At 71.9% G+C, this 45,463-nt stretch carries 38 protein-coding genes (1 of these 38 running past the window's edge); 17 read left to right on the forward strand and 21 right to left on the reverse strand.

The window, feature by feature from the left end; genetic code table 11:
- Together QCZ28_RS24845 and QCZ28_RS24850 are read right to left on the reverse strand one after the other, a co-directional pair.
- A protein-coding gene (locus tag QCZ28_RS24845; RefSeq protein WP_030337791.1) for an SPFH domain-containing protein crosses the window boundary here: on the reverse strand, positions 1-867 show its 5' portion. 240 nt of this gene lie to the left of the window's left edge; 867 of the gene's 1,107 nt are visible here — the first part of the coding sequence; it begins with the start codon at positions 865-867; its stop codon lies off the left edge, out of view.
- Between the two features lie 4 nt (positions 868-871).
- Positions 872-1,345 (reverse strand): NfeD family protein, encoded by a 474-nt coding sequence (locus QCZ28_RS24850; protein ID WP_279518912.1) that lies wholly within the window; start codon positions 1,343-1,345, stop codon positions 872-874.
- A gap of 108 nt (positions 1,346-1,453) precedes the next feature.
- Here QCZ28_RS24850 and QCZ28_RS24855 point away from each other — a divergent pair, with 108 nt between their 5' ends.
- A complete protein-coding gene (locus QCZ28_RS24855; protein ID WP_279518913.1) occupies positions 1,454-2,755 on the forward strand; it encodes a serine hydrolase in 1,302 nt (433 codons plus the stop codon).
- Between the two features lie 25 nt (positions 2,756-2,780).
- On the opposite strand, the gene QCZ28_RS24860 is transcribed toward QCZ28_RS24855, so the two are convergent.
- Positions 2,781-3,593 (reverse strand): DUF3097 domain-containing protein, encoded by an 813-nt coding sequence (locus tag QCZ28_RS24860; RefSeq protein WP_279518914.1) that lies wholly within the window; start codon positions 3,591-3,593, stop codon positions 2,781-2,783.
- A 329-nt stretch (positions 3,594-3,922) separates the two neighbouring features.
- Between QCZ28_RS24860 and QCZ28_RS24865 the strand changes: the two genes are divergently transcribed.
- Entirely contained in the window at positions 3,923-4,498 is a 576-nt protein-coding gene (locus tag QCZ28_RS24865; protein WP_279518915.1) for a TetR/AcrR family transcriptional regulator, read from the forward strand.
- A gap of 128 nt (positions 4,499-4,626) precedes the next feature.
- A complete protein-coding gene (locus tag QCZ28_RS24870) occupies positions 4,627-5,421 on the forward strand; it encodes a hypothetical protein (protein WP_279518916.1) in 795 nt (264 codons plus the stop codon).
- A gap of 206 nt (positions 5,422-5,627) precedes the next feature.
- Here QCZ28_RS24870 and QCZ28_RS24875 read toward each other — a convergent pair whose 3' ends face one another.
- The 4 genes from QCZ28_RS24875 to fabG all read right to left on the reverse strand — a co-directional run bounded on the left by QCZ28_RS24875 (position 5,628) and on the right by fabG (position 9,101).
- On the reverse strand, positions 5,628-6,407 hold the full coding sequence (locus tag QCZ28_RS24875) for an HAD-IIA family hydrolase (RefSeq protein ID WP_030337797.1): 780 nt from the start codon (positions 6,405-6,407) through the stop codon (positions 5,628-5,630).
- A 15-nt stretch (positions 6,408-6,422) separates the two neighbouring features.
- Entirely contained in the window at positions 6,423-7,451 is a 1,029-nt protein-coding gene (locus QCZ28_RS24880) for a ferrochelatase (protein ID WP_279518917.1), read from the reverse strand.
- A 100-nt stretch (positions 7,452-7,551) separates the two neighbouring features.
- The gene (fabI, locus tag QCZ28_RS24885; RefSeq protein WP_279518918.1) at positions 7,552-8,319 is read right to left on the reverse strand and encodes an enoyl-ACP reductase FabI; all 768 of its coding nucleotides are present in this window, start codon (positions 8,317-8,319) and stop codon (positions 7,552-7,554) included.
- A 26-nt stretch (positions 8,320-8,345) separates the two neighbouring features.
- Positions 8,346-9,101, reverse strand: coding sequence for a 3-oxoacyl-ACP reductase FabG (fabG, locus tag QCZ28_RS24890; RefSeq protein WP_279518919.1), 756 nt, complete (start codon positions 9,099-9,101; stop codon positions 8,346-8,348).
- A gap of 154 nt (positions 9,102-9,255) precedes the next feature.
- On the opposite strand from fabG, the gene QCZ28_RS24895 reads away from it, so the two are divergent.
- The 4 genes from QCZ28_RS24895 (at position 9,256) to QCZ28_RS24910 (ending at position 13,420) form a co-directional block, all read left to right on the forward strand.
- Positions 9,256-10,491, forward strand: coding sequence for a histidine kinase (locus QCZ28_RS24895; RefSeq protein WP_279518920.1), 1,236 nt, complete (start codon positions 9,256-9,258; stop codon positions 10,489-10,491).
- A complete protein-coding gene (locus tag QCZ28_RS24900) occupies positions 10,488-11,150 on the forward strand; it encodes a response regulator transcription factor (RefSeq protein WP_030337802.1) in 663 nt (220 codons plus the stop codon). Before QCZ28_RS24895 ends, QCZ28_RS24900 begins: the two co-directional genes overlap by 4 nt.
- A gap of 99 nt (positions 11,151-11,249) precedes the next feature.
- Positions 11,250-12,155 (forward strand): alpha/beta hydrolase, encoded by a 906-nt coding sequence (locus tag QCZ28_RS24905; RefSeq protein ID WP_279518921.1) that lies wholly within the window; start codon positions 11,250-11,252, stop codon positions 12,153-12,155.
- Positions 12,152-13,420 carry an acyltransferase gene (locus QCZ28_RS24910; RefSeq protein ID WP_279518922.1) on the forward strand — a complete coding sequence of 423 codons (1,269 nt, stop codon included), beginning with the start codon at positions 12,152-12,154 and terminating at the stop codon, positions 13,418-13,420. Before QCZ28_RS24905 ends, QCZ28_RS24910 begins: the two co-directional genes overlap by 4 nt.
- Positions 13,421-13,802: 382 nt before the next feature.
- On the opposite strand, the gene QCZ28_RS24915 is transcribed toward QCZ28_RS24910, so the two are convergent.
- The 3 genes from QCZ28_RS24915 to QCZ28_RS24925 are packed head-to-tail and all read right to left on the reverse strand — an operon-like array spanning position 13,803 to position 16,827.
- On the reverse strand, positions 13,803-14,753 hold the full coding sequence (locus tag QCZ28_RS24915; RefSeq protein WP_279518923.1) for a VWA domain-containing protein: 951 nt from the start codon (positions 14,751-14,753) through the stop codon (positions 13,803-13,805).
- Positions 14,750-15,751 carry a DUF58 domain-containing protein gene (locus QCZ28_RS24920; protein ID WP_279518924.1) on the reverse strand — a complete coding sequence of 334 codons (1,002 nt, stop codon included), beginning with the start codon at positions 15,749-15,751 and terminating at the stop codon, positions 14,750-14,752. The genes QCZ28_RS24915 and QCZ28_RS24920 overlap by 4 nt, the downstream gene beginning before the upstream one ends.
- The gene (locus tag QCZ28_RS24925) at positions 15,730-16,827 is read right to left on the reverse strand and encodes a MoxR family ATPase (protein WP_279518925.1); all 1,098 of its coding nucleotides are present in this window, start codon (positions 16,825-16,827) and stop codon (positions 15,730-15,732) included. Before QCZ28_RS24925 ends, QCZ28_RS24920 begins: the two co-directional genes overlap by 22 nt.
- Positions 16,828-17,068: 241 nt before the next feature.
- Here QCZ28_RS24925 and QCZ28_RS24930 point away from each other — a divergent pair, with 241 nt between their 5' ends.
- The 3 genes from QCZ28_RS24930 (at position 17,069) to QCZ28_RS24940 (ending at position 19,717) form a co-directional block, all read left to right on the forward strand.
- Positions 17,069-17,299, forward strand: coding sequence for a hypothetical protein (locus tag QCZ28_RS24930; RefSeq protein WP_279518926.1), 231 nt, complete (start codon positions 17,069-17,071; stop codon positions 17,297-17,299).
- A gap of 242 nt (positions 17,300-17,541) precedes the next feature.
- Positions 17,542-18,084, forward strand: a complete 543-nt coding sequence (locus QCZ28_RS24935) for a PH domain-containing protein (RefSeq protein WP_279518951.1) — start codon at positions 17,542-17,544, stop codon at positions 18,082-18,084.
- Positions 18,085-18,346: 262 nt separating this feature from the next.
- A complete protein-coding gene (locus QCZ28_RS24940) occupies positions 18,347-19,717 on the forward strand; it encodes a PH domain-containing protein (RefSeq protein ID WP_279518952.1) in 1,371 nt (456 codons plus the stop codon).
- An 86-nt stretch (positions 19,718-19,803) separates the two neighbouring features.
- Here the strand turns inward: QCZ28_RS24940 and QCZ28_RS24945 are convergent, their stop codons facing one another.
- Positions 19,804-20,889, reverse strand: a complete 1,086-nt coding sequence (locus QCZ28_RS24945; RefSeq protein WP_279518927.1) for a phosphatase PAP2 family protein — start codon at positions 20,887-20,889, stop codon at positions 19,804-19,806.
- A gap of 137 nt (positions 20,890-21,026) precedes the next feature.
- Between QCZ28_RS24945 and QCZ28_RS24950 the strand changes: the two genes are divergently transcribed.
- Both QCZ28_RS24950 and QCZ28_RS24955 read left to right on the forward strand, forming a co-directional pair.
- On the forward strand, positions 21,027-21,431 hold the full coding sequence (locus QCZ28_RS24950; protein WP_279518928.1) for a hotdog domain-containing protein: 405 nt from the start codon (positions 21,027-21,029) through the stop codon (positions 21,429-21,431).
- Entirely contained in the window at positions 21,428-22,258 is an 831-nt protein-coding gene (locus QCZ28_RS24955) for an MBL fold metallo-hydrolase (RefSeq protein WP_279518929.1), read from the forward strand. The genes QCZ28_RS24950 and QCZ28_RS24955 overlap by 4 nt, the downstream gene beginning before the upstream one ends.
- A 4-nt stretch (positions 22,259-22,262) precedes the next feature.
- Here QCZ28_RS24955 and QCZ28_RS24960 read toward each other — a convergent pair whose 3' ends face one another.
- The 4 genes from QCZ28_RS24960 to QCZ28_RS24975 all read right to left on the reverse strand — a co-directional run bounded on the left by QCZ28_RS24960 (position 22,263) and on the right by QCZ28_RS24975 (position 26,531).
- A complete protein-coding gene (locus tag QCZ28_RS24960) occupies positions 22,263-24,089 on the reverse strand; it encodes an RICIN domain-containing protein (RefSeq protein WP_279518930.1) in 1,827 nt (608 codons plus the stop codon).
- 205 nt (positions 24,090-24,294) lie between these two features.
- On the reverse strand, positions 24,295-25,230 hold the full coding sequence (locus tag QCZ28_RS24965; RefSeq protein WP_279518931.1) for a carbohydrate kinase: 936 nt from the start codon (positions 25,228-25,230) through the stop codon (positions 24,295-24,297).
- A 114-nt stretch (positions 25,231-25,344) separates the two neighbouring features.
- Positions 25,345-26,040, reverse strand: a complete 696-nt coding sequence (locus tag QCZ28_RS24970; RefSeq protein ID WP_279518932.1) for an XdhC/CoxI family protein — start codon at positions 26,038-26,040, stop codon at positions 25,345-25,347.
- Positions 26,034-26,531, reverse strand: a complete 498-nt coding sequence (locus tag QCZ28_RS24975; RefSeq protein WP_279518933.1) for an XdhC family protein — start codon at positions 26,529-26,531, stop codon at positions 26,034-26,036. The genes QCZ28_RS24970 and QCZ28_RS24975 overlap by 7 nt, the downstream gene beginning before the upstream one ends.
- Positions 26,532-26,884: 353 nt before the next feature.
- Here QCZ28_RS24975 and QCZ28_RS24980 point away from each other — a divergent pair, with 353 nt between their 5' ends.
- Positions 26,885-27,973 carry a lytic polysaccharide monooxygenase gene (locus tag QCZ28_RS24980; RefSeq protein WP_279518934.1) on the forward strand — a complete coding sequence of 363 codons (1,089 nt, stop codon included), beginning with the start codon at positions 26,885-26,887 and terminating at the stop codon, positions 27,971-27,973.
- An 86-nt stretch (positions 27,974-28,059) separates the two neighbouring features.
- On the opposite strand, the gene asnB is transcribed toward QCZ28_RS24980, so the two are convergent.
- Positions 28,060-30,021 (reverse strand): asparagine synthase (glutamine-hydrolyzing), encoded by a 1,962-nt coding sequence (gene asnB / locus QCZ28_RS24985; protein WP_279518935.1) that lies wholly within the window; start codon positions 30,019-30,021, stop codon positions 28,060-28,062.
- Positions 30,022-30,153: 132 nt separating this feature from the next.
- Here asnB and QCZ28_RS24990 point away from each other — a divergent pair, with 132 nt between their 5' ends.
- The 3 genes from QCZ28_RS24990 (at position 30,154) to QCZ28_RS25000 (ending at position 36,290) form a co-directional block, all read left to right on the forward strand.
- On the forward strand, positions 30,154-31,635 hold the full coding sequence (locus QCZ28_RS24990; RefSeq protein WP_279518936.1) for an aminopeptidase P family protein: 1,482 nt from the start codon (positions 30,154-30,156) through the stop codon (positions 31,633-31,635).
- An 809-nt stretch (positions 31,636-32,444) separates the two neighbouring features.
- Entirely contained in the window at positions 32,445-34,343 is a 1,899-nt protein-coding gene (locus tag QCZ28_RS24995) for a hypothetical protein (protein WP_279518937.1), read from the forward strand.
- A gap of 291 nt (positions 34,344-34,634) precedes the next feature.
- Positions 34,635-36,290, forward strand: coding sequence for a hypothetical protein (locus QCZ28_RS25000; RefSeq protein ID WP_279518938.1), 1,656 nt, complete (start codon positions 34,635-34,637; stop codon positions 36,288-36,290).
- 86 nt (positions 36,291-36,376) lie between these two features.
- On the opposite strand, the gene pulA is transcribed toward QCZ28_RS25000, so the two are convergent.
- The 5 genes from pulA to QCZ28_RS25025 all read right to left on the reverse strand — a co-directional run bounded on the left by pulA (position 36,377) and on the right by QCZ28_RS25025 (position 44,776).
- On the reverse strand, positions 36,377-41,872 hold the full coding sequence (pulA, locus tag QCZ28_RS25005) for a pullulanase-type alpha-1,6-glucosidase (RefSeq protein ID WP_279518939.1): 5,496 nt from the start codon (positions 41,870-41,872) through the stop codon (positions 36,377-36,379).
- Between the two features lie 109 nt (positions 41,873-41,981).
- Positions 41,982-42,689 (reverse strand): cellulose binding domain-containing protein, encoded by a 708-nt coding sequence (locus QCZ28_RS25010; RefSeq protein ID WP_279518940.1) that lies wholly within the window; start codon positions 42,687-42,689, stop codon positions 41,982-41,984.
- A gap of 123 nt (positions 42,690-42,812) precedes the next feature.
- Positions 42,813-43,493, reverse strand: coding sequence for a hypothetical protein (locus QCZ28_RS25015; RefSeq protein WP_279518941.1), 681 nt, complete (start codon positions 43,491-43,493; stop codon positions 42,813-42,815).
- A gap of 97 nt (positions 43,494-43,590) precedes the next feature.
- Entirely contained in the window at positions 43,591-43,980 is a 390-nt protein-coding gene (locus QCZ28_RS25020) for a hypothetical protein (protein ID WP_279518942.1), read from the reverse strand.
- A 37-nt stretch (positions 43,981-44,017) separates the two neighbouring features.
- Positions 44,018-44,776: a hypothetical protein gene (locus QCZ28_RS25025; protein WP_279518943.1), complete on the reverse strand. Its 759-nt coding sequence runs from the start codon at positions 44,774-44,776 to the stop codon at positions 44,018-44,020.
- A gap of 19 nt (positions 44,777-44,795) precedes the next feature.
- On the opposite strand from QCZ28_RS25025, the gene QCZ28_RS25030 reads away from it, so the two are divergent.
- The gene (locus QCZ28_RS25030; RefSeq protein ID WP_279518944.1) at positions 44,796-44,984 is read left to right on the forward strand and encodes a hypothetical protein; all 189 of its coding nucleotides are present in this window, start codon (positions 44,796-44,798) and stop codon (positions 44,982-44,984) included.
- The last annotated feature ends 479 nt before the right edge of the window (positions 44,985-45,463 follow it).

Here is a 45,463-nt window from a genome sequence, read left to right on the forward strand (position 1 = left end):
CAGCCCACCGAGCGCGCCACCCATGCCCTCCAGCGCCTTGGTCAGCTCAGCCGGCACGATCCAGACCTTGTTGGCGCTGCCCTGGGCGATCTGCGGCAGGGCCTGCAGGTACTGGTAGGCGAGCACCTTCTGGCTCGGGTTGGCCTGGTGGATCGCGTCGAAGACCGTCCGGATCGCCTTCGCCTGACCCTCGGCCTGCAGGATCCGGGCCTGCCGGTCACCGTCGGCCCGCAGCACCGCCGACTGCTTCTCACCCTCGGCGGTGAGGATCTGCGACTGCTTGTGCCCCTCGGCGGTCAGGATCGCCGCGCGGCGGTCCCGCTCGGCGCGCATCTGCTTCTCCATCGAGTCGCGGATGCTGGCTGGCGGCTCGATCGCCTTGATCTCGACCCGGGTCACCTTGATGCCCCAGCGGCCGGTGGTCTCGTCCAGCACACCCGAGAGGTGCCGGTTGATCTCGTCCCGGCTGGTCAGCGCCCGCTCCAGATCGAGCGAGCCGATCACGTTACGCAACGTGGTGACGGTCAGCTGCTCGATGGCCTGGAGGAAGCTGGAGATCTCGTAGGTCGCCCGGACCGAGTCGACCACCTTGAAGTAGAGAACCGTGTCGATCGAGACCACCAGGTTGTCCGAGGTGATCACCGGCTGCGGCGGGAAGCTGACCACCTGCTCCCGCATGTCGACCTTGGTACGCACCGCGTCGATGAACGGCACCAGCAGATTGAGGCCGGGGCTGAGGGTGCGCTTGTACTTGCCGAGCCGTTCCACCACATCCTGGCGCTGCTGCGGCACGATCCGCACCGCCTTGGCCAGCGTAATCACGGCGATCAACGCCACCGCGATGATCAGCACACCGATGACCGTCATCCGTTCACCCTCTCGCTTCCGGCAGCTCGCCGGCGGAAGAAACATCGTCCTGCCACACCAGGGCCGTCGCGCCCCGGACCTTTATCACCCGAACCCGTTGACCGGGCTCGAAAGTCTGCGTCGTGTCGTACGGTCGAGCCGTCCACAGTTCCCCGTCGATCTTGACCAGGCCGTGCTCGGCGTCCACCCGTTCCAGCACCAGCGCCGTGGAGCCCTCGATCGCCTCCACGCCGAACGGCTGCTCGCCGCTCTCCAGCGCGGAGCGGCTGTGCCGCCGGATGACCGGTCGGACCACCAGCAGGCTCAATGCCGACACCACCGCGAAGACCAGTGCCTGCACGGCGACCGGCGCCCCCAGGGCGGCCGCACCGGCGGCGGCGAACGCACCGACCCCGAACATGATCAGGAATAGCGTCGTCGTGAAAATCTCGGCGACCGCCAGCACCACACCCAAAACGATCCACACCACGGCGTCCACACCGCAAGGGTGACACGTTAATGCACGAGCAGCCCACCCGTGATCATCAGTAGGCTCGGCGAAACGATCGCCGCCCACCGAATTCACCGGCCGAACGAGGAGATCCCCGTGACTCTGCTGCCCGCGACCGCCCGACAGATCGACACCCAGGTGGCCCAGGCGCAGATCGACGGTCGTACCCCGTCACTGGTGCTGGGCGTGGTCCGCGACGGCGCGCTGGTCCACGCGGCCACCGCCGGCGAGCACCCCCGCCCGGACGCCGATCTGCAGTACCGGGTGGGCTCGATCAGCAAGACGATGACCGCCACCTTGATCATGCAGTTGCGTGATGCCGGCCAACTGTCCCTCGACGACCCGCTGGAACGGCACCTGCCGGGCACCGCGGCGGGCGCGCTCACAGTGCGTCAGCTGCTCGGGCACGCCAGCGGCATGCAACGCGAACCCGAGGGCGACTGGTGGGAGCGGAGCGCGGGCACCGACCTGGCCGGGCTGCTCGACGGGCTCACCGCCGACAAGATCGCCTATCCGCCGCACACCGCCTACCACTACTCCAACCTGGCGTACGGGCTCCTCGGCGGCCTGCTCGAACGGCTCACCGGAACGCGGTGGGCCGACCTGCTCGACGAACGGGTGTTCGGCCCGCTGGGAATGCGCCGCACCACCTACGCGGCCACCGAGCCGTACGCCCGCGGCTACGTCGTCCACCCCTGGCACGGCACGCTGCGCGAGGAACCCCGTACCGACACCGGCGCGATGGCCCCCGCCGGGCAGCTCTGGTCGACGATCGAGGACCTGGGCCGCTGGGCCGCATTCCTGGCCGACCCCGACCCGTCGGTGCTGACCGCCGGGACGCTCACCGAGATGTGCGCGCCCGTGGTGATCAGCGATCTCGACTCCTGGACCGGTGGGCACGGGCTGGGGCTGGAGCTCTACCGCGACGGCGAGCGGGTGTACGTCGGACACGGCGGCTCGATGCCCGGGTACGTGGCCACCCTCGTGGTGCACCGGCCCACCCGTACCGCCGTTGTCGGCTTCGCCAACTCGTACGGCTTCCCGATCACCGGGCTCGGCCGCCGGGTGCTGACCAGCGTGCTGGACGCCGAGCCGGCGCTCCCGCAGCCGTGGCGACCGGCCGCCGCCGCGCCCGGTGCCGACCTGGCCGAGCTGACCGGCCGCTGGTGGTGGATGGGCCTTCCGCTGGACCTGCGCTGGGACGCGGGTGACCTGGTGGCCCATGTCCGTGGTGAGCGGGTCAGCCGGTTCACCGCCGAGGGGCCGGACCGCTGGCGGGGACGCTCCGGTCCGGAGAACGGCGAGATCCTGTCGGTGCTGCGCGACGACGACGGGCGGGCGACGGCTGTCGACATCGCCACCTTCGTCTTCACCCGCAGCCCGGACGAAGCCCCCTGAGCCGGCCGCCGGCGGGGCCGGGCGGTCAGGGGGCTTCGGTGACGAAGTCGATGAGGCGTTCCATGGCGTTGATCAGGGGCGTTTCCACGTCGGCGAAGCTGTTCACCCGGGACAGGATGTGCCGCCACATGTCGGCCGGCTCGGCCACCCCGAGGGCCGCGCAGACCCCCTCCTTCCACGGCCGCCCCGGCGGCACCACCGGCCACGCCGCGATGCCCAACGCCGTCGGCTTGACCGCCTGCCACACGTCCACATAGGGGTGCCCGGTCACCAGCACGTACGGCGAGTCGACCCGGGCCACGATCCGGCTCTCCTTGCTGCCCGGCACCAGGTGGTCGACGAGGACGCCGAGCCGTCGGGTCGGGCCGGGGCCGAAGTCGCGGACGTCGGCGTCGAGGGCGTCGATGCCGTCCAACGGCTCCACGACGACGCCCTCGATGCGCAGGTCGTCACCCCAGATCCGCTCGACCAGGGCGGCGTCGTGGATGCCCTCCACCCAGATCCGGCTGGCCTTGGCCACCTGGGCGCGGACGTTGTCCATCGCCACCGAGCCGGACGCGGTCCGCCGCCGGGCGGCCGGCACCGGCGCGCGGGTGGGGCTGCGCAGCGTGATCGGGCGGCCGTCGAGCAGGAACGCCGCCGGTAGCAGCGGGAAGTTGCGCCGCTTGCCGCGCCGGTCCTCCAGCACCACGGCACCGGCCTCGAAGCCCACCACCGCTCCGCAGAACCCGGAGTCGGCGTCCTCCACCACCAGGTCCGGTTCGGCGTCCACCTCGGGGGTGACCTTCCGCCGCCGCCAGTCCCCCGCCAACACGTCCTCGCCGTATCGCCCCGCCATGTCGATCACGCTAACTCCCGCGCCATCACCCCGCCCTCCGACACACCGCCCCACCCCGTCCAGTCGCCACCACCGCGGCGATCACCCCGCGGATTCGAGGCGACCCGGGTCGCTGTCGACCGGTGCCGGCCAGACGGAGTCCCTGAGGCCGAGGGCGTCGCGGAGGTACGCCCAGCTGAGCCGATGGATCAGCGCTGGCACTGCGTGCACGGTCGCTTCTGGGTGAGTTGGTGTTGGCCTGCCGTTCTGGCATGCTACATATGTGGAACTTTGTTCCGCTAAACCACACGGAACGTTGTTCCAAACCAACGGATGTGACGGAGGCAACGGTGGCCAGCACCGGGGCGTGTCCCGCGCGCAAGCAGCGGGCGGATTCGCTGCGCAACCAGACGGCGCTCCTGGAGGCGGCCGCCGCCGCGTTCATCGCCTCCGGGGTCAACGCGCCGGTGCGCGACATCGCCGCCAGGGCCGGCGTCGGTGTCGGGACGATCTACCGCCACTTCCCGACCCGCGCCGACCTGATCGTCGCGGTGTACCGACACCAGGTCGAGGCCTGCGCCGAGGCCGGCCCCGTACTCCTGGCGCAGAGCGCCACACCGCACGCCGCCCTGGCCAGCTGGATCCACCTCTTCGTCGACTTCCTGGTCACCAAGCACGGTCTGGCCGAGGCGATGCGGTCCGACGACGTTGCCTTCCAGACGCTGCACGCGTACTTCCTCGACCGGCTCGTCCCCGTCTGCGCCGACCTGCTCGCCGCCGCCAGCGCGGCGGGCGAGATCGTTCCCGACATGAACCCCCTGGTCCTGATGCAGGGCATCGGCAACCTTTGCATCGGCGCCGACAACCCTGCCTACGACGCGCGTCTCATGGTCGACGTGGTCATCGCGGGCCTACGGGTGCATTAGCGCCCGGAAAGACCCCGCACCCGGACCGCGCCGCGCGCGGGATCGGGCGAAGGGGGCAGTTCGGGGCACGCAGGGCGGCCGGAGCGGCAGTCGAGACAGGGCCGGTCGTGACCACGTACCCTTTCGGCATGTCCACCCCCGCAACGGGCGCGGCCACACTCGCGCCGCGCCGGTCGAGCCGGTTCGTTGCCTGGGTGCGCGCGTGGCGTGCCGGGTTGGTGCCGTACGACGAGGTCGCCGACGCCATCGCCGGCGACGAGGAACATCTCGTCGCGGACGCCCCGGGCACCTGGACCGACGTCCCGCTGGGCGCCGCGCTGCCCACCCTGGCCAAGCTCTCCCCCGACGAGATCCGCCTGGTGCTGCCCGCACCCGGCGACCCCCGGGGTCTGCCCGGCCCCGGCGACTTCGCCGGCGCGGCGCTGGTAGCGGGTGAGGCGGTGGTCGCCGGCGGGCTCGGGTTGATCCCGGAGGTCCGCTCGCACACCTCCGGCTCCGGGGACTGTTTCGAGACGGTGCTGTGGCGGGTGTACCCGCTGCCGGCCAACGCGCCCGCCGCGTCGCTCTCGTTGCCCGGCGCCGCCGAGGCGGAGGCCGAGCTGGCCGCCGCGCTGGCTGAGACGACCGCCGCGCTGACCCGCCTCGACGTCGCCCAGTGGCGGCCCGAGCTGGCAGGCGCGCTGGCCGCGTTGCGCCGCCCCGACGGCACCACCGATCTGCCACCAGGGTTCGACCCGAGGGCCCGTCGGCTCTTCGCCCGAGCCGCGGTGCTCGACCGGGTGCTCGCGCTGGCCGGGCACTCCGCGCCCGGCGGGGCGATCAACAACTATGAGGCCCAGCAGCGCGACGCCGCGCTGCGTCCGCTCACCGCCGCCTGCCGCCAGGCCCTGGTGGCCGCCTGCAACGCCCCCCTGCGCCCCTGACCGGTCACCCCGCGCCACACCACGAGGGCCCACGCCACGAGCGCCCTCGCCAGACGCCGGTCCGATGCGCCCCCGCGCCGGTCATGATCGCGCTCGAACATGGATGTAGTGGCCTCCGGCGCAGCTGGTGACCACTACATCCTGGATAGAGCGCGATCATCGCGCGCGGCGCCCGCAGCACGGGCAGCGATCATCGCGCGGGGCGGTCAGACCTCGTCGAGCAGGTCTGCGACCGAGTTGATGATCCGGGACGGGCGGTACGGGTAGCGCTCGGCCTCGGTGCGGCTGCTGATTCCGGTGAGCACCAGGATGGTCTCCAACCCGGCCTCCAGACCACACAGGATGTCGGTGTCCATCCGGTCACCGATCATCGCGGTGCTCTCCGAGTGCGCGTTGATGGTGTTGAGCGCCGAGCGCATCATCATCGGGTTGGGCTTGCCGACGAAGTACGGCTCCACCCCGGTCGCCTTGGAGATCATGGCGGCGACCGAGCCGGCGGCGGGTAGCGCGCCCTCCACGGACGGGCCGGTCACGTCGGGGTTCGTGCAGATGAACCGGGCGCCGTCGTTGATCAGACGCACGGCCTTGGTGATCGCCTCGAAGCTGTAGGTGCGGGTCTCGCCGAGCACCACGTAGTCGGGGGCGAAGTCGGTCAGCACGTAGCCGACGGCGTGCAGGGCCGTGGTCAGCCCGGCCTCACCGATGACGTACGCGGTGCCGCCCGGCCGCTGGTCGGCGAGGAACTGGCCGGTGGCCAGGGCCGAGGACCAGATCGACTCCTCCGGCACGTCCAGCCCCATCCGGCTGAGCCGGGCCGTCAGGTCGCGCGGGGTGTAGATCGAGTTGTTGGTCAGCACCAGGAACGGCTTGCCGGAGGCGCGCAACCGGTTGATGAACTCCGGCGCGCCGGGCACCGGCTGGCCCTCGTGCACCAGCACGCCGTCCATGTCGGTCAGCCAACTCTGCACGGGCTTACGGTCATGCATGATGATCCTCAGAGGTCAGGGGCGACGGGTCGGCACGCAACAGACGGTGGGGCAGCTGTCCCACATCGGCAGCTCGCCCAGGCGGCGGCGCAGCTGCGCGCCGTCCGGGTCGGTCCGCTCGGTGACCAGCTCACGCACCATGGTCACGAAGCGCGGGTCGGTGCCCGGCGTGGCGGCCCGGACGAAGTCCAGGCCGAGCTGCTTCGCCGTCTCCAACGCCTCGGTGTCCAGGTCCCACACGACCTCCAGGTGATCGGAGACGAACCCGATCGGGCTGACCACCACCCCGGTGGTGCCGCCCTGCGCGAGGGTGGCCAGGTGGTCGTTGACGTCCGGTTCCAGCCACGGCACCTGCGGCGGGCCGGAGCGGCTCTGCCAGACCAGGTCGTATTCCAGGTCGGGGGCGGCGGCCGCGGCGACGAGCCGGGCGGTCTCGTGCAGCTGCGCCTCGTACCGGCCGCCGTGCGGGCCGGCGTTGGCCGCCATCGAGCTGGGGATGGAGTGGGCGGTGAAGACCAGCCGGGTGGTGTCCCGCAACGCCTGGTCGAGCTGGCCCAGTGCCGCCCGGACCGCGTCGACGTGCGGCTCGACGAAACCGGGGTGGTCCCAGAACTGGCGCAGCTTCTCGATCACCGGGGCGTCCGGGCCGACGGCGGCACGGGCGGCGGCGATGTCCTCCTGGTACTGCCGGCAGGACGAGTAGCCGCCGTACGCGCTGGTGACGAAGGCCAGCGCACGGGTCACCCCGTCGTCGCGCATCCGGCTCACGGTGTCGGCGAGCATCGGGTCCCAGTTGCGGTTGCCCCAGTAGATGGGCAGGTCGAGACCGTGCGCGGCGAAGTCGGCGCGGACGGCGGCCAGCAGGTCACGGCACTGCTGGTTGATCGGGGACACCCCACCGAAGTGCTGGTAGTGCTCGGCGACCTCGGCCAGCCGCTCGGGCGGCACACCCCGACCCCGGGTCACGTTCTGCAGGAACGGCATCACGTCCTCGGGCCGTTCCGGCCCGCCGAAGGACACCAGGACCACCGCGTCGTACGACATGGGGTCATTCTTGCCCCTCGCCGTGACGGCCCGGCGACGCCCCCCTGGCCCGGACGCGTGGATCACGCGGACGGCAGCGGAAGCGTCGCCGGTAGGAGCGTCAGGCGCCGATGGCGTGGTAGCCGCCGTCGACGTGCACGATCTCGCCGGTGGTGGCCGGGAACCAGTCGGAGAGCAGCGCCAGGCACGCCTTCGCGGCGGGCTCCTGGTCGGTGAGGCTCCAGCCCAGCGGGGCCCGCTCGGTCCAGGCCTCCTCGAACTGGTCGAAGCCGGGGATCGACTTCGCGGCGATGGTGCGCAGCGGCCCGGCGGCCACCAGGTTGCTGCGGATGCCCTGCTTGCCCAGGTGCAGCGCCAGGTAGCGGGACGCCGACTCCAGGCCGGCCTTGGCCACGCCCATCCAGTCGTAGACCGGCCACGCCTTCGTCGCGTCGAAGGTCAGGCCGACCACCGCGCCGCCGGGCGACATCAGCGGCAGCGCCGCCATCGCGAGCGACTTGTACGAGAAGGTGGAGACGTGCAGGGCGGTCGCCACGTCCTCCCAGGGCGCGTCGAGGAAGCCGCCGCCGAGGCAGCTCTGCGGGGCGAAACCGATCGAGTGCACGACACCGTCGAGGCCGTCGACGTGCTCGCGTACCCGGTCGGCGAGGCCGGCCAGGTGCTCGGTGTTGGTGACGTCCACCTCGATCACCGGCGCCGGCTCGGGCAGCCGCTTCGCGATCCGCTCGACCAGGGAGAGCCGGCCGTAGCCGGTGAGCACGACCTGCGCGCCGTTCTCCTGAGCGAGCTTCGCCACCGAGAAGGCGATCGAGGCGTCGGTGATGACACCGGTGACGAGCAGTCGCTTACCGGCGAGCAGTCCGGACATGCAGGTTTCCTCCGTAGTCAAAAGGGTTAGTGGCCCATTCCGAGGCCGCCGTCGACCGGGATGACGGCGCCGGAGACGTACCCGGCGCTGTCGGAGGCCAGCCAGGTGACCACGGCCGCGACCTCGTCCGGGCTGGCCATCCGGCCGGCCGGGATGGACTTGAGGATCTCCGCCTTGCGGTCGTCGGAGAGGCCGGCGGTCATGTCCGTGTCGATGAAGCCGGGCGCCACCACGTTCGCGGTGATGTTGCGGCTGCCCAGTTCCCGGGTGATCGAGCGGGCGACGCCGACGAGGCCGGCCTTGCTGGCGGCGTAGTTGACCTGCCCGGCACCGCCGGCGAGGCCGACCACCGAGGAGATGAAGATCATGCGGCCCCACTTGGCGCGGAGCATCTTGCCGGAGGCCCGCTTGGCCACCCGGAACGCGCCGGTGAGGTTGGTGTCCACCACATCGGTGAACTGCTCCTCGGACATCCGTAGCAGCAGCGTGTCGGCGGTCATGCCGGCGTTGGCGACCAGCACCTCGACCGGCCCCAGCTCGGCCTCGACGGCAGCAAACGCGGCCTCGATCGAGGCGGCGTCGGTGACGTCGGCGCGGACGCCGAACAGGCTGCCCTGATGGCCGGCTCCGCCTGCGCCAAACCCCGGCTCGGCTGCACCGGCGCCGGGCACTCCCCCACCCCGGTGGGTGACCGCCACCCGGTCGCCCTGCTTGGCGAAGGCCTGCGCGATGGCCAGGCCGATCCCCCGGTTACCCCCGGTCACCAGCACGGTACGGGCCACTGTTCCCCCTTGCTCAGCCGATCTCGGTCGCAGGCGAGCCTAGGCGTTACCGACAGGTAAGCGCTAACGGGAGTCGCGTCACACTGGGGTACGACATCGGGATCAACCCCTGGTGGCACGCCTCGTGACGGGCTCGGCCCGTAGCCTCCGGGTGGTGAACCGGCAACCGATCGCCGTGGCCCTGCGGGCCCTGTGGCAGACAGTGCTGGGCCCGGACGCGCCGGTCGAACGGCCGCTGCTGGCCCGGTGGCCCGGGCCGGCCCGCTACGCCGCCCCGGTCGGCCTGCTGGCCGCTCTCGGCCTCTTCCTGATCACGCTGACCGTGGAGAGCGAGTGGGGCCTGCCGATACTGGTCGCGCTGCTGTTCGCGGCGATGACAGTGGCGCCGCTGCTGGCGCTGCCCCGGCGTCCGCTGCTGGCCTGGCGGCTGACGGTGCTGGCCCTGCTGATCTGCACGTTCAACGCGCCGGCCGACCAGGCCTGGCCGTGGACTCCTCCCCTGGCGCTCGGGTCGATCCTGGTGGTGGCGGTGGTCGTCACGCGGGTCGACCGGCCGGTGCTGGGCTGGGTGGTGGCGATCACGACGGTGCCGGTGCTCACCCTGGTCGAGCCCGAGAACCGGGTCGCTGTCCTGCTGCTGCTCGGGGCGTTGGCGATCGTCGGTGACCTGATCCGACGCAACCGGCTGTCCCGGCGGGCGCTGGCCGCGCAGACCGAGCTGAGCGAGCGGGAGCAGGAACGCCGCGGGGTGCTGGAGGAACGCACCCGGATCGCCCGGGAGCTGCACGACGTGGTGGCCCACCACATGTCGCTGATCGCGGTGCAGGCGGAGACCGCCCCGTACCGGCTGACCGACGTGCCGCCGCCGGCAGCCGCCGAGTTCGTCGCCATCGCCGCGTCGGCCCGCGACGCGCTCACCGACATGCGGCGGCTGCTGGGGGTGCTGCGCAGCGAGACGACCGGGCCGCAGACCGCGCCGCAGCCGGACCTGACCGACCTGGGCGCGATGGTGGATGCCGCCCGCCGGGCCGGACTGTCGGTCACGCTGGACGCCGAGCAGGTGGACGACGACCGGGTGCCCGCGCCGGTCGGGCTGGCCGCGTACCGCATCGTGCAGGAGGGCCTGGCCAACGCGGCCCGCCACGCGGCCGGCGCCGCGGTGCGGGTCACCGTCCGCGCCGGTGCGTCCGGCCTTGGGGTACGCGTGGAGAACGCGCCACCCGCCAAGGCGGGCTCCCGGCCCGGCGAGGCGGGCTCCGGGCACGGGCTGACCGGCATGCGGGAACGGGCCACCTCGCTGGGCGGTACGTTCACCGCCGGGCCGCTGCCCGACGGGGGTTACGCGGTGGCGGCCGAGTTGCCGTACGACGCGGAGGGTGGGGACCGATGATCCGGGTGCTGATCGCCGACGACCAGGCGATGGTCCGGCAGGGCTTCGGCGCGCTGCTCGCCGCCCAACCGGATCTGCTGGTGGTGGGTGACGCCGCCGACGGGGCGCAGGCCGTGGCCGCCGCCCGCCACCTCGACCCGGACGTGGTGCTGATGGACGTGCGGATGCCGGTGATGGACGGGCTGGAGGCCACCCGCACATTGCTCGGTGACCGGTCGGCGCAGCGTCCCCGGGTGCTCATCCTCACCACGTTCGACCTGGACGACTACGTGTACGAGGCGCTGCGCGCCGGGGCCAGCGGTTTCCTGCTCAAGGACGCCCCGGCGGCCGACCTGGTGCAGGCGGTGCGGGTGGTGGCGGCCGGGGACGCGCTGCTCGCCCCGGCTGTCACCCGCCGGCTGATCGCCGAGTTCGCGGCCCGCCCGGACCGCCGCCGCCCCCGCCCCACCGACCTGGCCGGGCTCACCCCACGGGAGACCGAGGTGCTGCGGCTGATCGCCCGGGGCCGCAACAACGCGGAGATCGCGGGTGACCTGGTGGTGGCCGAGCAGACAGTGAAGACGCACGTCGGGCGGATCCTGGCCAAGCTGGGGCTGCGCGACCGGGCCCAGGCCGTGGTGCTGGCGTACGAGACGGGTCTGGTGGCCGCCGGCGAGTAGCTCCGTGGAGCCAGCCCGGGAACGGCTCTGCGGCACGACGACCGGGCCCCGACCCTGGGCGCACTCTCCCTCCGGACGACATTCCGGAGGGAGAACGTGATGCGACGACGAGGTGCCAGCCGGTTGGCGGTGGCCGCGCTGCTCGGCGTGAACCTGGTCCTGCCGAGCCGACCCGGGCCGGCCACGGCGGCGGGGTTCGTCGAGGCGTACCCGGTGATGGCGGCGGCGATGCGCGCGGCCGGCCCCCCGTACGCGGACTGGGCTGCCGACGGACGCCGGTTCCTGCTGTTCGACGCGCGCGGTGACGGCCGCGCGGTCGAGGTGCTCGGCGACCTCGCCACCGCCGACCGGATCGCGGTGCTGGTGCCCGGGGTCGGCAGCACGCTCGCCGACTTCGACAGGGGGTTGGGTGGGGTGGCACGGCGGGCGCCCGCCGTGCAGGCCGGGCAGGTCTACCGGGAGCTGCGGGCGACCGACCCGGCGGCGCGGGTCGCGGTGCTGGCCTGGCTGGGCTACGACCCGCCCGACGGGGTGCTGACCGCCGCCGGTGGGGTCAGCGCCCGGCGTGGTGCGGCCGGGCTGGCCCGGCTGCTGCGGGAGCTGGCCGGGCGGCGTCCGGGCGCGACGATCACGCTGGTCGGGCACAGTTACGGGTCACTGGTGGTGGCACTGGCGGCGGCGGACGCCCCGCCCCAGGTCACCGACGTGGTCAGCCTCGGTGGGGTGGGCGCTGGTGTGCAGCGCGCCGACGACCTGCCCGGCGGGCGGCGGTTCTGGGCCGCCGAGGCGTCGACGGACTGGATCCGACGGGTCCCGCCGCTGCGGCTGCCCGGGTTGGGCTTCGGCCGGCGACCCGGCGACCCGGCCTTCGGCGCCCGTCCCCTGCCGGTGGGCGGGGTGGCGGGGCACGACGGCTATCTCGCGCCGGGCAGCGCCGCGCTGGTCGCGGTGGCGGCGGTCGTGCTGGGCCGTGTCGACGCCGACCGGACCGGGGACGCCCGGTGAGCCGGGATCGTGCCATCGACGCGCTGCGGGCGTACGCCATCGGCGGGGTGGTGCTGGGGCACTGGCTGGTCACCGGCCTGGTGCTGACCGGCGACGGCGGGCTGCACCAGGCCAGTCCGCTGAGCGCCCTGCCCGGCCTGGCCCCGCTGACCTGGGTGTTGCAGACGCTCGGGTTGTTCTTCTTCACCGCCGGGTTCGGCTCGGCCCGGTCGCTGGCCCGCCACCAGGGGGGTACGGGCGGTTGGCTGGCCGGTCGGCTGCGTCGGCTACTGCTGCCCACCGTGGCGCTGCTCGGGGTGGGTGCCGCCGTCCTGCTCGCCGCCACCGTCGTCGGCACCTCCGACGACACCCTCGCCGTCGCGCTGCGGCTCGCGGTCAGCCCGCTGTGGTTCCTGCTACCGCTGGTGATCCTGGTCGTGTCGACCGGCCCGCTGCGCGCCGCCGTACGCCGCTGGGGTGTGCTGCGCTGCGCGACACCGGCGGTGGCCGTGGTGGCCGCGGCCGACCTGGCCGTCCGCCTGGTGCCGGCCGCCGGCGACCTGCCCCCGGTGACCGTGCTGGCGGCCTGGTCGGTGCCGTACCTGCTGGGGGTGGCGCACGCCGACGGATGGCTGCGGAGCCGGCGGGCCGGTGGCACGGCGGCGGCCGGTGGGGCGCTCGCGCTGGCGGCGCTGCTGGCGCTCGGCTATCCGGTGAGCGCGGTGGGGGTGCCCGGGGCCGGGGTGTCCAACCTGAACCCGCCGTCGCTGCTGGTCGTGGCGCTGGCGGTCACCCAGGTCGGGTTGGGGTTGCTGGCCCGGCCGGCGCTGCGACGGCTGCTGGCCCGGCCACTGCCGGGCCGGGCGGTGACCGAGGTGAACCGGTTCGCGGTCCGGATCTACCTGTGGCACCAGCCGGTCCTGGTGGCGGTGACAGCGCTCACCGCCCGCGGCGGGCTCGCCCTGCCCGGTCTGCACACCGTCCCGGACGACCCCGGGTGGGTGCTGGCCCGCTGCTGCTGGCTGCCGCTGCTCGCCGGGGTGCTGGTCACTGTCGTGCGGGTGGGTCAGCCGGGGTCGCCGCGCCGCCGAGGCGTCCGGGCTGGTGATCAGCGGCCTCGCCGACCGGGCGGTGGAGGGGTCGCCGGCCGGTCGGCCGAGTGCGTTCCGTCGGCACCGCAGGTGTACGATCATCGACGTTCCGGCCCGCCCGACTTGCAGGAGGTGATCGCTGTGCGAGATAGCGATCCTCCCAGTCGTGGCCGGGCCGATGGTCAGCCCCGCTGAGCCACGACTCAGTCTGGTGAGCTGACCCCGCTCCGCTCCCCGCCACCTCGGCACCGGCCGAGGTGAGTGTGCCGCGCCGCCCGAACCCGGGCGGTCGCCGGGAGCCGCCCGGTCACGACTTCGTGTGCGCGTCCCTACCCCCTGCGGTCCGCCCCCGCTCGCGGACCGTCCAGCCGCCACCCGGAGCCGTCCATGAGCCGCTACGTCGCCCCGCTGGGCTTCACCCTCGCCGCCGTCTGGGTGGCCATCGTCTTCGTCCTCGCCGGTGGCGGCCACTGAGCTGGTCGTCCTCCGCGGCGGCCGTCACTGAGCTGGTCGCCTGCGGCGGCCACCGGGTTGGTGCCGACCGGCGGCGGTGGGTGACCGCCGCCGGCCCCACCGCTCAGAGCATCCGCGACGACCACAGCAGGCTGAGCGCACCGGCGCAGAGGGCCAGCAGCAGCGCCACCCCGGCGTACCACTGTGTCACCTCACGCGGCTCGGTGCGGAACCCGATCGAGCTGCCCATGTCCTGATAGACCTGCTTCAGCTCGCTCACCGAGGCCGCCTCGTAGAAGTAACCCTCGGTGGTCTCGGCGAGGTCGGCGAGGGCCAACCGGTCCACCGGCACCCGCTGCAACTGCCCGCCGATGTCGACCTGGCCGGTGTCCGTGCCGAAGGCGATCGTGGAAACCGGGACGTTGGCGGCCTGCGCGGCCGCCGCCGCCTCCTCCACCGCCCGACCGGAGGTGCGGAAGCCGTCCGAGAGCAGCACGATCCGCGCCGGCGGGATACCCGCCGCACCATCGGCCGGCACCGACCGGATCGCCTCCAGACAGGTGAACACCGCCTCACCGGTCGCTGTCGCCTCGGCCAGCACCAGCCCGTCGATGGCGCTGGTCACCGCGTCGCGGTCCTTGCCCGGCGGCACCAGCACGTTGGCCGCCTTGGCGAACGACACGAGGCCCAGGTTGTAGCTCTCCGGCAGCTCACTGACGAACTGCTTGGCGGCCTCCTGGGCCGCCTCCAGCCGGTTCGGTGACACGTCGTCGGCCTGCATCGACAACGACACGTCGATGGCGAGCATCACGGTGGCCCGCTCCAGCGGCTCCTTGGTGTCGACGGCGGGCCGGGCCAGCGCGGTGGCCAACACCAGCAGGCAGAGCAGGAACGCGGTCGCCGGGACGTGCCGACGCCAACCCAGGCCCTTCGGCGCCACCGTCCGCAACAGGTCCACATTGGTGAACCGCATCGCGTACGCCCGGCGGTGCAGCTGCCGCCAGACGTAGAACGCGGCGAGGGCGAACACCGGCAGCACGGCCAGCAGCCACCACGGTTGCAGAAAACGGATCATCGTGTCGTCCCCCGGGTGCGTGCGTGCCGTTGCGCGGCCACGAATCGCACCATGTCCAGCAGCCAGTCTCGGTCGGTACGTAGACGCAGGTGGGCCGCACCGGCGCCGCGCAGGGCGGCGGCGATGGTGGCCCGTTGGGCGGTGGCGGCGTCGGCGTAGCGCTGCCGCAGCCGTGGGTCGGCGGTCTGTACCTCGTGCAGTTCGCCGCTCTCCGGGTCGACCACCGGCAACACGCCCACGTCGGGCAGTTCCAGCTCACGCGGGTCGACCACCTCGATCGCCAGTACGTCGTGCCGGACGCGCAGCTTACGCATCGACCGGGCCCACTGCTCTTCCGGCGCGAGGAAGTCCGAGACGACCACTGCCACCCCACGCCGGCGGGGAGGACGGTTGAGCATCTCGATCAGCGCGCCCAGATCACCACGGCCGGGCTGGATGGCGGTGCCGGCGACGGCACGAAGCAGGCCCTGCGCCTCCTTGCGCCCGGAGCGGGCCGGCAGCCGGGTGAGCACACCGGGCCCGGGCGACGGTGGTCTGCCCCGCCAGCGTCGGGCCGGCGCGGACACCCCGCCGCCGGTGCCGATCACGGCGCCGATCCGGTTACCTCCGCGCACGGTCAGGTGGGTGATGGCAGCGGCGGCGGCCACCACGACCTCCCGCTTGAGCCACTGCCCGGTGCCGAAGTCCAGGCTGGCGGAGAGGTCCAGCGCGAGCCAGGTCTCCAGTTCCCGGTCGGCGACCGTACGCCGCACGTGCGGTGTGGTCGTGCGTGCCGTGACCGGCCAGTCCATCCGACGCACGTCGTCGCCGGGGCGGTACTCCCGGGACTCCCCCGCCTCGCTGCCCGGTCCGGGCAGCAGGCCGGCGTAGTCGCCCTGGAGCAGACCGTCGAGCTTGCGGGTGACGAGCAGCTGAAGCCGGGACAGCACGGCCTCGCTACGGTCGGCGAGGGGGGCCGGACGAGGGGTGGGTGAGGTCACGGCCGCTGCCCGGGCCAACCAGCGCCCGGCGGCGGCGCGATCGGGGGCGGGGTGGCCTGCTGCCGGGGCGCGACAGCGGGAAGCGGGATCGTCGACATCACCCGCTGCACGATGTGGTCGGCGGGCACGTCGTCGGCGAGCGCGTCGTAGCTGAGCACCAACCGGTGCCGCAGGATGTCCGGCGCGATGTCCTGCACGTCCTGCGGCAGCGCGTAGTCCCGCCCGCGCAGCAGCGCCAGGGCGCGGGTCGCCCGGACCAGACCCAGCGAGGCGCGCGGGCTGGCACCGTACTGGATCAGTTGCGCGACGTCGGGCATGCCGTGCTCGGCCGGGGCGCGGGTGGCCAGGACCAACCGGACCGCGTAGTCGACCAGGGCGTTGTGGACGAAGACCTGATCCGCCTTGCGTTGCAGGGCGATCAGGTCCGGGGTGTCGAACACCGCGGTCGGCTCGGGCGCGGCCACGCCCATCCGGTAGACGATCTCCCGTTCCTCCGCGTCGGTCGGGTAGCCCACCACGATCTTCATGAGGAACCGGTCCCGTTGCGCCTCCGGCAGCGGGTAGACGCCCTCCTGCTCGATCGGGTTCTGGGTGGCCATCACCAGGAACGGGTCGGGCACCCGGTGGCTCTCGCCGCCGATGGACACCTGCCGCTCGCTCATCACCTCCAGCAGCGCGGACTGCACCTTGGCCGGCGCCCGGTTGATCTCGTCGGCGAGCAGGAAGTTGACGAAGACCGGCCCCAGCTCGACGTCGAACTTCTCGCTCGACTGCCGGTAGATCCGGGTGCCCATGATGTCGGCGGGCACCAGGTCCGGGGTGAACTGCACCCGGGCGAAGGACCCCCCGACGACCTTGGCGAGGGTTTCCACCGCCAGGGTCTTGGCCACCCCGGGCACGCCTTCGAGCAGGCAGTGACCACGGGAGAGCAGCGCGACGAACATCCGCTCCACCATCCGGTCCTGCCCGACGATCACACGTTTGATCTCGAACAGCGCCTTCTCCAGCAGGGTGGCGTCCTGCGCGGGTGTGGTCACCGGCGCAGGTGCCGCGCCGTTCGGCGTCGGGGCGTCGGGCATGGTCGGCTGGGCCACCGGTCCTCCACAGCGTTTGTCGGTCGTCGCGGCTTGTGCGGTATCAAGACTCGCACGCCTTGCTGAGTGCCGAGGTGGGGAGAAGCCGATTTTGGCCGCGCCGTCACCAGCAGTCGAATTGCGCGTCGCGGGTGTGCACGGACCGGCCCGCCGCGTGTACGATTCACCCCGTCGCCGGGCGGCTCCCCCCGTGGTCGCCCGGCGCTCAACCTCTCCGTCCCGCCGCCCTACACTGGCCGGGATGAGCATTCCCTCCCCCGCCGACGAGGCCCTGGTCTGTTCGGCCCGGGGCTGCCGGTCGGCCGCCGTCTGGCTGCTGGAGTGGAACAATCCCCGTCTGCACGACCCCGATCGGCGCAAGACCTGGTTGGCCTGCGACGAGCACCGGGACAGCCTCGGTGACTTCCTGGACGCCCGAGGCTTCCTGCGTGCCGTCACTCCGGTGCCCGGATCGCCTACGCTCGACCTGTGAGCGGCGACCCTCCGGCTTCCCCCGGCCCCACTTCTCCGTCCTGGCCGCCCACCCCGGCCGCCACCCCTCCCGGCGTCGACCCGCCGCCCGGCGCGTTCCCGGCACCGGGCACGCTCGGCCCCGAGCCCGCCGCGCCGGACGTCTCGACGCCCGCCCCACTACCACCGGGCGCGCTGCCACCCGGTCACCGGCCGACACCCGGCGCCGACCAGCGCGCACCCGAACTGCCACCTCCCGGTCTCCTGCCGGCCGACCCCGGCGCGTCCGGGGCGCTGCTGACGGCCGCGCCGGCTGGCCGGGGTCCGCTGGAGCCCTGGCCGGACACCGTCAACTGGCAGCCGATCTCCACCGACCTGATCTGGGTGGAGCTGATCCGGCTGGCGGTCGTGGTCGCCATCGGGCTGGCGGTGACGGCGGTCGGCTGGGCCCTCAGCGGCCACTGGCTGCTCGGGCTCGCCGTCGCAGTGGTGCTGGTGCTCGGCGCGTGGCGGGCCGTCGCGATCGTCCGCGCCGTCCGGGCCTGGGGGTACGCCGAGCGGGAGAACGACCTGTTGGTCCGGCACGGGCTGCTGGTCCGCCGGCTCTCCATCGTTCCGTATTCGCGAATGCAGTTCGTCGACGTGAGCGCCGGGCCGTTGGAGCGCGCCTTCGACCTGGCCACCGTGCAGTTGCACACCGCGGCGGCGGCCAGCGACGCCCGGGTGCCCGGGCTGCGGCCGGCGGAGGCGTCCCGGCTGCGCGACCGGCTCACCGCGCTCGGCGAGGACCGGGCGGAGGGGCTGTGAACACCCGCGCGGGCAACCGCCGAACGCGCCGAGGGCCGCGCCGATGAGCGACGGACCCGCCGAGCCGAGCACCGTGCCACCCACCGGCCCCACGTCACCGGGGCCGGTGCTGCCCGCCGGCACGGCACCGGGCGGCCCACCGTTCGCCGGCGGACCCGGCGGCGCGCCGTTCACTGACACACCCGGCGGCGCGCCGTTCACTGGCGCGCCCGGTGGCCCGCCGTTCGCTGGCGCGCCGGCGTCCGGGCCGGTGCCGCCGGGGATGTCCGCGCCGTGGTCGGGACCACCGGGTGGCGGCGTCGGCGAGCCCCGGCAGCGGCTGCATCCGCTCAGCCCCGTGCTGCACGGCGCCAAGTCCCTGGTCGTGGTGATCGCCGGGCTGTCCTGGTCGACGCTGTCCCGGGTGGGCTTCGGCTGGTTCGCCGTCACGGTGGCGGTGCTGGCGCTCGGCGCGACGGTGCTGTCCGTGATCAGCTGGTACAACACCGGCTACCACGTGGTGGGCCGGGAGCTTCGGGTGTACGAAGGGCTGCTCTGGCGGCGTACCCGGGCCATCCCGTTGGAACGGTTGCAGGCCGTGGAGGTGGTCCGGCCCCTGCTCGCGCAGCTCACCGGCCTGGCCGAGCTGCGTCTGGAGGTGGTCGGCGGCGGCAAGACCGAGGCGCCACTGGCGTACCTCGGGGTGGCCGACGCGACAGTGCTGCGCGAGCGCCTGCTGGCGCTCGCCGGACGGGTGGCGCAGCCGCCCACGCCCGGCGACGCGGCGGCCCCGGTCACCCCGGGTGCGACGGCGCCGCCGGCCGCGCCGGGCCGGCCACTGCACGCGGTACGCAACCAGAACCTGCTGATCAGCCAGTTGCTCACCCCGCAGGCGTTCCTGCTCCCGTTCGGTGTGGCGTTCGTCGTGGTGCAGTTCCTCACCGCCGGCTCATGGTCGTTCGTCGCGGTGGCGAGCACCCTGACCGCGATGGCGGGTGTCCTGCTGCAACCGATCCGCAGGGTGCTCGACGACTGGAACTTCCGGCTGGCCCGCGACCGCGGCACGCTGCGGGTGCACAACGGCCTGCTGGAGACGCGCGCGCAGACCGTGCCGCTGGAGCGGGTGCAGACCGTGCGGGCCACCTGGCCGCTGCTGTGGCGGGTGAAGGGCTGGCTGCGGCTGCGGCTGGAGGTGGCCGGTTACTCCGTCGCGGAGGCCGACGACCGCAACCGGCCCGACCGGCTGCTGCCGGTCGGCGACCTGCCGACGGCGACGATGATCGTCGCCGAGGTGCTTCCCGGGGTACGCCTCGACGCGCTCCCGCTGAGCCCACCACCGCCGCGAACCCGTTGGCTGCACCCGCTGGGCCGTACCGCGTTCGGCGCGGGGCTTTTCGAAGGGGTGTTCGCCACCCGGTCCGGGCTGCTCACCCGACAACTGGTGATCGTGCCGTACGCCCGGATCCAGAGCGTGCGGGTGGTCCAGGGGCCGATCCAGCGCCGTCTGGGCCTGGCCTCCGTCCACGCGGACACCGCTGGCGGCTCCGGCGCCACCGCCCAGGACCGCGACCTGGCCGAGGCCTGGGCCCTGGCCGCCGACCTGACCACCAGAGCCCACCAAGCCCGCACCCACCCCAACCCCTCCCCTCGTTGATCATGAAGTTATTGCTCCGACACGCCGTGCTGGAGGGCAATAACGTCATGATCAGCGGGCCGGAAGGCCCGGGCCAGGGGGGGTGGTTAGTGGTCGGCGGGGACTGAGGTGGGGGTGGTGGGGTCTGGTTCGCGGGGGGTGGGGGGTTCCGGCTGGTTGGTCGGGGGGTCCGTCGGGGTCGGTGTGGGTTCGTGGGCCTGGTCCGACTTGGCGCTCGGGTGGCGGGTGCGCCACGCCGCCCAGCCGCGCTCCGCCAGACCGACCACCAGGAAGGTCATCCCCACGTATGCCCAGCCGACCAGCACGTCGATCACGTAGTGCTCACCCGAGTAGACCAGGGTGAAGGTCATCGCCAGCGGGTACGCGAGCAGCAGCGGCCACCAGCGACGACGGGTGGCGGTCAGGAAGAACAGCACCACGAACAGCGCCCACGCGGTGTGCAGCGAGGGCATCGCGGCGACCGGGTTGGAGGCGATCTGGCCGGCGTTGAGGACGTTGCCGGCGCCGTGCATGCCGAACGCCTTCCAACCCCGGGTCGAGATCCGGGCGACCTCGGTGAGCAGGCCGTTCTGCGCCGCCCACCAGGGCGGAGCGGCCGGGTAGACGAAGTAGGTGACCAGGCCGGCCGCGCAGAGGAAACCCCAGCGCCGCATGTACGCCGCCCAGCGGTGCCGGTCGCGTATCCAGAGCACCGCGGCGGCGGCCAGCGCCACCACGAAGTGGGAGAAGTACACCCAGCTCGCCGCGACGTCCCACCAGTGCACCTGCGGGTGGTAGAGGTGTTGCTGCAACCAGACGGTGGGCACCTCGCCGCCGGTGGCCCAGCCGAACATGAACCGGTCGGCGACGATCAGCTCCATCGCGTGCGGCGTCGCCCCGTTGTCGGCGAACCCGCGCGAGAGGTTGTAGACCACGAACAGCAGCACCACCGGCACCCAGTCCCGGGCGAAGCGCAGGTGACTGCGCCAGGGCCGTTCGCTGTTCCAGGCGATGGTCGCGGCCCAGATCCAGACGAAGGCGTACGCCGGGTCGGTGGGCAGGCCGATGGCCAGCCACGCGGCGACGAAGGCGACCGCCCAGACGGTCATGGCGACGATGCGCCGACGACCCCCGTCCGGGGACGCGGGCGGGTCGGTCCGGGCGGGGGGCTGGGGGTCAGTCACGACGGCCATCGGAGTCAAGGTTAACGACGGGGCCGGCATCGACCGACGGGGACCACCTGGCGGGGTCGTGCACAGGTGGGCGGGCGGGTGATTCCGGATCCCCGGCCGCTTGCTCGGCGGGCCCGGTGAGCACCTAGGCTGACGCCATGCAGGAGCAGCCCGAGCCGGCCCTCGCGCCGGGTGTGACCGCCCAGGTCGAGTTGACGGTCACCGACGCGGACACCGCCCAGGCGGTCGGTTCCGGGGACGTACCGGTGCTGGGCACTCCCCGGGTGCTGGCGTTGGCCGAGGCGGCCACCGTCGCGGCGACGGCGACCGGGATGCCGCCCGGTTCAACGACGGTGGGCACCCGGGTCGAGTTGGAGCACCTGGCGCCGACAGTGGTCGGCCGGACGGTCCGCGCGCAGGCGCTGCTGGCGGCCGTCGACGGTCGCCGGCTGTCGTTCGAGGTCACGGTCAGCGACGGGGACCAGACGGTGGCCCGGGGTCGGGTGGAACGGATCCTCGTCGACCGGGCACGTTTCGTCGAGCGCGCCGGGCGGGCGTCGTGAACGCTGGTTTCGCCGAGGTCGCCGACCGGGTGTACGTGCTGGCCGAGCCGCTGCTGAGGGTCAACGTCACACTGGTCGTCGGCGACGACGAGGCGCTGGTGGTCGACACGCTCTCGTCGGCCGCCCAGGCCACCGAGCTGGCCGGGGCCGTCCGGGCGGTCACCGACCGTCCGTTGACGCTGGTCAACACCCATCACCACTACGACCACTGCTTCGGCAACGCGGTACTGGCCGGCGACCCACCCCGCCCGGTGTACGCGCACGAGCTGGCCGCCACCGTCCTGCGCGAGGAGCCGGAGCGGCTGCGCCGGGAGGCGTACGAGGAGTTGCGCACGCAGCATCCGACGCTCGCCGCGGAGCTGGCCGACACCCCGCTGCTCGCCCCGACGCACACCGTGCAGGTCGAGACGGTCCTCGACCTGGGCGGCCGACGGGTGCTGCTGCGACACCCGGGGCGGGGGCACACCGAGGCCGACCTGGTGGTGCACGTGCCGGACGCCGACGTGCTGGTCGCCGGGGACCTGGTGGAGCAGAGCGGCCCGCCCGCCTTCGAGGACTCGTACCCCCTGCAGTGGCCGGACGCGGTCGCGGACCTGCTGCGGCTGACCACCGCGCGCACCGTGGTGGTCCCGGGCCACGGCGACCCGGTGGACGTCGACTTCGTCCGGGCCCAGCACGCGGAGCTGGCGAAGCTGGCCTGGCTGATCCGGGCGGCGCACACCGGCAGCGCCCCGCCGGAGCGGGTGGCCGCCGAGGCTCCGTTCGGCGCCCGCCCCGCCCTGGTCGCCGCCCACCGTGGCTACCTCGAACTGACCGGCACGGCCTGACCGCCTATACCGACGTACGCCGCCACTGCTGGTGCGTGCCGGTGCCACAGGTCCACTGGGCGAGGCGGGCACCGTCGGTGGTGGCGGCGTTGACCACCTCCAGGCACTTGCCGCTGTGCCGGGCGACGAGCTGCACGTACCCCGAGCCGACATCCTGGACGCGCCACTGCTGGTTGGTGCCGCCGTTGCAGCTCCACTGGATCACGCGGACCCCGTCGGCGGTGGCGGTCGCGCCGCCGTACACGTCGAGGCACTTGCCGCTGTGCACACTGACCACCGTCTGGTAACCCCCGCCCGCGTCCTGGAACCGCCACCGCTGGTTGGGTTGACCGTTCGCGGCCCACTGCACCACGTCGGCGCCGTCGGTGGTCGCGTTGTTGTACACGTCCAGCAGCTTGCCGCTGTGCCGCGCGGCGACGGTGTACGCGGTGGGTACCGGCACCGTGGTCTCCGGGGCCAACCGGTACAGCCCGGCACCGTGCGCCGGGATCGACCGGGTGAGGGTGCCGGTCACCGTGCCCAGGGCCGCGCCGGACCACAGGTCGGTCACGGCGGCCGACCCGATCCCGAGGTCGGCGAGGTTCACCGACACCTGCGCCGCGCTGCTGTCCCGGTTGAACAGGGCGACGTACCGATGGTTGCTGCCCGGCGCGTCGGCGGCCCACACCTGCCGGCTGCCGCCGTAGAGCTGACGGTTGTTCGTGCTGTTCTGGTTGACTCCGAGCACCGCGGCGTTGGTCATCAACGCTAGCTCCGCGGCGCGGTTCTCGACCAGGTTGCCGCCCCACATCAGCGGCGCCCGGTTGATCGCCCACAGTGACATCAGGGTGCGCTGCTCGTCGGAGGTCAGGTTGGAGTACCGCGGCGACCCGACCGGCCCGTACTTGGCGAGTCGACCGATCGGGATCATGTCCGCGTCGGGCCAGGCGCCGGTGGCGCGGTACGGGGTCCAGTTGCGCAGTTGGTCGAAGAGCGCGTCCACCGACGACCAGTTGTCCCACAGGTCGTTGACGATCCGCCACATGTGCGCGTTGGCCTGGACGTGTGCGCCGCTGGCCAGCGAGGTCGGGCCGGGTGACAGGCTCAGCACCATCGGCCGGCCGCTGCGCTGGATGGCCAGGCGGTACCCCTCGACCTCCGACTGCCGGTAGGTCGGGGCGGCGATGTCGTCCACCTTCACGTAGTCGACGCCCCAGGAGGCCAGCAGCTGGAACATCGAGTCCAGGTAGGTCTGCGCGCACTGGTTGGCCATGTTCAGGCCCCACATCAGGTTGAGCCAGGCCGCGGTGGTGCTGTTGTTGACCTGGTTGGCGCGGCAGGTGGTGCCGAGGATCGGAACGTTGTCGGCGACCGCCTGGCGGGGAATGCCACGCATCAGGTGGACGCCGAACTTCAGCCCCTTCTGGTGGACGTAGTCGGCCAACGGCTTGAACCCGTTGTCACCGGCGGCGGAGGGGAACCGGGTGGTGTCCGGCAGCAGCCGCCCGTTGGCGTCCATCCGGAGCCGGGGTTGCAGGTTCGCGTCCTGGTTGGGGCTGTTGTTGTGCCGACCGGGGTAGTACCAGGCCCAGTCGATCACCACGTACTCCCAGCCGAACTGCCGCAGGTTCGTGGCCATGTAGTCGGCGTTGGCCTTGACGTCAGCCTCGGTGACGCTCCAGTTGAAGGAGTCGTAGCTGTTCCACCCCATCGGTGGGGTGTCCGCCACCCCGTTGTCCCACGCGACCGCCCGCTCGGGTGGGTCGGCGGCGACCATGCCGGCGGCGACGAGAAGCACGACCAGCAGGGCCGCGACGTGGCGGAACGCCAGAGGAACCAGGACCACCCGCATCAGAGCCTCCCCGAGAACATCGCGTTTCCATTGTGCATCGTCGATGTTAACGCTCACAAATCTCCGAGGTCAACCCACCCGCCATCCCGCGCCATCCCGCCATCCCCCGCCGATCTTGCACTTTCTGCGGTGCCAAAGATAGGCAAAGCTGACCAATCGCCAACCGAAAATGCAAGATCAGCGGAGTGAGGGCGGGGCGCGGGGGTTAGGGGTTGAAGCGGTTTTGGACGGCGGCTCGGGTGGGCATGGCGGTGGCACCGCCCGGGGACTCGCAGACCAGGCCGGCCACCCGCAGCGCGAAGGCCACCCGGTCGACCCAGCCCGACGGGTTCTCCGGTTCACCGTCGACGAGCAGGTCGGCGATGAGCGCGGCCATCACCGAGTCGCCCGCGCCGGTGGCGTCGATCGCGTTGACGGTGGGGGCCGGCACTCGGACCGGGTCGGCGCCGGCGGCGGCCAGTACCGCGCCGGCCGCGCCGAGCGTCACCACCACCGTGGCCGCCCCCAACTCGCGCAGGTACGCCGCCACCCCCTCCACCGGCTCACCGGGATAGAGCAGGAGGGCGTCGGCGGCGCTCAGCTTGACCAGGTGCGCTCCGGCGGCGAACTCCGCCACCACCTCGCGTAGCCCTTCCAGCGCGCCCGGCCCGCTCAGCAGCCGGGGGCGGACGTTCGGGTCGAAGACCCGCAGGCCGGTGGCGAGCGACCAGGCACGTCGGGCAGCGGCCAGCGTGCCGGGTTGGAGCAGCACGATCGAGCCACAGTAGAGCACGTCGGCACCCTCCAGCAGCGCCAGCTCCAGATCGTCGGGGCCGAGCAGTCCGTAGGAGGCCGGTTCGCCGTAGAAACGGAAGTCCGGTTCCGGCCCGGCATACGTGACGACCGCCAGCGTGGTCGGCGCGGGCACCGTGATCGCACCGGCCACCCCGACGCCGGCCGCGGTGAGGAACGAGCGGATCCGGCCGCCCAGCGCGTCATCACCGAGCGAGCCGACGAACTGTGCCGCGCCGCCGAGTCGGGCCACCCCGACCGCGACGTTGAGCGGCCCACCACCGATGGCCTGCCGATAGACCCGCTCCCCGTCCAACTCGCTGTCGAGCAGGTCGACGAGCGCTTCGCCGAGCACCACCGCGTATCCCATGCCGTTCCTCTCGTCGTCGCCACCGGTCGCCGCTCGCCGAACCGATCGCCGTGGCACCAGGCTGGCACAGCACACGGCCCGATGGGCGCCGAAGGCCCGGCACCGACGGGCACGCTACCCCGACCGGTGGATCGGCCCGTCGAGCGCCGCGAGAGGGCGGCCGGTGCCGCCCCACCGGGCCGCGACGATCTGCGCGGCCACACTCACCGCGGTCTCCTCAGGGGTACGACCACCGAGGTCCAACCCGATCGGTGAGGCGAGCCGGGACAGTTGCTGCGGGCTGAGCCCCGCCTCGGTCAGCAGCTTGTGCCGCTCGTCGTGGGTGCGCCGTGAGCCCATCGCGCCGACGTACGCCAGCGGCTGGCGCAGCGCCAACTCCAGCAACGGCACGTCGAACTTCGGGTCGTGGGTCAGCACGCACACCACAGTGCGCTCGTCGAGTCGACCGGCCGCCACCTCGGTAGCCAGGTAGCGGTGCGGCCACTGCACCACCACCTCGTCCGCCTCGGGAAAGCGCCGCGCGGTGGCGAAGACCCGCCGGGCGTCGCAGACAGTGACCCGGTAGCCGAGGAACGCGCCGATCCGGGCCACCGCGGCAGCGAAGTCGATCGCCCCGAAGACGATCATCCGGGGTGGGGTGGCGTACGTGGTCACGAAGAGACTGACGCCGTTGCCCCGGCGCTGCCCGTGGTATCCGTACCGGAGCATCCCGCTGCGCCCGGCGGCGAGCAGCCCGAGGGCGTCGGCGCTGGCAGCGTCGTCGAGCCGGTCGCCGCCGAGCGAGCCGACGCGGCGCTGGCCGGTCAGCACAACCGTCGGCCGAGCCGCCGGGCCGGGTCGCTCGCCCCGGCGTGGTCAGCGGCGGCCGGCGGATCATGGGCGTCGGCGGCCGGTCGGCTCCCGGCGTCGGCGGCGACGCAGGTGACGACTGCCGCCGGGTGGCCGTCGCGGCGGGCGGCGGCGACCGCGTCCAGCGCCGGCAGGGCGCTCGCGTCGACGCGCTCGACGAACACGTCGAGGATGCCGCCGCAGGTCAGGCCCACGGCGTACGCGTCATTGTCGCTGATCCCGTAGCGGCGCAGCTCGGGTCGGCCGGTGTCGAGCACCCGGCGGGCCCGTTCGTAGAGATCCGCCTCGACGCAGCCGCCGGATACGCTGCCGTCGACGGTGCCGTCGGTCGTGACGACCATGGCGGCGCCGGGTGGTTGCGGGGCGGATTGCCAGGTGGCCACGACGGTGGCCAGCGCGACCGGCTCGCCGTCGCGGCACCGGCGGTGCACCTCGTCGAACACGTCCGGCACCGGCTGCCGCCTCTCCGTTCCCGCTCCCCGTAGGCAGGATATGGCGTTCAACGGCGACCGGCGGGTCTTCCCCTGCATCGAGCAATGCCTATTGCGCCCGCCCGGTACGGCATGGTGGGATGACGCGTACCGGGCGGTGCGAGGGCTGCGGCGCCGCCGGTTGCCGGGTTGGTTAGACGCGAGGGCACCGGTCCAGGACAGGACCGTCGACGGCGCACGTCCACCGGCCGATTCCGCCGGGGCACGTCGCTGTGATCGTCGCACCGCTCACGACAGCGGGGCGATCAGGCCCACATCCCACCCGATTGCGGCGAGGCGGCTCAGGCAGCACGCCTCGCGAGTCAGGAGAACCCGTGAACCGTTCCCGTACGGCCGCGTTACTCACCGCGGCCGTGACCCTCGCGCTGGGCGCTGTCGCCGTGGCGTCCGGTCCGGCCGCCGCGCACGGCGCGGCGATGACGCCGGGCAGCCGCACGTACCTGTGCTGGCAGGACGGCCGCAGCCAGACCGGTGAGATCAGGCCGAACAACCCCGCGTGCTCCGCCGCGGTGGCGCAGAGCGGGGCGAACTCGCTCTACAACTGGTTCAGCGTGCTGCGCTCCGACGCGGGTGGCCGGACCACCGGCTTCATCCCGGACGGGCAACTGTGCAGCGGCGGCAACTCTGGTTTCCGCGGCTACGACCTGCCCCGCACCGACTGGCCGCTGACCCACCTGACCGCCGGGGCGCGGTTGGACTTCAAGTACAGCAACTGGGCGCACCACCCGGGCACGTTCTACTTCTACGTCACGAAGGACAGCTGGAGCCCGACCCGGGCGCTGGCCTGGAGTGACCTGGAGCAGCCGTTCCTCACGGTGACCAACCCGCCGCAGCGCGGCAGCGTCGGCAGCAACGACGGGCACTACTACTTCAGCGGCAACCTGCCGTCGGGTAAGAGTGGCCGGCACATCATCTACTCCCGTTGGGTCCGCTCGGACTCGCAGGAGAACTTCTTCGGCTGCTCCGACGTGACCTTCGACGGCGGCAGCGGCCAGGTCACCGGCGTGGGTCCGGGTGGTACGCCGACCGACCCGCCGACCGACCCGCCGACCGACCCCACCGATCCGCCGACCGACCCGACCACCCCACCGCCGTCCGGCGGTGACTGCATGGCGACCTACAAGGTGAGCAGCGCCTGGCAGGGCGGCTTCCAGGGCGAGGTCACGATCATGAACCACGGCAGCACGCCGTTCTCCGGTTGGACCGCGAGCTGGACCTGGCCCAACGGGCAATCGATCAGTCAGATCTGGGGTGCCACCCAGACGTCGTCCGGTTCAACGGTGACAGCGACAAACGTCGCCTACAACGGCACCGTCGCACCGGAGGGCAGCACGACGTTCGGCTTCCTGGCCAGCAGCACAGGAACGAACGGACTTCCCACTGTCACGTGCGCCCGCCGCTGACCACCACCTGAAATGATCAAGAGGTTTGCGTCATCCGGAGTGCTTCCGGTGACGCAAACCTCTTGGTCAACAGGGTGGGGCGTGGGTCAGCGGACCATGGAGCCGACCACCGGCTTCGTGAGCAGCGCGGACTGGTTGCGCTGGATACCCGGGTCGAGCGTCTTGGCCACGAAGATCGCGTGCCAGATGCAGAAGATCAGCACCGTCCACACCTTGCGGGAGTGGTCGGCCTCCTCCCGCTTGTGTTCGTCGAGCAGCCGCAGCGCGTACGACAGGTCGAGCAGATCGCCCGCACCCGAGGTGCTCAGCACGTGCCGGGCCCACTCGTACATCTCGCCGCGCAGCCAGACCCGGGTCGGGGTCGGGAAGCCCAGCTTCTTGCGGTTGACGATGGCCGGCGGCACGACCCCCTGCAACGCCTGACGCATCGCGTACTTCGTGGCGTCGGAGCGCGGCGGCAGCTTCAGGTCGACCGGGATCTTCGCCGCGACGTCGAAGACCTCACGGTCGAGGAACGGCACCCGCACCTCCAGCGAGTGCGACATCGAGATCCGGTCGGCCTTCACCAGAATGTCGCCGCGCAGCCAGGTGTAGAGGTCGACGTACTGCATCTTGGTGACGTCGTCCAGCTCCGTGCACTCGGCGTAGATCGGGGCGGTGACATCCGTGTAGCGCACCGAGGGGTCGTAGCGGCGCATCAGCTGCTGCTTCTCCTCCTCGGTGAACATCCGGGCGTTGCCGTAGTAACGCTCCTCGATCGGGGTGGTGCCGCGCTCCAGGAAGCTCTTGCCCTTGACCCCCTGCGGGATCGCCTTGGAGACCGCGCGCAGCCCCTTCTGCACCCCGCCGGGCAGGCCGTTGACAGTGCCCAGCGACAGCGGCTCCCGGTAGATCGTGTAGCCGCCGAAGAACTCGTCCGCACCCTCACCGGAGAGCACCACGGTGACGTGCTCGGCGGCCTTCTTGGCCACGAAGTAGAGCGGCACCAGCGCCGGGTCGGCCACCGGGTCGTCCAGGTGCCACACGATCTTCGGCAGCGCGTCGATCATGTCCTGCGGACCGATCTTGGTGGGGATCGTGGTGACGTCCAGATGCCGGGCCGAGTCCTGCGCGACGTCGATCTCCGAGTAACCCGGCACGTCGTAGCCGACGGTGAAGGTGAGGATGTTCGGGTTGAACTCCCGGGCCAGCGCCACCACAGCCGTCGAGTCGATGCCGCTGGACAGGAACGAGCCGACCGGCACGTCCGAGCGCATGTGCATGCGCACGCTCTCCCGCAGCGTCTCCCGGATCTCGTGGTAGAGCTTCTGCTCGTCGTCCACCGGCGCCGGCCGGAACACCGGCCGGTACCACCGGCGTACGTCGATCCGCCCGCCCGGGGTCCAGTTCAGGTACTCCCCCGAACCGATCCGGCTGATCCCCTTGTGCAGGGTGCCCGGCTCGGGGACGTACTGCAGGGTCAGGTAGTGGCTCAGGTTGGCCGTGTCGACGCCCGCGTCGCCCTGGTAGTTGCTGTGCGCGAACGGCAGCAGCGCCTTCTTCTCCGAGGCCAGGTAGAGGCCGTCGGCGGTCTCCAGGTAGTGCATCGGCTTGATGCCGAAGTAGTCACGGGCACCGAACGCGCGGCGCTCCTGCCGGTCCCAGATGACGAAGGCGAACATGCCCCGCAGCCGGGTGAGCACCTGCTCACCCCAGAAGTGGTAGCCCGCGACGATCACCTCGCCGTCACCGGCGGTGGCGAACTGGGCACCGAAGTTCCTGATCAACTCCTCGCGCAGCTCGATGTAGTTGTAGATCTCGCCGTTGAAGGTCAGCAGGTAACGGCCGTTCGCGTAGGGCAGTGGCTCGTGGCTCGACGCGACGTCGATGATGGCCAGCCGCTTGTGGGCGAACACGCCGTCCGCGTACCGGCCGGAGGCGTCGCCGACCACCTCGACCCCGGTCTCGTCGGGGCCGCGGTGGTGCAGGCATTCCAACGCTCCGGCGATGTGGTCGCGGTGCGCGGCGGCGTTGCCGTTCGCGCTGAAGAAGGCCAGAAGTCCGCACATGGTCGTCATCTTTCCACGCGCGCTGTCGGCCCTTGCAGCCGTCCGTCGATCCACCCGACTCCCGGGGGGCGATACGGCCAACCGGGCGCGCGGTACCGTCGGGACCAGCAACGAAGCGGAGGGAGCGGCGCAATGACCGAGGGACGCACCGACGGTACGCCGACGGACGGTACGGAATCGCACGATCCGGACTTCCCGGAGGCGTTCCTGTCCTTCATGCGGCAGGGCTGGCGCGACACCGCGCTCCCCGTAACGCCCCGCCCGGAGACCCCCAACTACGCCAAGCGGCGGGCTGCCCTCTCGGCGGCCTTCCCCGGCGAGACGCTGGTGATCCCCACCGGCACCGAGAAGGTTCGGGCCAACGACACCGACTACCCGTTCCGGCCGGGCAGCGACTTCGCCTACCTGACCGGCGACCACGACGCCGACAGCGTGCTGGTGCTACGCCCCAACGGCTCCGGGCACGACGCCACGCTGTACATGCGGCCCCGGTCCTCCCGGGAGACCGACGAGTTCTTCCGCAGCCGCAACGGCGAGCTGTGGGTGGGCCGGCGGCACACCCTGGCCGAGAAGTCGACCGAGCTGGGCCTGCCCACCGCCGACCTGACCGGCCTGGAGGCGACGCTCGCCGACCTGGCTCCGGGGCGTACCCGTGTGTTGCGCGGGTTCGACGCCCAGGTGGACGCGGCTGTCCGCCCCTACGACGGGCCGCGCGCCGACGGCCAACCGGCCCGGGATCGGGAGCTGGCGATCGCCATCTCGGAGATGAAGCTGGTCAAGGACGAGTGGGAGATCGGCCAACTCCAGGACGCGATCGACGCCACCGTACGCGGCTTCGAGGACGTGGCCCGGATCCTGCCGGCCGACCGCGCGGTCTCCGAGCGACTGCTGGAGGGTGTCTTCGCCCTGCGCGCCCGCCACGACGGCAACGACGTCGGGTACGGCTCGATCGTCGGTGCCGGCGAGCACGCCACCATCCTGCACTGGGTGCACAACCACGGCGCCACCCGGCCGGGTGACCTGCTGCTGATGGACATGGGTGTCGAGGGCCACAACCTCTACACCGCCGACGTGACCCGGGTGCTGCCGGTGAACGGCCGGTTCACCGCCCTGCAACGCCAGGTCTACGACATCGTGTACGCCTCGCAGCAGGCCGGCATCGAGGCCATCCGCCCCGGGGTGAAGTTCAAGGACGTCCACCTGACCTGCATGCGGGTGCTCGCCGAAGGGCTGTCCGACCTGGGCCTGCTGCCGGTGAGCGTGGACGAGGCGATGGACGAGAAGTCGACCGTCTACCGCCGGTGGACGCTGCACGGCTTCGGGCACATGCTCGGCATCGACGTGCACGACTGCTCCAACGCCCGCAAGGAGACCTACCGCGACGGCGCGCTGGGCGAGGGTTACGTGCTCACCGTCGAGCCCGGTCTGTACTTCCAGCCGGAGGACGAGCTGGTCCCCGCCGAACTGCGCGGCGTCGGCATCCGGATCGAGGACGACGTGCTGGTCACCGCGACCGGCGCGGTGAACCTGTCGGCCGGGCTGCCCCGTACGTCCGACGAGGTGGAGACCTGGCTGGCCGAGCAGCGCGAGGCCGGCCCCCGCCTACCCAGCTAACCCGCCCCACCCCTGGCCCGCCCGGCCGGTCAGGCCCCCTGGCCAGCCCGGCCCGTCGACTGGCGGGAAGGGGCTTGGCCCGCCAGACCCCTGGCCCGCCTGACCCTTGGCCCGCCTGATCCCTGGTCCACCAGGCCCCGGTCCACCAGGCCCCGGCCCACCAGGCCCCGGCCCACCAGGCCCCGGCCCACCAGGCCCCGGCCCACCAGGCCCCGGCCCGTCGACTGACGGGCCGGGGCCTGGCCCGTCTGGCCCCACCCCGCCAGGATGTGGACGCCTGGCCCCTGGTCCGCCTGGCCCTTGCCTGAGGGCTGGCGGGTTGAGCCCCGCCCGTGATCCACTCGGTTTTCTTGAAGTCGTGCCATCCGCGTCGCTCGGATACCGCGTTATCAAGAAAGGCCACCCCGCGACAGACCGACCCCGCGCCACCAGCCCACCCCCGCGACCCACGGACCCCACGACAGACCCCGGCGCCACCAGCCCACCCGCTACACACCAACCCCGCGACAGGCCCACGGGCTCTCTGGTGTCCGGGCGAGCCCACCGAGCCGGCCCGAGCTAGACCCGGGGCAGAACCGGCCGCGCCGCCGGTCGGCGTTTGTGCTGGTAGTGGCCTTCTTCTACCAGCCCGGACGGGTTGATGGCCCATGTCCGCCCTGCGCCCAATGTGTGGTTATCTCGGATCCGTCCGCATCGCGAAGATGGTTCTCATACGGTGGGGATCAGTTGGCTACAACCCATTTGTAGCTGGTCGTGGCGCCCTGGGGCGGTGCGATCCCGTCTGTAGCAGGAAAGGGCGGAAGGCTCTGATGTCCAACGACGTAACGAGTACCGACGGCGGGGCGTCGACAGCTCCGCCGACACGACGAAGGCGGGCGCTCTGGGTCGCCGGTGTGGCCGGGTTGACCGGGGTGGTCGGCCTGGCGGCGCTCGGCGGCGTCGCCGCTCGAGACGACAAGCCGAAGTCCGACCAGGTGTCCGACGCGCAGCCGTCGACCAACCGGCAGAGCGTCAGCGACGACGGCGGCGCGGACAAGAACGGCGCCAAGGACGATGGCGGTCAGGACGACGAGTGGAGCGGCGGCGACTGGAGCGGCTTCGACGACCACCCCGGCAAAGACGGCAAAGACGGCAAGGACGGCAAGGACGGCAAGCACGACGAGAAGGACCGCACCAAACAGGTCCCGTGCGACTCCGACAAGCTGATCCAGGCGATCACGTTCGCCAACAACGAGAACGGTGGCGTGTTGGAGCTGGCCAAGGGCTGCACCTACACCCTGACCCGCAACCAGGACGGCAACGGCCTCCCGTTGATCACCGAGCACATCACCCTGAAGGGTGAGCACACCACCATCGGACGGGACGCCACGGCTGACTACTTCCGCATCCTCAACGTCGGCGCCGGCGGTCACCTCACCCTCAAGGGGCTGAGCATCAGGGGTGGCCAGACCCTTCAGCCCTCGATGACCGCCGACCCGGCGACGGTCTGGGCGCCGTACTCGGCTGCGGTCCGCTCGACGGTGGCCAAGCCGCCGGCCACTGCCGCACCCGGGACCGAGTCACCGGCGGCAGCGGCGAAGCCCACGGCCGCCGCTGCCAAGCCGGCCGCGAAGCCGGCCACCAAACCGGCCGCGAAGCCGGCCGCCAAGGCCACCACCAAGGCAGCACCCGCGAAAGCCACCACCAAGGCAGCGCCAGCCAAAGCAGCGCCAGCCAAGGCGACACCGACCAAGGCGGCTACGGCAACAAAGGCCGCCACGGCGACAGCCGCCAAGCCGGTAGCCGCACCGGCGAAGCCGACGGGTGCCGTGCCGGCGGCGACGCCACTGGTCGAGCAGCCTGGGTTCACCGACGGCGCGGGGGTGCTGGTGCAGCCCGGTGGCCGCGCGGAGATCCTGGACAGCGAGTTGCTCTACAACCAGTCCGGCGGCAACGGCGGCGGGTTGGCCAACTTCGGCAACACCAGGCTCAGCAAGACGACGGTCGCGCACAACACCGCCTTCTTCTTCGGTGGCGGCATCTTCAACGCCGGCGTACTCCAGGTCGACGAGTCGAAGATCAAGGACAACACGGGGATCATCGGCGGCGGTGGCATCGCCAACGGCGCGCCGCGGATCTTCACCGACGACGTCGACGGCGGCGCGGTCTGGGTTTACAAGAGCGAGGTCACCGACAACGAGACGCTCGGCTTCGGCGGCGGTGTCCTGGATGTCGGGGGCACCACGACGTTGCACCAGACGACGGTCAGTGACAACACCGCGGTTCTCGCCGGTGGCGGCGTCGCGGTGGCCGACAGCCAGCTCACGCTCAAGGACGCCACGGTGGTCAAGAACAGCACCGCTGGCGTGGGTGGCGGCGTGGCGGTGGCTTTCGACAGCGTCGCGACGATCGAGAACAGCAGGATCAAGGACAACACCGCCGGGTTCTTCGGTGCCGGTCTCTACAACGACGACAGCGTCACCACGCTGCGCGACAGCGAGGTGGTGGGCAACCGGGCGGTCGGCCCGTTCGCTCGCGGTGGCGGCATCTTCAACACCGAGGGGAGCGAGGTCACGCTCCACCGGACGACGGTGGCGCACAACTTCTCCACCCTCCCACCGGGGGGCATCTTCAACAGCCTCGGCGGCACCGTGACGCTTGACGACAAGTCCGCCGTCACTGCCAACCGTCCGACCAACTGCTTCAACGTTTCGGACTGCTTCGCCTGATCGGGTGGGGCTGATCCACATAGAGGGTGCGCCCCTCCGAGCCGGTGACGGTTCGGAGGGGCGTACCCATTTGGGCAGGTCACAGGGCGCTCGGCCGGCTTGGGCGATGGTGTGTCGGTCCGGGCCCCGGTGGGGGCAACATGAACCGAATGTGGGCTTCTCTCGGATAAGCCCGCGAGGCGAGGAACCTTCTCATACGGTGGTTTTGGGAGCTACAACCGATTTGTAGCAGGGGACGCCCGTCTGACGGCGGCGACCCTGTCTGGTACGAGGAGAGGGCAGAGAGCTCCGATGTCCAACTACCTAACGAACAACGAAGCCTCCGGGCGGGCGGCGGCCAAGCGTCGCCGCAAGCTCTGGCTCGCCAGTGGCGTGGCCGGTTTGACGGGCGTGATCAGTCTCGCGGCGGTGGGCGTCGCGGGCAGCGCCGGTGCGGTCGGCTTGAACTGGAACACCACGCAGGTCAGCAAGGACGGCGACCAGCGGGGTGACGAGGGGCGCGACTGGGAGGACAAGAACCGGGACGACAAGGGCCGCGACGACAAGGGTCGCGACAAGGACCACGAGCGCGGGAAGGAGGTGCCCTGCGACACTGACAAGCTGATTCAGGCGATCGTGTTCGCCAACAACAAGCACGGCGGTGTGCTGGAGCTGGCCAAGGGCTGCACCTACAACCTGACCCGCAACGACTACGAGGGCAACGGTCTGCCGGTGATCACCGAGCGGATCACGCTCAAGGGCGAGCACACCACGATCGCTCGGGAAGCCACCGCTGACTACTTCCGGATCCTGAACGTCGGTGCCGGTGGTCACCTCACGATCAAGGGCCTGACCATCAAGGGTGGCCAGACCCTCGAGCTGTTCAACACCGTCGAGCCGGCGGCCGTCTGGGCGTCCTACTCGGACTCCGAGGCGATCGCGGCTCAGGTGAAGGCGGGCGTTCCGCTGAACCAGGCGCTCACCGCCCGACAGGCCAACCCGAAGGCGGGCCTGAAGGCGGCACCGAAGGTCGCGGCCAAGGCCGCTCCGGCCGCTCAGGGGGGCGTCGTCACGCCGCTCGTCGAGTACCCGGATTCCACCGACGGTGCCGGCATCCTGGTCCAGCCGGGTGGCACCGCCGAGATCCTGGAGTCCGAGGTCGTCCTGAACCAGTCGGGCGGCAACGGTGGTGGTGTGGCCAACTTCGGCACCACGAAGATCTGGCACAGCACCGTCACCCGTAACACCGCCTTCTTCTTCGGTGGCGGCGTCTTCAACGCCGGCCTGCTCAAGGTCGAGGAGTCGAAGATCAAGGACAACACCGCCATCATCGGTGGTGGCGGTATCTCCAACGGCGCCGCGCCGATCTTCACCAACGACGTCGACGGCGGAACGGTCGAGCTCAAGAAGGCCGAGATCACCGACAACGAGACGCTGGGCTTCGGCGGCGGCTACCTCGACATCGAGGGCAACACCACGGCGTACGAGACCAAGTTCGTCTCGAACACCGCGGTCCTCGCTGGCGGCGGTATCGCTGCGGCGGACAGCCAGCTGAACCTGCACAACGTCTCGGTGGAGCGCAACAGCACCGCCGGTGTCGGTGGCGGTGTCGCCATCGCCTTCGGCAGCGCTGTCACGTTCGAGAAGAGCAGCATCAAGGACAACACCGCCGGCTTCTTCGGCGGCGGGCTCTTCAACACCCTGAGCGTCACCACGCTGCGCGACAGCGAGGTCGTCGGCAACCGGGCCATCGGCCCGATCGGGGTCGGCGGCGGCATCTTCAACATCTTCGGCGAGGTCAACCTGTCGAAGACGAAGGTCGCCCACAACTTCTCCACCTTCGCGCCGGGCGGTGTGTTCACCTTCTTCGGGCCGGTGAACGTGGACGACAAGTCCGCCATCACCGCGAACCGTCCGACCAACTGCCTGGCCATCCCGGGCGGCACCATCGAGAACTGCTTCGCCTGATCGATCACCCTCGGGTGACCACGGCGCAGCGCCAGCACCACCGGCCGGCCCCCTTCCGCGATACGCGGAAGGGGGCCGGTTCACCGTCACTTCTGAACGAAGACCGCCACGCTGCGCGCCGGTACGGTGAACGTGCCGGCCGTCCGGTCGAACGAGGCGGTCCGCAGCGCCGGGTCGGCCGAGTCGACCAGCACCGGGTGCAGTGCCACGTCCGCTCCGCGCAGCCCGGTCACCGTCTGGGTGGCCGCCGACGGGGTGGCGTTGAAGACGACGGTCACCGACTTCCACGCACCGCCCAGCCCGCGGGCGTCCAGGGTCATGGTCAGCACACCCGGCGTCTCCTGGGCACCGGACAGCGGGAAGGCGACCCGCCGCTGCACCTGCTCGGCGCTGGCCAGCCCGAACACCGGCGACGACGCGCGGATGCGCAGCAACTCGGCGTACCGGGCGTCGGTGGTGTTGATCGCCGCGCAGTCCGGCACCAGCGCAGGGTCGGCCAGCAACGGCTTCGCGTACGACCACTTGTCCTCGTTGTCGGGCGCGGGTGGCAGACCAGCGCCGAACCCGTTGCCCCGTTCACAGCCCCAGCGGATCTGGTTGAACCAGTCGCCGGAGTTGTACGAGTTGCGGTCCAGCGACTTCGACCGCAGCCGCTCGGTGCCGGCGGTGACGAACCCGGTGCCCTGTCCCAGCAGCACAGTGCCCAGCGCCAGCACCTGCATCCGGCTGCGGTCCGCCGCCGTGGTGGCCTGCGGCAGTTTGTACGCCAACGCGTCGTACAGGATCTCGTTGTCGTGCGCGTCGGCGTAGGTGACGGCCTCCCCCGGCGTCGCGGTGTAGCCGGCCGGGGAGCCGTTGTAGTCGACCTGCGCCCCGGTGACCTGCCGCCCGGCGGTGTCGGTGAACCGGTAGTCGCGCAGGTTGCCGGTGAGCCCCACCTTGATCAGGTCGTGGGCGTGCAGCAGCCGGGCCTTCTGCTCGGCCGCTGAGCCGTTGACCGGGTCGCCGTTCGGGTCGGTGTAGAGCCCGGAGGCGAAGCCCTGCACGCGGGGGTTGGCGTCGAACGGTCCGCCGCCGCGCACCGCGTCGCGCAGCCGGTCGTTGAAGGTGCCGATGCCGGTGCCGGCCATGTTGGCCTGGGTGGCCTGCACGAAACGGGCGTCGTTGGCGACCTCGCCGAAGTTCCAGCCCTCGCCGTAGAGCAGGATCGACCGGCCGTCCACGCCGTCGCGGGCGACGGTCAACCGGTCCAGGGCCGCCCGGACGGCCAGGATGTTGGCCTTCGGGTGGTGACCCATCAGGTCGAAGCGGAAACCGTCCACCTTGTACTGCCGGGCCCAGGTGACCAGCGAGTCGACCACCAGCTTGCCCATCATCGCGTGCTCCGGGGCGGTGTTGGCGCAGCAGGTGGAGTTGGCAGGAGTGCCGTCGTCCAGCAGCCGGTGGTAGTAGCCGGGCACGATCTGGTCGAGCACCGACTTCGGGTCGGTACCGGCCGCCGACGTGTGGTTGTAGACCACGTCCATCACCACCCGCAGCCCGGCGTCGTTCACCCCGGCGACCATCCGACGGAACTCGGTGGTCCGCGCCGCGCCGGCCGGGTCGACGGCGTAGCCGCCCTCCGGGACGGTGTAGTGCAGCGGGTCGTACCCCCAGTTGTAGCCGTCGGTCTCGGCGACCGCCGCGACGCACTTCTGCTGCTCGGCCGAGTCGGGTGGCAGGGCCGCCAGGTCGCAGGCCGGCTGGCGCTGGTCGGCGCGCCGCTCGGGGATGGTCGCGAAGTCGAACGCCGGCAGCAGGTGCAGGTGGGTGACCCCGGCGGCGCCGACCGCCCGCAGGTGGGTCATGCCGGCGGTCTTCGGGTCGGTGAACGCGAGGAACGTCCCCCGCCGCTCGGCGGGCACCGTCTCGTCGGCGACGGAGAAGTCCCGCACGGACAGCTCGGTGATCTGCGCCTTCGCGGCCGGCACCGGCGCCGGTTTGCGCAGCGTGCGCCACCCGGGGGGTGCCAGCGCCGGGTCGTTGAGGTCGACGAGTTGGCTGTGCGTGGAGTCCGCGGCGAGGGCCACCGAGTAGGGGTCGGTGACCGACGCGGTGATCATCTTCTGCGCTGCCGGCTGCCAGGCCCGCACCTCGTACCGGTAGTACTTCCCGGCCCAGGTGTGGTTGCCGCGCACCGACCAGACGCCGGTGCGGTCGTCGCGGCGCATCGGCACCGTCCTCGGGGCGCTGGTGGTCGAGTCGAACAGCTGCAACGCCACGCTCCGGGCGGTCGGCGCCCACAGCGCGAGGCTCGGCGTCCGGCCCGCGAAGGTGGGCCCGAGGGTGGCGTCGGCCGCCTGGGAGTACACGTCGTCGAGCACGCCGGGGATCTGCACGCCGGTGGCAGCGAGCAGCGCACCCTCGGCGTCGCGGGCGGTGACCAGCAACTGCCCGCGCAGCGCCGCCGGGACCTTGGCCAGGTCCGCCCGGTCCAGGGCGAAGCTACGGTACGACCACAGGTGCGGGAACCTGTCGCGTTGCGCCTCGGTGAGCCCGTTGCGTTGCGCCCGCAACGGCAGGCTGGTGTACGTGCCGGTCAGCTCACCGTCGACCACGGTGAGCCCACCGGTGGGCGCGGCTACCAGCGCGTACGTCCTGCCGTCGGTCGGGGGTGTCTGCCACGCCACTGTGGACCTGTCGATCCAGTGCGCCTTCTGCTTGCTGATGTCGGTGTCCCCGCTGGCGGTGGTGGCCGCCGACGGCAGCAGCCGGCCCGGTGTGGCGGCGAGCAGCCACACCTCCCGGCCGGCGCTGGCGAAGTCGAGCCGCTGGTCGTCGGGCAGGTCCTTGGTGTCGCCGTTGTGGATGATGTAGTTCAGGCCGGTGGCGCCGGCGGCCAGCGGCACCGGGAACACCGCCCCGAAGGCGTCGACGGCGCTCGGCCGCAGCGGGGCGGACCACTCGGTCGGGTTGGCCGCACCGTCCCACAGGTGCAGGCCCCAGCCGTCGTAGTTGCCGTCGGCCCGCCGGTAGTGCAGTACGGCGGTGCCCTCCTCGACCGGCGGGTCCGGCTCACCGGTGGCCGCCTGCCGGCTCGGGTAGATCGCCGGGTCGCCCTGTTTGAGCCAGATCTCCCCGGTCTGGGTGAGGTCGATGCTGCGGTCCTGGGCGACGTCCTTCGTGCCAGCCTTGTCGACGACCAGGAAGTTCACCGACGTCGCGCCCGGCTTGAGTTTCACCCAGGCGAACCGGCCGTAGGAGTCCTCCCCGGCGAATGGCTGCCCCTTGGGCCACTCGGTGACGTACGCCGGGTCGATGTCCCCCCAGGCGTACAGCCCCCAGTCGTCGTACCCACCGGCCGGGCGCTGGTAGTGCACCACCGCCCACTCCCGGGAGCCGCCCTGCGTCGGGGTGCCGACGACGGCGGTGGACCGGGCGGTGGCGGTCCGGCCCCGACCGTCGCGGACCACCGCCTTGTACTCGACCCGGACGCCGCCGGCCAGGCCGGTGAGGTCGTGCTGCACGGTGTACGGGGCGTGGTCGGCGCTGCCCAGCAGCGTCCACCGGCCGCCGGCCACCCGGGCCGCGACGGTGACGCTGGCCAGTGGATCACCGGTGACCCGGGCGGTGACCGCTGCCCGGGTGGCGACCGGCGCGTCCGGGATCGGGCTGGTGATGGTGATGGTCGGCTTGTCGGCGGCCGGTGCGATGGGGCTGCCGGCGCGGTACACGACGGCCGACAACGGCGGCACGGTGAGGGCCACCTCGCCGTCACCGTTGGCCCGCGCGTCGCCGGAGGCGCCGTAGATGCCGGTGAAGGTGGCGCCGGCCGACCAGGTGTCCACGGTGACAGTCTGCGCGGTGTCGGCGTTGTTCACGGCCACCACGTACTCGGTGCGGTCGGCCGGGGCGATCCGGGAGGCGGCGAAGACGCCCGGCGCGTCGGCCGCGTACCGGGTGACCTGCACGCCGTCGCGCAGCGCCGGGTGGGCCTGGCGCAGCCGGCCCAGTTCGGCGATGGTCCGGTACAGCGGGTGGGCCGTGTCGAACTGGTCGCTGGCGTGGGTGCGGTCGGTGCCGAGCAGGTCGTCGTCGAGGTAGTCGGGGACCTTCGAGGCGAACATGTCCTGACGGGCGTCCTTGTCACCGCCCGGTCCGGTGAAGCCCTGTTCGTCGCCGGAGTACACCACCGGCTGGCCACGGGTCAGGAACATCAACTGGTGCGCGAGCTGGTCGCGTCGGAGGTGGCTGGCCGGGTCGGTGCCACCTGCGGCGATGAACGAGCCGATCCGGCCCATGTCGTGGTTGCCGAGGAAGGTGGTCAACCGGCCCGCGTCGGTGTTCCGGGCGGCGTAGAGGTCGTCGCGGGCGTACACGTCGGCGAGCGCCTTGGCCGATCCGGCGCCCGCGGTGAAGCCCCGTGCGGCCTCCTGGAAGGCGAAGTCGAGGGTGGCCGGCAGGCCACCCTGGCGGACGTAGCTGGAGCTGATCTCCGGGTCGGCGCTGTACACCTCGCCGAACATGAAGAAGTCCTTCTTGCCGGCCTTCTCGGCGGCCCGTTGGATGCCCTGGCTGAACTGCGGCCAGAAGTCCATGTTGACGTGCTTCACGGTGTCCAACCGGAACCCGTCGACACCGGTCGCGCCGATCCAGTCCCCGTACGCCTTGGTCAGGCCCCGGACCACCTCGGGACGCTCGGTCCACAGGTCGTCGAGGCCGAAGAAGTCGCCGTACTCGCTGTTCTCTCCGGCGAAGGTGGAGTCACCCCGGTTGTGGTACATGGTGGCGTCGTTGAGCCAGGCCGGGACCTTGACGCTCCCGTCCTCCGGTGCGGCGAAGGTCGGCGTGTACGGGAAGGACTCCTTGTCGACCGCCGGGAACGCGCGACTGCCGTCGGCGTAGTTGCGGTCCTCGAACGCCCGACCCTGCGCGTCGGTGTACGGCGAGGTCGCCTTGTCCACGTACGCGTACTTGTCCTCGGCGTACTTGATGACGTCGGCGGTGTGGTTGACGATCACGTCGAGGTAGATCTTGATGCCGCGCTGGTGGGCGAGCCTGACCAGGCGCTTCATCTCCTCCATGGTGCCGAAGTGCGGGTCCACCTGGGTGAAGTCGGTGATCCAGTAGCCGTGGTAGCCGGCCGAGATGTCGTTGCCGGCACCCTGCACCGGCCGGTTCTTGAAGATCGGGGCGAGCCAGATGGCGGTGGTGCCCATCCCCTGGATGTAGTCCAGTTTGTCGATGACGCCCTTGAGGTCACCGCCGTGGTAGAAGCCCTTGTCGGTGGGGTCGAGGCCGGTGCGCAGCCGGTCACCGGTGAGGCCACCGGTGTCGTTGCGGGGGTCTCCGTTGGCGAACCGGTCCGGCAGGACGAAGTAGAACTGCTCGGCGCGGCCGGGGTTGCCGCCGGCCTTCAGCAGCGCGTCGGCGCTGGGTTCGTCGCGCCACTGGGTCGCGCCGCTGACCGCGAGTGAGGCACGGTCGGACGGTTGAGGGCTCGCGGCGGCGGGCTGCACGGCGACCGGAGCGCCGGCGAGGGTGACGGTGAGCAGGGAGGTGAGGGCCAGCACTGCGGTACGCGGTATCGGCGGGGGTTTCATCGACGCCTTCCTCTGGTCGCTGATGGCCGCACGCTAACCCTTGCCGAAACATTCTGCAATACCTTGCAAACGTAGTCGCAACAAAGCAGCAACCTTGCGAAATCGCCGCTCAGAGACCGCCGCAGCGCACCCCGTCCACAGTGCACTCCCGTGGCGTGCTGGACGTCCGCTCCATGTGGAACCGCAGCGACACCGAACCGCCGGCCGACACCTCGACCCCGCTGACGTACGTGAAGCCGTCACCGCCCTGCCGGATCGTCCCCTGCGGGACGCCCTCCACCCAGGCGGTCACCAACCGTCCACCGGAGAACTCCAACCGCACCGTCCAGCCACGGCTCTGGGCGGACGTGTTCACCATCGCCACCTCGCCGATGAAGCCGCCGTCGAAGGTCTGCACCACCCGGTACCGCCCGGCCATCCCCGGCTGCCCCGGTGCCGCCCGGGTCGGCGACCGCGTCGCCGTCGGCAGCCCGGTCGCAGCGACCGTCGGAACCGCCGACGGTGAACCGGAACCGGCCGCGGCGCTCGGCGGCAGCCCGCTGGCCCGCCCGGACAACCCCGGCAGCACCGGCACCGGAGACGGCACCGTGGACGGCACCGACGTGGGCACGCTCGGCTCCGCCGCCACGGACGGCACCGGCAGCACCGGCGGCTGCGCGCCGTCCGGCGCCGGGCTGCGTCCCCGGTACGCGCCCAGCGCCACGAAGAGCAGGACCACCATCACGACGACACCGGCACCCACCACGATCCAGGGCGACGATGCGATCGCGACCGGACCGTGCGGCGGACGCGGAGCACGGCGGCGCATGCCGGACATGTACCTCCCTCAGCGGATCGTCCGCGCAGCGTAGCGATCGGCGGCCCGGGCCGGAAAGCCTCGGCCACGCGGCGTAGCGATCGACGCCCGCGCGGTGAGCCTCGGCCGTGCGCCGGCTGCTGCTCAACCGATCCGGCAGTCGACCCCGTTGATCGTGCACGTGAGCGGTCGCTGCGCCGACTCACCCAGGCCGACGCGCAGCCGCAGCGTCCGGGAGTCGCCCGGTTCCAGCGAACGGGTGCCGCGCACCACGAAGTTGCCGTCCCCGCGCCCCCGTACCGAGACGCCCGAGTCGTCAGCGACTCGCAGCGCCCAGGTGTCGTCGTCGAACGCCAACTCCACCTGCCAGTCCACCGACCGGCTCGACGGGTTGGCGACCGACAGGATCGCCGACTCCCCGTTCCAGCCGTTCGTGCCGACCTGGTACCGGGCGCTGACGGGGTCCTCCGCCGGTGTCGTCGGCGCGGACAGCACGCTCGTCCGCCCCGGCGTCGGCGAGCCGGTCGCCGTGGGCCGCGGCGACGGCGACCGACTGCTGCGTGACGGTCGCGGCGACGCCGAGCGTCGCTCCACAGCGGCCGGCGTCGGCCCGCCGGTGGTGGAGGCGCCGGCCGGCACGGTCGGCAGGAACGCCGGGGGCGCTGCCTGCGGCCCGGCCTCGCGCTCCCTGCCCCGGAACGACAACAGCGCCACCACCAGGAGCACCACCAGCGCGCACACACCGAGCAGCACCACGATCCACGGCACCGACACCAACACCCGCGCCGCCCGCGAATCTGCCGCACCGTCCGGCCGCACCGCCATCAGGTCTCCCCTCGTCCCCACCGACGCGACAGCGTAGCCAGCGCCGCGCGGGCCGGGAACCTGGCGGGTACGGATCGGGCCGACCGGCCCCGGTCGGTCAGCCCGTCCGGACGACCGTGCAGATCAGTGGCCCCTCATCGGAGGTACGCAACAGGTAGCGGTACCGCTCCCCGGGCACCGACTGCCCCCGCCTGTCCAGGAACTCCCACTCCACCGCCACCATCGTCAACAGCGCGGACACCGGCTGCACGTCCTCGATCCGGGCGTGGGCCGCGACCAGCTCGCGGTCCTGGTAGTCGGGCGCGGCGCCCACGAAGGACAGCGCCACCGCCGCCGCGGTGGTGAACGAGAAGCTGTACGTGTCGGCCACCACCAGACCCGGCAGGGCGTAACAGCCGGCGATGGCCGGCAGATCACCGGAGGTCAGCGCCACGCCGTACCGGTCGAAGAAGTCGGCCAACGTGTCAAGATCCGTGGAGGCGTTCACGGTCACAGCAATTGCCGGTCACCGCCCGGGTCAAACCTCAGCGCGGCGGCACCCGTACCTCGATCTCCGACCCCAACCGGGCGTCGGCGGTCAGACCGAGGTCGTCACCACTCCAGAACCGCCCCGGGTCGTACCAGTTCGGACGCCGCCCCGCCGGCAGCAACCCCATGGCCTCGTAGGTCACCGCCACCACCTCGGCGCAGTACGCCGTCTCCAGCGCCCGGTCCCGCTCGCCCGCCGATCCGATTGGGCTGGCAGGGATCGCCCGGTCCCGCTCGCCCGGCGATCCGGCCGGGCTGGCATTGGTCGCTGGGGTCGCTGGGGTCGCCGGGTTTCGCCGAGGTGCTGGCCGGCCGGGCAGGGGCAGCGCCAGCTTCGGCACCCGACCACGCACCCAGCGCCACGCCAACTGCGCTGTCGACGGGAACGGTGTGCCGTCCAACCGCGCGATCGTCCGCAGCACCGCCCGTTCCATCTCCCCGTCGGCGGGCGGGTCGAGCTGTCGCAGCCAGGCCCGTTGGCCGTACCGGTTGGCCCAGACGCAGACCGCGTCCCGCAGGTCGTGCAGCTGCACGCCGCGCTGGTGGGTGCCCGACCACAGGTCCGGCAACGACCTGCCCAGCTCCGCGTGCCACATCAGTGGCGGCATGTCGTCCAACACCACCGCCATCCCGACGTGGTTCACCGGGCTGTTGGTGGTGAACTGGATGGCCCGGTCCGGCACGCTGCGACCCCGGAAAACCCACACGTCACCGGTGCGGGTCAACTCGACGGCCTCGTCCAGGCTGATGCTCATGAGGGACTAGCCTAGGCCGATGCGGCAACGAATGCGGTGGTGGAAGGTTCTCGGGCTGGCCGGGCTCGCCGGCGTCGCGGCCTCCGGTGTGGTCATCGCGCGGGCCGAACGGCGTCGACGCGCGTACACCCCGGAGGAGATCCGGCAGCGGCTCCTGGAGCGGCACGCCCAGGCCAGCGACGCGGCGAAGCCCGTCGACCCCGCCTGACCGACCGTCCCCTGTAGATAATCGGCGGGGCAAGCCGGCGAGCCACCCGGCGGAAAGCCGGCCGGGCTAACGGGCGGAAAGCCCGGCGAGCCACCCGGCGGACAACCCGGCGGGCGAACGGGCCCGCGGCGTGACCCACGGGTGGGACCAGGTCCGGCCGAGTCGCCCGGTTCCGTCGGGCGCTGTCTCCCCGTGTCGACCCCGGTCGAGCGGGCGCAAATGGCGCAGACGGGCGTGATCCACTCGACCTTCAGGAAAACGCGGTATCCCCCGCACCGGAACAGCGCGGTTTTCAGGAACCCGAGTCGATCACACCGTTGCTCCGTCATGTCGGGGCATCCCCGCGGGCACCGGTGTCCGGTTTGGGTGGGGGTGTCGGGTGGTCGGGGCCACCGCGCGGGTGGAATCGGGGGCCGGGCCGGGTCGTTATACCTGGCAGATCACCGCGCCCCCGGCCGGCCGGTGGAGCAGCCGCCGGG

The sequence above is a fragment of the Micromonospora sp. DH14 genome (assembly GCF_029809455.1).
Classification (GTDB): domain Bacteria; phylum Actinomycetota; class Actinomycetes; order Mycobacteriales; family Micromonosporaceae; genus Micromonospora; species Micromonospora parva.

Excerpts from the sequence above, each read along its gene's own strand:
- QCZ28_RS24990 (WP_279518936.1), top strand. The coding sequence starts at position 30,154 with ATGACCGAGGGACGCACCGACGGTACGCCGACGGACGGTACGGAATCG.
- QCZ28_RS24915 (WP_279518923.1), bottom strand. The coding sequence starts at position 14,753 with ATGATCCGTTTTCTGCAACCGTGGTGGCTGCTGGCCGTGCTGCCGGTG.
- QCZ28_RS25000 (WP_279518938.1), top strand. The coding sequence starts at position 34,635 with ATGTCCAACTACCTAACGAACAACGAAGCCTCCGGGCGGGCGGCGGCC.
- QCZ28_RS24870 (WP_279518916.1), top strand. The coding sequence starts at position 4,627 with ATGTCCACCCCCGCAACGGGCGCGGCCACACTCGCGCCGCGCCGGTCG.
- QCZ28_RS24875 (WP_030337797.1), bottom strand. The coding sequence starts at position 6,407 with ATGCATGACCGTAAGCCCGTGCAGAGTTGGCTGACCGACATGGACGGC.
- QCZ28_RS24940 (WP_279518952.1), top strand. The coding sequence starts at position 18,347 with ATGTCCGCGCCGTGGTCGGGACCACCGGGTGGCGGCGTCGGCGAGCCC.
- QCZ28_RS25030 (WP_279518944.1), top strand. The coding sequence starts at position 44,796 with ATGCGGCAACGAATGCGGTGGTGGAAGGTTCTCGGGCTGGCCGGGCTC.
- fabI (WP_279518918.1), bottom strand. The coding sequence starts at position 8,319 with ATGTCCGGACTGCTCGCCGGTAAGCGACTGCTCGTCACCGGTGTCATC.
- pulA (WP_279518939.1), bottom strand. The coding sequence starts at position 41,872 with ATGAAACCCCCGCCGATACCGCGTACCGCAGTGCTGGCCCTCACCTCC.
- QCZ28_RS24880 (WP_279518917.1), bottom strand. The coding sequence starts at position 7,451 with ATGTCGTACGACGCGGTGGTCCTGGTGTCCTTCGGCGGGCCGGAACGG.
- QCZ28_RS25025 (WP_279518943.1), bottom strand. The coding sequence starts at position 44,776 with ATGAGCATCAGCCTGGACGAGGCCGTCGAGTTGACCCGCACCGGTGAC.
- QCZ28_RS24860 (WP_279518914.1), bottom strand. The coding sequence starts at position 3,593 with ATGGCGGGGCGATACGGCGAGGACGTGTTGGCGGGGGACTGGCGGCGG.
- QCZ28_RS24950 (WP_279518928.1), top strand. The coding sequence starts at position 21,027 with ATGCAGGAGCAGCCCGAGCCGGCCCTCGCGCCGGGTGTGACCGCCCAG.
- asnB (WP_279518935.1), bottom strand. The coding sequence starts at position 30,021 with ATGTGCGGACTTCTGGCCTTCTTCAGCGCGAACGGCAACGCCGCCGCG.
- QCZ28_RS24995 (WP_279518937.1), top strand. The coding sequence starts at position 32,445 with ATGTCCAACGACGTAACGAGTACCGACGGCGGGGCGTCGACAGCTCCG.
- QCZ28_RS25010 (WP_279518940.1), bottom strand. The coding sequence starts at position 42,689 with ATGTCCGGCATGCGCCGCCGTGCTCCGCGTCCGCCGCACGGTCCGGTC.
- QCZ28_RS24905 (WP_279518921.1), top strand. The coding sequence starts at position 11,250 with ATGCGACGACGAGGTGCCAGCCGGTTGGCGGTGGCCGCGCTGCTCGGC.
- QCZ28_RS24945 (WP_279518927.1), bottom strand. The coding sequence starts at position 20,889 with ATGGCCGTCGTGACTGACCCCCAGCCCCCCGCCCGGACCGACCCGCCC.
- QCZ28_RS24900 (WP_030337802.1), top strand. The coding sequence starts at position 10,488 with ATGATCCGGGTGCTGATCGCCGACGACCAGGCGATGGTCCGGCAGGGC.
- QCZ28_RS24960 (WP_279518930.1), bottom strand. The coding sequence starts at position 24,089 with ATGCGGGTGGTCCTGGTTCCTCTGGCGTTCCGCCACGTCGCGGCCCTG.
- QCZ28_RS25015 (WP_279518941.1), bottom strand. The coding sequence starts at position 43,493 with ATGGCGGTGCGGCCGGACGGTGCGGCAGATTCGCGGGCGGCGCGGGTG.
- QCZ28_RS24965 (WP_279518931.1), bottom strand. The coding sequence starts at position 25,230 with ATGGGATACGCGGTGGTGCTCGGCGAAGCGCTCGTCGACCTGCTCGAC.
- QCZ28_RS24930 (WP_279518926.1), top strand. The coding sequence starts at position 17,069 with ATGAGCATTCCCTCCCCCGCCGACGAGGCCCTGGTCTGTTCGGCCCGG.